We start from the raw sequence: 48,842 nt of genomic DNA, 5'->3' as shown, positions 1-48,842 counted from the left end.
GATTCAAATCCAGTAAAAAATCAAAAAAGGGGTTCGGAATGAGACTATTCCGAACCCCTTTTGTCTACAAACTGAAAGACAGCCTAAAGAGGCTGCCTTTGTTTCGTTCAAATATTATTTCCCGATGAACATTTGTGTCCAGTAGTTACCGTCAGCAACATGGCCAACACCAAGGTGTGTAAAGTTGGCATTCATAATGTTTTTACGGTGGCCTTCACTATTCATCCAAGCTTGTACAACTTCTTCAGGAGACTGCTGGCCCATAGCAATGTTTTCGCCTGCTGTTGTGTATGAGATGCCGAATTGCTTCATCATATCGAATGGTGAACCGTAAGTTGGGCTGTTATGGTCAAAGTATCCTTTAGACTGCATATCACGTGATTTTTCACGAGCTACTTTGCTTAGTTCTTCGTCCAATTTAAGTGCAGGCACTCCAGCTTTTGCACGTTCCTGGTTTGTTAATTCAAGGACTTTTTTCTCGTAAGCACTTACTGCAGAAGAAGCAGGTGCTGCTTCTTTTGTCTGCTCTGCAGGTGCTTGCTGCTGTGCAGGTGCTTTTGCTGCTTCTTGTGTTTTGGCAGGTGCTTTTGCAGGCTGTTCTGCTGGAGCTGGAGCTGCTGGAGCTGCTGGCTTTTGAGCTTCCTGTTTATTTACTTGTGCATTTCCCCAATTAATATTGTAGTCTTTAAGGTGTTTTTGAAGAATGTTATTGATTTGTTCCTGGCTTAGGTTGCCAGATTGAGAGATTGCAATTTTTTTAGCTTGTTCAGGAGTAGGACAATTTGAAGCTGCGTCCGCTTGGTTTGCTCCTGGTGCTGATACTAATAATGCTGCTGCCGCTGCTACTGAGTAAATAACTTTCTTATTCATATATATAAATCCTCCCTGTGTTTGTTTTCTTTGTTGTGTGGTGCTGTGTGACTTGCACAATCATCATAACACAGGGTTTTTCGTAATATTTTTGGTCAGATTTTACAAATTCTTGAATGTAGCATATCCGATAGACTTAGAAACTAGTAAAAATCAGCCTGCAAGTTTTCATAAATACTTATTTTATTGGGTTTATGTATACTTGAAAATGGGTAAATAACCTTCTGTATTTTTTTGTCTATATTGGAAGCTTCCTTTATCATGTACCATTTATATACTAAAAGATCAGTATTGACAGGTTTTTAGGCTGATACTATTTTTTACTTTTATTACATCAATGTAACAAATATGATAGGTATATGTACCCGAGAATGGGTATATATGCCCCTGAAGGAAAAATTACTGCAGGATTACTCGATTCCAAAACAAAAAGCAGCCTATGCTGCTTTTTAATGGCTGCCATGATCATCGTCATCCATATTTTCTTCCTGGCTGCCTGATTCTTTTTCAGGTGGACTGGGCTTGCCGATAACAAATTCTTTTTTAGGCATATTATGCATCCTGCGCGCCGTTACATGTGAATATATATAATAGGTGCCTTCTTCTTTAAAGCTTTTCTCCAGGCGATAGATCCCGTTTTCAGCATGTTCAACAAGAATTTTTTCGTGTTCTTCGGCATTCGCTCTCCAGATCTCAAACTTGACTTCGTCTGCATCTGTAACCTCTTCTTCTCCATATGTAACTTTTGCTTCAAAAACAACCGGTTCATTCACTTTTGCTTTTTCAGGGTTTATCGATAACTCGACATCCAGGAATTGCGGCTCTTCTTCAGATGCATTATTATTGCTGCAGGCTGCCAGGCTAATAATTATCATTACCGCAAGCCAAATAAACATTAGTTTTTTCATCATTAATCTCCTCTAAATTTACTTTATTTCGAGCAGCGGAAGCATGATTCTAACTGTCGTCCCCTTATTTAATTCACTGAACACAGTCAGCTCTCCTTGATGAAGCTTAACCAGCTTTTCTGCAATTGCCAGACCAAGCCCTGTGCCTCCATCTGATCTTGTTCTGCCTTTATTCACTCTATAAAACCGTTGTTTGATTTTGCTCAAATGTTCTTCTGAAATCCCTATGCCTGTATCCTCTATTTCTATCAGGCATTGATCTCTCTCTTGAGATAAACGGATGCTGATTCTGCCTTTTGCTGTATATCTGATGGAATTGTCCATAATATTTTGGATAACCTGCTCAATCCTGCCTTCATCACCGTTAATAATTACTTCAGGATCCAGGCGATATTGCAGATCCACATTTTTTTCACGGAGGACCGGCTTGTATTTTTCAATAGCGTCCTCTATTAACTGTGCCAATGGCAGCGGCATTTTTTCGAGTTTGTATACGTCAGATTCAAGTTTGGATAAATCAAGCAAATCTCCAACGAGACGTTCCATCCTTCCTGATTCTCTAAGTATCAGCTGTAAGTATTTTTTTCTGTCCTCCCCGGATTTTTCCATTCCGGAAATGAGCGCCTCACTGTAGCCTTTTACATAGCTGATAGGGGTTCTTAACTCATGAGATACATTCGCGAGAAAATCCCTTTTCTTTTCGTCTTCTTTTCGTATAGATGAGGACATATAATTGAAGGCATTGGCCAGCTGGCCAATTTCGTCCTTTGAATCAATGTTTAAATGAATATCATAGCACCCCTTTGAAACATGTTCAGCTGCATCCTTCATATCCAGTAAGGGCTTTGTCAATTTTTTAACCAGCATCGTTCCTAAAATGATGCTGATAACAGTAAAGACCGCCGCAGCTGCGAGCCACAGATAGGCAAAATCCCGGGTGAACTCTGAAATCTTCGCTAGGGGAACATATAAATAAATAATGCCTTGAAGCCGATTATCATCAAGAAGCGGAATAATGACACCCATAATTTTCCGGTCAAACCTTTTTTCATAGCCCAGTTTTTCAACTGTAATGCCTTTGAGAAGCTCTTCACGCTCTGATTTGCCAATTAGTGTCTGATAGTCAATTTCAAAGGGCAGACAGGCACTAAGCTCTCTGGGATTACTGACTATAAAAACCTCTGTTTCGGATTTTGAATTATACCAATCGATTTTTTTCCTGAGATCCTCTGTCAATGCCCCTCCATGGTACTCTGACGCCAGGCTTCTCCCTTCAGTCAGCAGGGAATCCCTTACATTTTCCACATAAATCTTTTCATAAAATAAGTAAGACAAAAAATAGGAATATAAGATCGTAATAATAATCGCAGCTGTTACGGTCAGCCACATTTTTTTAGCCAGGCTATTGGTCAGGAATTTCATTCATCCGGCACCTCGAATTTATAGCCAACTCCCCAGACTGTTTGAATATAGTCTCCAAACCCAAGCTTCATTCTCAGCGTTTTTATATGAGTATCCACTGTTCTTAAACTGCCTGTATAATCAATGCCCCATATATATTCAAGAAGCTGTTCCCTGCTTAATGCCTGGTTTTTATGTTCGATAAAAAACAGCAGCAATTCATATTCTTTAAGAGTAAGCGTGACATGCTTTCCCTCAACTGAGACTTTTCTCGCTTTCATGTCAATTGCGATCTTTCCAATTTGAATAGAATCCATATCACTTTTTAAGCCGCCTGTTCTTCGAAGGACAGCATTGATTCTGGCGACAAGTTCTCCAGGACTGAAAGGTTTGACAATATAGTCATCCCCTCCTAACTGCAGGGCTTTCACTTTATCCCATTCCTCTCCCTTAGCAGAGAGAAATATAATTGGCACATTTAATTTTTCCCTTATTCGGGAACAAACTTCAAATCCATCCTCCCCAGGCATCATGATATCCAGAATAACTAAGTCCATCACATTATTTTCAAGTATCCCATATGCTTCAAAGCCGCTTTCTGCTGAAAAGCACGCAAATCCTGAATTCCCAAGATACATCTCAATTAAATGCCTCATATCTGCTTCATCATCTATAATCAGGATATTCAGCATGTCATTTCACACTCTCCCTAATGACTATTTTAAAAGGACCCTCTCCAACCTTGATACTTTTAAGGGTTTTTAAATTTTCCGGCTCCAGTATATGCAAGTCATTGCTGTCATAGCCGGCCACTAATAGTTTATGTGCTGCAAATGCCATTTCAAAAGGATTTGCCGCAATCGAAACAGAGGCTCTTTCTTCCCCTGATTCATTCATTTTATATAACATATTTGATCCATGGCTTAGGACATACACTTGATTTTCTTGTCCCAGAAAATTAATCGGCATAGAAGCAGCTGGAATTTTCTTTTTTAACTTTCCCGTTTCTTCATCATATACATGTATATTTTGTTCAATCTCTACACCTTCTCCATGTCCGCCAATCCAGATTTCACCGTTTTTCTCATTAAGCCACGCACCGGCTGCTGAAGGATGGATCGTAAATTCCCCGCTTTTTTCTTTTGATTCAAGGTCGATAATTCCCATTTTTTTATGATTGAAGCTTAGAACAAATAACTTATTCTTTTCACGGGATTCCAGCAGGGTAAGCGGATCTATCTCAGATTCCACCTGTTTTTCTTCTTCTCCATTTGAATGAAAGAACCTAATTTTGTTTAAATGCTGATCTGCAAAAACGATTTCATTCGTTTCAAGCAGGATTCCATTTACGATTCCTTCTCCTGTTTCCCAGCTGTCAATCAGTTTACCTTCCTTTAAGGAATAAAGATCAGCCGTTTCAAGCTGTTTTCCATAAAGAAGGATGGAATCATTGTCCGGGAGAATTAAAGCGCCTGTGTAAGGTTTCTCCATAGTCCATTCTGCCGCCAGCTTCTTTTTTTCCAGGTCGACAAAAGATATGGTCATATCCTTGATATTTACTGTGGCAGCAAAGCTAATATCCTCGGGTATTGCAGGCTGTTTCTTTTCTGAGCAGGAAGTAAGGATGGCCGCTATAATACATAAAAAGAAAAGCCAATACATTTTTTTTGACATACAATTTCTCCTCATGACTATCTTATCTTTATCTTACATTAATATTGTGAGATAAATGTGAAAGGATCTTGAAATCTGCAGTAAACCTGTTAATTTAAAAAAGGAGGCTTAAACCCCCTATTTCAAACCTTCCGCTTCATGGATATGCATATGGATAAGTGCTGCTTTGGATGTATCATCCAGGTCTGAATGTGCAATTCTCTTAACCGCAAGGTAAAATTTTTCATAGATAGTCTTACGGACTCTTGGATGGGAATTTTCATCCCTTAGTTCCCTGGAGATTGCTTCCTTCAAAATGTTTTCTGCGTTAGTATCATCTTCGAGTTTCCGGTTATTCCATAGCTTCCGGTATTCATTCAGAAGCTTTTCATAGTCTGGACTCATAACTTGCCACATCCCTTCCAAAACAGGAAACAAATATATTTCCTTAGATGTATTTTTACATAAATAAATTTATAAATGCAAAAAATACAGCTAATATGCGAGAAAGGAGAATGAGTTATGAATTCACCTTACCGGTGCCCAAACTGTAAAACAAACAGAAGCCGATTTAATATTATTCAGCAGGTGCCTCAATCCATCAAAATGGATCCTCAGACAGGGAATGTTTTGGAAGAATACAGCAGTGAACAGCTGTCCCCCTTCCATATGCCTTACAAAGGCCCTGATAAAAGAGTTCAATGTGCTGCTTGCGGACTTGTAGAAGACGAGCGGACGTTCATCAAATTTGGCGAAAAACAGTAAAACAAATAAAGGCCTGAGAGTCTATTCTCAGGCTTTTATTCGTTCAATAACATATTTTCCTTTAAGAACCTTTTATTATCCACTTTCCATGGGTCTGCCTGTGAAAAGCGCACAAGATAGATGCTTCCTCGAAAATGCTGTCTGCCGCGGTTTTTTATAAACCAATCCGCTTCTACCGGCACCTTCATGCTCAGCTCATCTGTCAGATCCTCAGCTGGAAGGACGGGCATCCCGCTTAGCCTTACATTCTCAATTCTGGGCAGGAGTTTATTCCATGCTAAAGGCTGGAGGGAAATCGACTGGACAATCCTGGAATCCTGCTGTTTTAGTCCTGCCATAAATGCACTGATCACTTCATATGGATTGGCATTATTGAGATATCCATCAAGCTTTCCTGCCGCTTTCAAAATCATAAGCTTGTGTGATAGATCCATAAAGTTTGTTCGATGTGTGGTACTGCCGTAAAAATGAATGCAAAAATGCCCTGGAAAATTATTTTTCAGTGCACCTCCTCCATGGGGCATACCATGCATGGAAGCCGCTATCCACTGATTTCCATTAATAACAATGATGGCGCGCCGCTTCCAGCTCCATTTTCCGCCATAAATGCTTTTCATTATTTTTGTTTCTTCAGCATTTAATGGCTGAACATCTGCATGATGGCTTCCGGCACGCCGCTGGACCCTAAACTTCTTGCCTGTTTCAACATCCAGAACGGTAAATTTACTGTATTTCAGCAATATCCCATTCACTTTCTCCCATGCCAGCATCTCAATCCGCCAGCTAATCCCCTCTTCATCTGCAGAAATGTGTGTGCCTCCTGCAAAAAGAAAAAAGATGAATACCATGATTACGTTTAAAGTTTTCATAAATTCCACTCATTTATAGGTATTTCGGTTAGGCATTATATAATGAGTTTCCCAAAAAAAGGTTTTCTTCATTCATTCAGGCAATAAAAAAATCACACCATATGAGTGCGATTTTCTTTAAATAACCTGATTAATTAGATGCTTCCAGATTTGTTAACCTTTGTTCGATTTCTGCCCAATCAAGATTCTCCCCAATAAACACCATATTAAGGGGCATATTGATGTTTTCCTGCATATAAAGCGGCATTCCATAAGAAAACTGAAAAAGATACGGGTACTTTGAAGAATTCAGCTTCATATACCCTTTTATTCTGTACACAGTGTCTGGAAGTCCTCTAAGAAAATTCTCAAAATCAGTCTGATTGACAGGTTTTTGAAACTGATAAACGAACGTGCTAAGCTTTAAATCAGAAAAAACATGTGATTTGGAAGCCTTGCTCTTTTTCCCGGAGGACATACCTCTTACCTGCTTCACAGCGATCTTTGAATATGAAGTTAAGATGGTGAACGCCTGGCTGTTAAGACCCTGAATCTCCATTGTAAGCCGCGCCTGTTCTGCCTCGGAAAGTTTATCTGCTTTATTCAAAATTATTAAGTCTGCATGCCTTACCTGCTCAATTAAAAGCTGCTGCACCTGAGGGCTTAACACATTTCGATTAAGCCATCTTGGACTGTCTACAACAGAAATAATGCCTTTTACCTGCATCCTGTCTGCAAAAAGAGGGGAAAGGATGCTATCCAGAACTTCAATGGGATGAGCAGCACCTGTAGTTTCAATATAAATCGCTTCCGGCTTTTCAACCATCAATAATTCCTGAAGCTGCGCCTCAAGCTTATCTGAAATGGTACAGCATATACAGCCGTCAAGCAGCTCTTTTAATGGCACACCCTCATCGACTGCGTCCGAGTCAATTGAAACTTTCCCAAGCTCGTTCATCATGACTGCCACTTTTCTGCCTTGCTTTTTTTCATCCTGGAGCAGCTGCTTTAGAAGCGTCGTTTTCCCGCTCCCAAGAAATCCTGATAATATATATATTTCTGTTTTATTCATACTTTTCCCCTTCTGCACGGTCTGCCAGCATTTCTTCAATCATAAGCATCATTTTCTTCTCTATTGAATCAATATCCAGATTGGTTAAATAACCAACGGAATGAAACATTTCCTGTTTGCATTTCCAGATGGGAATATAAGCATTCGGAAAAAATTCATCCTCCGTCTCAATTCCCAGTTCCAGAATGGATTCATAATCATTTTCAAACACATCGTTTTCTGATGCTTGCCGGCCTTTTATCGTTCTGACCAGGTCCACTGCCAGATTTTCCTCTTCAGTTTGAAAGTTTGTTTTGTACTTATTAAGAAGTTTTTCTGCAAGCTTTTCACATTTTTGTTCAATATCTGATATTTGCCTGCGGGTCTCTTCATTAAGCTTTACTACCTGCTTCAAAGGATCACCTCTTTATAGCTATCCTGTCTAATGACCCATTGTATATGATTTTACCAGTCCATACAAACCATAAGACATATTTGCTATAATTTCTATTAAGGATGGTGGAGAAAAATGCACGAAAATACCGGAGAAAGAATCATACTGGAGGAAATGCCGGTTACTAACGGAATGCTTCTGGAACATTTGGCACGTTACTATTTCGCCCTTTATTACGCTAAAGGAAGAGTGCTTGATATTGCCTGCGGGACAGGGTACGGTTCAAAAATCATGGCAAAGGCCAAGAAAAAGGAAATTAGTGAAATTGTTGCTGTGGACATTGATGAGGGAACACTGAACTATGCCAGACAGCATCATTATCATCCTCTCGTGCAATATATTAAGGCCAATGCGGAAGATGATTCCCTCTCTGAACAATTAGGATTCTTTGATGTGATAACGAGCTTTGAAACGCTTGAACACCTGCCATCAGAAGAAATATTCCTTAACAGTCTTTTTAAGATGCTAAAGCCAGGCGGGACTCTCATTTTATCCACGCCTTTCGGTGCCGGGAGGGGAAAGCCAACAAATGAGCCCTTCCATTTTCACCAGCTGACGGAAGATGAATTTATTGAACTGTTCAAGTCTTACGGAGAGACGGAATTTTACTATCAGAGAAGTGTTCTCATTGAACCAAAAAGAGAAGGTAAACACTACCCTTTCGGGATTGCAGTTTGTGTAAAAAATAGATGAGGAGCCCGCGGGCTCCTCATCATTTTTTCCTTTACACTATTTCTTTTCAGCATCCAAAAACTGCTTAAGCGCTTCTGAGTTTTCTTCAAAATCAAGCTGGAGAACCGAACCGGCATGTTTATATGTTTTATTCTCATAACTATCTTCAACAGGTACCCTGAGTGTTTCAATGTCAGTGACAGGATTCATTAAAAACTTCACACCGAGTGATAATGCTTCTTCCATCTTTAAGTCGGTTTCAACATACTTCATTGCCTGGCTGATTACTTCCGGAAACCTTGCTAAACCGGCAGGTGATGAGAATTGGTTCATCACTTCATCTTTAAGCCCAATCAAAATTTCCTGCTGCCGGTCCACTCTCCCGAAATCACTTTGTCCATCATGGCGAAATCTCACATATGATAAAATGTCGCTTCCCTTAAGCTTTTGTTTTCCCGGCTCCAGATCCAATCCCATATCTTCAATCATGGCGGCACTGACTTCTGCTTCAATTCCGTCCGGGGCAATCGCATCAAGCATCGCTGTAAATCCCTTAAAATCAATAATTGCTGTATGATCGATTTGGACTCCGAAGTTTTGTTCGATGGTATCCTTTAATAAATCCTTGCCGCCTATATAATAAGCATGATTCAACTTGCTGTACATATATTGGTAATCCGGTATTTTTACATAGCTGTCCCTCATAAGAGAGACCAATTTAATGGATTCCCCGGAAGGTTCATAGCTGGCCAGCACAATGGCATCCGAACGTGAATCCTCTTCTCCTCTGCTGTCGACACCAATCAGCAAAAAGTTTTTCGTTTCATTTACAATCGCCGAGGGCTCTTTATTCTCCTTTTCGGACTCGACGATCTCCGTTTCCTGCTCTGCATTATTGTTATCTTTCTGCTGAAAAGACGTGCAGCCGGAAAGTATAGCTGCAGCCACTACAAATAGAATCATAATTTTTTTCAAGCATATCACCCCTGCGTTGCTTTATAGTTAAGTTTACTACCATTGTGGGAAAGAGAAACGCTTTCTATACCCACTTTCTGGAACAGTACTTGAACAGTACTTGAACTGTCCCCACCTGCCGCTAATCGCTTGAGAAATGATGAAAAAAAGCTCTCCGGATCGGAGAGCTTTAGATTAAGACCCTATTTGTTTTTTCAGCACTTCAGCTGCTTTTTGAATTTGCGTATCATTTTGGTCGATTTTTTCACGGAGTTTTTCCATCAGCCTAAGAGTAGACTGCCCTGATAATACTCCATTTTGATCAAGCTTTTCAGCAGCCTGGAATTCCTTTACAGCTGCTTCCGTCTTTTCATCAAAGAAACCGTCTTCCCTTCCAGGATTATATCCCAGAGCTTTCAGCATAGCTTGAGCTGCTTTAACCTGAGCTGAAGAAGCAGAAAGCTTTAATTCAGTGTCTGGATTAATAAATGGCAGTGAAGCGTATTCCGGCAAGGCCACTTTGTGGTCAGGTGTAATTCCCTTTTTATGAATCCAATTCCCATCCGGTGTCAGCCATTTTTCAGTAGTGAATTTCATGTTTGACCCATCTGAGAAGTCCTGTGCACGCTGGACGGTGCCTTTCCCAAACGATTTTTCACCGACAAGCGGCACATCTGCGGATTCGTGTACTGCCGCAGCCAGAATTTCTGATGCACTGGCACTTCCTTTATCAATCACAACGACTAAAGGTATATTCGGGTTTTCTTCTCTCTTTGATTTTACTTCTTCTCTGTTTCCATTGCGGTCTTCAATTTGGAATAATATCTCGCCATCCGGGACAAACAGGCTGGAGATTTCCACTGCCTGATCCAGAAGGCCGCCTGGATTCTGGCGAAGATCAAGGATTAATCCTTTCATGCCCTGCTTCTGCAGTTCATTCAGAGTTTTCACCAGTTCTTTAGAAGTATTTTCCGAGAATGTAGTAATCTGTACTTTTGCAATACCATCTTCCAGCATTTCGCCATAGACGGTTTCAAGCGGAATCGTATCGCGTGTAATGGAAATATTCATTGGCTCATCTGTGCCGGGACGCTGAACTGCAAGTTCCACTTTAGTCCCTTTTTCGCCTCTGATCAGCATAACGGCCTCTGTAGAGCTCATCCCCTGAAGGCTTTTTCCATCAACTGAGAGAACCTTGTCATTTGGCCTTAGCCCGGCTTTTTCAGCAGGTGAACCTTTCAATGGGGATACAATGACTATGTAGCCTTCCTGTTCCTGGATTTCAGCTCCGATTCCTTCAAAAGAGGACGAAATACTCTGATGAAAGTTTTCGGCTTCTTCTTCATTCATATAGTCCGAGTATGGATCATCCAGCGCTTCAAGCATACCGTTAATAGCGCCATTTATAAGGCTACTTTGATCCACTTCCTGGAAATAGTTTGCTTTCAGGGTATCATAAGCTGTATACAGCTTATCAAATTCCCTTCTTTCGCTTGATCCCACATCTACTGCCTTTTCATCTCCAAAGGCCAGTGCAAAGGTAGTAATCCCAGCTGAAAGGAACACAATAAAAAACAGCAGCATTACAAAATGAAACTTTTTCATGCGGATAAAACCTGAATGGTTATTATCTGGTGTTTCAGAAGTTTCTTTGTTTAAATCTTCATTTTGCAAACTTTTTCACCACTTTCGTCACCGTAAAATAACTATGTACAATCCTTAATGATTAGAATAACATTTATCGAATAAATAACAAAGAAAAATGTGTGCAGCGATTAAAAGAGCGCCAGCAAAATATGCATGGCGCTCTTTCTTATGTCAGGCTACCCCATAGCCCTGGTCTTCTATCGCTTTAATCAAATGTTCCTTATCAGATTTTTCAGGGTCATAGACGATTTCTGCATGTTCATCATGAAAGGCAATCGAGACGCTTGCCACTCCATCGATGGAGAGAAGGGCATTTTTGACTGCCTCTTCACAATGGCCGCAGGTCATGCCTGCAACTTTAAACGAAACTTTTTCCAAAGCATGTGCCTCCTTTTTACAAGTAAACCTTACATTATTAATACCTCATTGAAGGAGGTTTATAAACATCAGGTAAACAGACAGCCGGCCAGGCAATGCTTCACTTGAATTAAAGCGGCATTTACATCAGGAAAATAAAAGATTAATGTTTTGCCGGTATAAACATATTTTATTATAAAGCCATTTTAAAACCCTCTATCTAACCTTTCATCGTCCAGCCCTCAGCTCTCCCAGCACTTTCTTAAGGGGTGAATTATGATGTTAACCGCAATATTATGGATAAGCTTCGCATTTTCCCTAATCAGCCTAATTGCCGGGATCATGAATCAGTCTTGGAAACTTGCTCTATTAAGTTTTTTTCTGCTGCTGCCATTGGGATATTCTTTAGCAGGGGCAGAAAATGTGCTCCGTTTTCTATCAGGCCTTCCAGCTGTACCCTTCATTTTAGCGGTTATATTCTATTTTCAATCAGGAAAAAGCAGTCTGAAGGAGAAAGGCAAATAAAAAGAGGCCATTCTGGCCTCTTAGATTTTTTTAACAATATCAAAGTACTCTTCCAAAGTCCATTTCTTTTCATAAATGACTTTAGCAGCTTCATGGCCCACATAACGGAAATGCCAAGGCTCATATTTATAACCTGTGATGGCTTCTTTTCCTTTTGGATAGCGGAGAATAAATCCATAGCGATGCGCATTATTGGCAAGCCACTTTCCTTCCTTTGTTTCCCCGAATTCTTCGGAAAGCTCCAGACTTGCACTTCTGCTGGAAATATCCATTGTAAGTCCTGTCTGATGTTCACTGCTTCCGGGAATCGCCACAGCATGGACCGCTTTTTCTTTACCAACTCTATTTACTTCGGCATCAAAAACTTCCGATTGCCGTGTAAATGAGCGATAGCCGGATACAGCAAATAATTCCACACCTTCATTCAATGCTCCTGTAAACAGCTTTTCCAGCTCTTCAGCTGCGTCCTGACGCATATAGCTCTTTTCCAAATCTAACTTTCCGTAAGAAAATGCGACATCCGGGATCATTAGCTTGGATGGTTCATAGCCATCCGGAAGGCTGAATTGTTTATTCACCAGGACCATCACATTATCAGGGTTCTGAATAATATTTCTGCCATCCACAGTTTTAATATCATTAAAATATGAAGCTTCCAATGAAAGAGGATCCTTTTGAATATTTTCTTTGCCTTCATTGCCTGCTTCCCCGGCACTGTTTTCTTCTCTATTTAGTGATTCATTTTCTTGAGAAGGTTCATCGAGGCTTTTATCTTCCCCAAGGAACGGAATTTTTTCAATAAGCGGCTTTGCTTTATCCAAATACGGATCAAGCTGGCTGCAGCCGGAAAGCAGAAGGCTGAGGGTCCCTGCCATAATTATGATCTTCTTCATTCAAACTCACCTGTCTTTTTATTTCTTTGCAACATTACTATTTTAACACTACACGTCAACTAGTCCATAATTGTGTTAAAAACAGGACAAACGGCACAAATATCATTTTTAATAATTTCAAAATTACACTCTTCAAAAAAAATAAAACTGGCTCAGGTGAACCAGTTTCATCTATATTATTCCTTAATAGCAGCTTCAAGTGCCACTTCGATCATTTCATTGAAGGTGGTTTGTCTTTCTTCAGCAGTCGTTTCCTCACCTGTCAGGATGTGATCACTGACTGTTAGGACAGATAGTGCTTTGCGGTCAAACTTCGCTGCAAGTGTATATAGAGCGGCTGTTTCCATCTCAATTGCCAGAATCTGATACTTTGCCCATTTTTCAAGTTCCGAATTGTCATTATAGAACATGTCAGCTGTGAAGACATTTCCGACTTTAAGGTTTAATCCTTTTTCAACACCTGCATCATAAGCTTTTTTCAATAGATCAAAATTGGCTGTCGGCGCAAAGTCAACCCCTCCGAAAGTGAGCCTGTTCATTTGGGAATCTGTAGAAGAGCTCATCGCAAGGATTACATCGCGAACCTTTACATCTTTTTGAATCGCACCGCACGTTCCTACTCTAATCAGGTTTTGGACATTATAGCTTTGCATCAGTTCATTGATATAGATGGAAATGGATGGAACTCCCATGCCTGTACCCTGAACTGATATGCGCTTCCCTTTATACGTTCCTGTATAGCCAAACATGTTGCGGACTTCATTGTAGCACTCCGCATTTTCTAAAAATGTTTCTGCAATATATTTTGCACGCAAAGGGTCTCCAGGAAGCAGGACCGTTTCCGCAATTTCATTTTCTTTAGCACCAATATGTACGCTCATAAATCTAACCTCCAAATTAATTCTGAAGCTGATGTAAATGCTTCCAAGTCACACTATACCATATGTGCCACCAGTTAGAAACAAATAAGGCAGGGCATGTTTTTTCCCCGTGCGGGAAAGCTAATTTTAGCTTTTCCAAAGGAGGTTGTAATCATGCCGCAAAAAGGAATGAGCAAAAAACTCAGGCAGGCAGTCCAGCATGCCAATGAGACAAATCCATCTTCCAGGGCTAATACTGAGCCTAATACATCCAAAACAGTCAAAACAAAAAGCAATCGATAACCGGAGGGACTTAATATGGGCAAAAAGCACCGCAACCGTATAAATTCACCTAAGAAGAATAATCATATTCCTGCTGAAGCCATTGCTGCAGAGCAGGAAGCGCATGGCAAGGAATTCACAGCCAACAAGCGCAAAAACAGTCCGGGATCAAACATAACCGAATAGACTTTTAATAAAAATTAACAGGAGAGCTATTATGCCCTCCTGTTTTCTTATTTATCTAATATGTATCCTATTAACTTCTTCCCAGCCGCCAGGCTTCAGCTGATAATAAAATTGCCCTCTTCTGCCTTCATCAATATAGAGTATATCTCCTGTGGAAATAAACCGGCCATCGAAATCCCCCGGGATCCGATCATGCACATTAAACTTTCTAAAAACTGATTCAAGACATTCATCATGAGTCAAAGCTTCTACATTAAGGCGATATACTTGCTGAAAGCCTTTTTTGCCCCTGAATTCAGGTGTTTGAAAGATCGTAACATCATACTTTCTTCTTTTGATCCTTGTTAATTCCTTCAGCATATGGCATCTCCCTCTTATTCCCAGCATCCGTTATTTTTTGGCTGATTCTAATTCACCAAGTGACCTGTCAACTATCGAATAAGGTCTTCAAAAGCATTCTTATGACGATTTCCTGCCAGCTGCCTAAATTTTAGTGAGCAACTTTTCATTACTGTTTAATTAGCCATTTTTCTTGTCGTTTCCTCCATCAAAAAAATTCTATTTTTGTCGATTAACGGATGTTTTCGTTAAGTAAACGCTTTCAAAAATGTTTATTCTGCATATTATGTATAAAAGTCTTATCTGGAGGTGATGAAATTGCTGGTATCCAAAAAGCCTGTTTTGCTTTCAATCATAATTGGAATGTTATTAATGACTATTTCTTATTTTTTTCAGCCTCTCATGCCATTTAAGTCCATCGCACACAGAGGCGCATCGGCACTTGCACCGGAAAACACGCTTGCCTCGTTTGAAAAAGCGATTGAAATGGGTTTTGACTATATCGAGTTAGATGTAAGGCTGAGCAAGGATAAACAGCTGGTTGTTATTCATGACGCTAATGTTTTGCGAACTACCGACGGTGAGGGGCTAATTGAGGAATTAACGGTTAAAGACTTAAAAAAACTGGATGCAGGCTCATGGTTTTCTCCTGCGTATGCCGGTGAAAAAATCCCTTTATTGACTGAAGTATTAAAACAAGCCAGCGGAAAAATAGGAATTATAATTGAAATGAAATCACCTGAAAATCAGCCTGGCATGACAGAAATTCTCGCAGACGTATTAAACTCTTACAAATCCGACAGTCAGATAAAAGTCCAATCTTTTCATATTAATGAAATGAAAAAGTTTCACAAGCTGGCTCCCGAGATTCCTGCTGGCCTGCTGCTGAGCAAACACCTGGACTTGTTTCATTTGGCATCCTACCGCGATTTTGCCTCTTTTCTATCTGTTCACCATCTCCTGCTTTCCAAGTCCTTCATTAATCAAACTGAATTATTCGGTTATGAAATCTACTCGTGGACCATCAGTAAACAATACCAATTTGCAGACATGCAGAGGCTTGGTGTTCACGGCATTATTTCCGATGATGAGAAGAGAATCCCGGATTCAATCATGTACGTGCTCATTACCCCATTTTTAAAAGGACAGGATTTAATTAGAACACTTCTGGCATAACAGCCATAGCATTTTCACTGCCGCAGCCAAAGCAAAAAAACGATGGGTGATGCCCATCGTTTTCTCAATGAATTAAGCATATTTTGCAATGACCGACTGAAGCTTTTGCTGCATATAAGGAATATCTGCATTTGTAACAGTGAAACGGACAAATGTTTCATCCATTTCTAATGCTTCTGCCAGAAATCCGCCTATCCCTCTCGCTTTACGGTCTACTTGCATCATAACCTCGGTCTCTCCGTTTGACAGTGGAGAAAAGACCACTTCCAGTTCATCAAGTTTTCCTCTGAAAGGACCGGAGACTGGAACAAATTCAAACTCCTGGATAAACGGTAGCCTTCTGCGAAGGCGGTGCGGAGCCTGTTCACATTCTGCTTCCCGCAAACGGAATCCCATACTTGAAACAGCGTTCAATACAGAATCCATCAGCGGGGTAGCAGCAACACGAATATAATCCTTATCTGCAGGATCCACCGCGTTTTTTATATCCAGTCCTGTCGTCACCCAAATTTTCGTTTTGCCAAAAGACAAAGGTGTGTCAGCTGGAAGGTTAAAGGTAAAAGGAATTTCCTTTCGTTCATTGGCTGCCAGGGTAAAGGATTGGGCAAGCCTGAAACGGTCAATCAGACCGGAGACTGTATATTTTTTATCATCTGATTCTTTAATATAAGTAGTATTCAATGAAAGGTAAATATCATCAATTTTCTGTTCAGTGCTGCCCCCTGTAATCTCAACCACGCCTCTGAGGGCTTCGCCCGGAACTGCTGAATCCTTTTCAAGTTTCGTATCCACTTTTGCTGATCCAATTCCCACACTTGCCAAAACCTTATTAAAAAATGACATATGCTTCTCTCCCTGTTTCTTTTTTTATTTTTACTGCCATATATAAAGCAAAGCACTTATTTCTCTTAGATATACGTTCTTATTAACAAGAAGGTTTCATTTTCAGTGGTGGCAGCACATATTTTTTTTCGGAATTGCTGCGTTCACTGCGTACCCACAGAAAATGCTGTGATTAGAAATATGTATGTGTAAGATGTTCCTGCTGCTCCGCAAAAAAATGACGAGCATCGTTCCTCGTCATTTTTCTATATCAGTCATCTTCAATTTCTTCATCAATGATGCACTTTTGCAGCAGGTACTCAAACGTGATATCTGCAAGTTCATCCAATTCTCCTTCAGTAGGCACATATCCCCTTTTTGCCAGCTCATGAAAGAAAAACTCAGCAATTTCTTCTGTATCTATTACGACTTCTATTTCCTTCACAGCAACGCCCCCTTTGTACAAAATGTATGAAGCACTCCCTGGATTCATGCAGAACAAGCCATATTCTTTATTTTATTTTCGATGCATTTTTCTCCAGTCAGGACATACATATAGGATAAATAGCCAGCAGCAATCCATTTTATACAAATTGAGGAGGCAGCGACATGTCCAGTATATCCAGACTAGCCCTACTAATTAAAGAAGATGTCAATCGTGAAGAAAGCTCAATAATAAATCTTTATAGCAATCTATTAAATGCCTGGTTCAAGCTCGTCATATGGTTTGGCGTCCCATTTTTACTGTATCTCCTGGCCACCTGGCTCTAAAAAGCGCTTAAATATCTGTGCTTTTTACACAGTGCTCTTATCATCATTGTTGGCAATATGCTTCAGCTTTCTGAGTATAACCCGCATGATATGCTTATACTCATCATCCTGAAACATTTCATAAAGAATACGATAATCATTGTATATATCAAGCAAGCCATCAATCAGCACTTTTCTTTCTTTTATCCCATCGAGCAATTCCTTTTCTGCCTTGCGGAATGAATGTGCCGTTTCCCTTAATTCAGGAAGCTTTTCTTTTTTATTGATCATATAGAGGAGCCCCAGCTTTTGAATAAATGCATCAGCACTTTCAGCATCCGCAACGAGTGTCAGCTCTTCTTCCCCTGCTTCCAGCCATTCCCCGTCATTAATTCTTGAGAGCTCATAAATAACATCTTCCCATGCATCTTCTTTGTATCTCCAAATTTCCGTCCTGAAGCCTACGATTTTGAAAAGATCCGAACCATACCCCTTGACTTGAACAAGGTCGCCAAAAAAGTATTTATATTCGATGTCAATATGCTCCTTTTCCATGATCTCACCTTCATACTCAGACAGCATTTGAAGGCTGGATTCCATATATAGACCTTCACTTTTATTGACTTCATAGACGTACATATCATCTAGCCACTTTACATCTGTTACTTTTCCGACTGTACCATAAATAGTGATCACGACTGTATCACCGATTTTGTACTTGGGTTTTTTCTTTTTGCTCATTTCCTCCATCCTCTCAATGACTGAGTCGTGAGTAGTGAATACAATAGTATATGCACTTTTTATGAAAATCGTCCGTACGTTCATCACAAACAGACACCTCAAAATAAAGATGAATTTTACATTTAAATTCATCCCGTTGCTTTCCGCGGGGAGGAACGGGAGCCTCCTCGGCTTCGCCTGTGGGGTCTCCCGCTCCCTCTCCTCCCGCAGGACATTGAATAAGCTTCCTCGAATGAACACCGCACGAAGGAAATGCTTCAGCATTTTCGAGGATCAAGTGTCCACAGCGAAGATCGACTCAGTAAATTAAACTAAGATATTAAAACAAGAGATTTTAAGAAAACAGCATAAATAAAAAACACTCCAGAGCAGGAGTGTTTCAATTTGTCCGTTCAGCTTTCAGATAGTATATACAACTGCCAGGCTTCATCGAAAATAGACATGGTTTCCAGATAGCTTCCGTTCAGTTCAAGATAAGAGCTTACCTCATCATAATCATAAGCTGTTTTTGGAAAGCTGTGGTCCTCATATGCGTCATTGGCAAAACGGCTGATGTTATCTTTTGGTGCTGGATGTCTGTATTTCATTAAAAAGTGATAGAAAGTTTTTGACATATTAACGCCTTCCTTTTTATTCTGTCGTACATTAATTTATTTTCTACTATAATCGAATTGTACCAAGCTCGTCTACTTATACATATTAAAGGCAGCCCGCATATCGGCGGGCTGCCCTTTTCCTCACTTTTCATAGGAAGAGAAATCAAAATAATTTCGCTTCAGCAGCCTTGGCTGCTCCATCAATTTTTCATAATTTATTTCTTTTCCGATCTTCTTCACATCAATCAAAAATAGCTGGTCCTCAATCGACTTAACAAGCTCATCTGACTGGTAAACCATATCACAATCCCTGCAGGAAATGGAAGGTGTCTCATTTATTTGGATGGCTCTTGTTCCATCAGGCAGCTCCCAATAAACCGTTTCACTGCTTTCACTTATATTTTGGCTTTCACACCAGGCACATTTATTTCCCATTCCTGTCCTCCTATTCCTTGGCAGCTGCAGCTTCTGAACCTGCCTCTGCTGCAGGGCTCTACTTTGTCTGCTGGGCATTGAATTTCTTTTCCTTTAGTTCATCCCGTTTACCACGCTTATCTTTCAAAGAACTATGCTGTGGGTCGCTGTCATATTTTTCGCGGCGATCCAGCCTTGCCAGGCCTTCAGGCACCAGGTTGAACTGCTGGTCATTCATTAGCGCGGCAATGCCCACATTTGATTTTTTCTCATCCATATCAGGATAAATTTCTTTAAAGTAGCCTTCTGCACGGCCTGGGACATAGTTTTCAGGCTCAGGATACGTGGTGATTACACCTTCGAAATTGCGGAGGATCACTTTGTCTGCACTTTGAGAAATCAAATAATTCGGCTGCAGTGAAATCTTTCCGCCTCCGCCAGGCGCATCGACCACAAAAGTCGGAACAGCATAGCCCGATGTATGCCCCCTTAACCCTTCAATAATTTCAAGCCCTTTCGAAACCGGAGCACGGAAATGGCCAATGCCTTCAGAAAGATCACATTGGTAAATGTAATAAGGGCGTACCCGGATTTTAACAAGGTCATGCATTAGTCTTTTCATAATAGGAACGCTGTCGTTTATGCCTGCCAAAATAACGGATTGGTTGCCAACCGGAACACCTGCATTTGCCAGCATCTCACATGCTCTCTTGGAATCTTCGGTAATTTCAATAGAAGTATTAAAATGTGTATTCAGCCATACGGGATGATACTTCTTCAGGATATTGCATAAATTCTCGGTAATCCGCTGGGGAAATACAACAGGTGCCCGCGTACCGATTCTGATGATTTCGACATGATCGATTTCCCGCAAATTTTTCAGAATGTATTCAAGAATATTGTCATTGATCAAAAGTCCGTCTCCGCCGGAAATGAGAACATCTCTAACCTGAGGAGCACTCCTGATATAGCTGATCGCTGCATCCAGCTGTTTTTTCGGTACACCCATGCCGATTTGTCCGGAAAATCTTCTTCTTGTACAATAACGGCAATACATTGAACATTGATTTGTTACCAAAAATAAGACCCGGTCAGGGTAGCGGTGTGTTAATCCCGGAACTGGGGAGTCTTCATCCTCGTGCAGCGGATCTTCAAGATCATATTTAGTTTTATAGATTTCATTTGAAATAGGGACGGATTGCATCCTTACCGGACACCGGGGGTCATCCGGATTCATTAGTGAAGCATAATAAGGTGTAATATTTAAAGGTATGGTTTTTGCAGAAATCCTGACTCCTTCCTCCTCTTCAGGTGTAAGGTTAATCACCTTTTTCAAATCATCAACTGTCCGAATGGTGTTCGTCAGCTGCCAGAGCCAATCATTCCATTGTTCTTCTGTGACGTCCTTCCATAGCTCAATATCTTTCCAATGCCGATCCGGTTTATATAAAAAGCTCTTCATCTCTATTCCCCCTATATGAATTTCTATATAATACACATTGCAAGTTTCATGCCAATTCTGAATATTTCGTACTATCATATGAAACCCCTTCCGGATTGGCGATTGTTTGCAGCTCAAGGGATCCTTTCATTTCCGCTAAAACAAAAAAGTGCCGATTACTCGGCACCTTCATGAGTGTTACTCACCAGAATTCTGTTATTCATTTCAATATTATACTTGGCCAGTTTATATTGCAGTGTCTGACGGGGCACCTCTAATAGCTTTGCGGCTTTTTTTATATTTCCGTTTGTTTCTAGAAGAGCTTTTTCGATTAAAGCTTTTTCCTGCTTTTCCATACTCGCCTTTAATGGCTGGACTTTTACTGAAAAATCCTGTTTATTCTTTTGAAGCTGCTGTTTCATTATAACTGGCAAATCCTCAGCTTTAAGAAAGTCTTCTTCACAGACATTTATCATGTACTCGATTGTATGCTTTAATTCCCTGACGTTTCCGGGCCAATGGTATTGTCTGAAAAAGGCCAGCACATCCTCTCCGATTCCTGAGAGATTTTTTTGCAACATCTGATTAAACCGTCTAATAAAATGATGGGCAAGAAATTCAATATCTTCCTTTCTCTCCCTTAGAGGAAGGAGCCCGAATGTGAGAACGTTTAAGCGGTAAAATAAGTCCTTTCTCATTTGGTTCTTCTCAAGTGCTTCCACTGGATGGATATTCATGGCTGCAATCACCCGTACATTGACCCGTGAGCTCTTCGGGCTTCCTACTCTTCGGACAATGCCATCCTCAAGCACTCTCAGCAGTTTAGCCTGCAGCTCAATCGGCATGGCATGTATTTCATCGAGAAAAAGTGTCCCGCCATCGGCTAATTCAAATAGCCCCGGCCGATCTACCGCTCCTGTATAGCTTCCTTTAGCAGTCCCAAAAAGAATGCTTTCAAGCAAGGACTCCGGTATTGCCGCACAGTTCTGGGCAATAAATGGGCCTTCAGTTCTTGAGGAAGCATGATGAAGCCCCTGAACAAAGAGCTCCTTTCCGCACCCGCTTTCCCCAAACACAAGAATGGAAGAATCAGACTTTGCCAGTTTGGCTGCTTCCTTTTTAATATTTTTCATTTCCTTATTTATTGTAAGAAGGCTATCCAATGTATACTGTACATTATTGGCAGCAGCCGCTTTTTTTGGGGGCTGTTTTATTTTTTTGCGCAAATCAAGAAGGCTTTCAGAAAGAAGCTTCAATCTGGAATAGTCCTTGGCAATCTCGACAGCTCCCGCTACCTTCCCATTAACAGTTATAGGGAGAGTGGTATTGATGGTTTCTATTTGTGCACCATGGAGGTTTACATAGGACTGAGTCTGATTATATATCGGTGTTTCTGTTTTCATAACCTTTAATAAAGTGCTTGTCTCTTTATCCAATGAAGGAAAGACTTTCAGAACAGATTTTCCGATTACCTCAGAAACCTCCAGACCATCATGTCTTGCAGCTATTTCATTATAAAATATGGTAATTCCATTCAAATCCACTACATGAATCCCTTCATCAATGCCTTTTAATATGGCGGCCAGAACTTCTTTAGAAATACTTTGAGTTTCAATCATTAAATCCCCCCTGCTTATGTATATGACAGGGTGCCGAAAACCTGTCAGGATTGTGCCGAAAATCCGGCATTTCTTTTTGAGGATCCGTTAATCCGAATGGGCCAAATTCTTTACCCAGACATTCATATTTTCAAGTTTATCGAAAATATAGCAGTTGTTAAGAAGACGGCCCCGATAGGAATAGCCAAGCTGATGCAGAACGGCATTCATACCGAATGACAGCGCTCTGGCGATGGAGTAGGCACAGAATACACCCTGCGATTTTAGATCTTTTTCCAATTTTTCGAGGAGTATTTTCATTAAACCATGTTTACGGTGTGATGGGAGTGTCGCACAATCTGTCAGTTCTGCGTTTTTATAAAAAAGATTGACCTCCGCTGATGCAGCACTGACAAGTTCACCTTTATACTGAAATGCGTAATAAATGGTGCCCTCCCGGATTGTCTTTTTTATATATGAGGGATCATGGAGAGGTGTTGGATAAATCTTAAATACTTCACGGTATAGTTCAGCCATTTTTTCAGCATCCTGCTCCGTTATTTTTATAAGCTGATATTCAGAGGGAGGCATAATGACATCGGGGTTTCTTTCAAGGGCGGTTACATTTTTAACGATGCTGTCTTCAGAGATCCAGTGTCCATTATTTCTTCTTTCATCTGAAAAATACTTGCAGAAAAAGTATTGATCAGAACCGTGGAAATACCCGTCAATAACAGCCTCGCACTGAAATCCCATCGAAAGAAGATCTATATAATTCTCAACTCTTCCCCTGAAAATTAATTTCTCACACTGGTGTTCTTTTGCTGTTTTCTCTGCTTCATGGACGGCACCTGCCAATTCACCTGCATAATCGTCAACCCTTAATCGTTTATTGAATGGATCCAGGTAGAGTTCGGCCACAAAGTCTTCTTTTTTTATTGTTTTTATTGAAGCAGTATTATTCATTGCTATGACCCCCTTCTATTAATAAAACTGCCCGGCCAAAGGGCCAGGCATTATGAAAACTTAAAGAATAACGGCCAAAACAGCAACTTTATCAGCTAAGTATTCTTCCTTTTCATCTTAGTCAATTTTAAAGCTGATCAGCTTCATCTCTGTCATTTCTTCAACAGCATATTTGATTCCTTCACGTCCCATTCCGCTCATTTTCACTCCGCCATATGGCATGTGGTCTACACGGAAGGTTGGGAAATCGTTCACCATAACCCCACCCACATGAAGCTCTTTTGCGGCTTTGAAGGCTTTGTTCACATCATTGGTGAAAACACCGGCCTGAAGGCCAAATTCTGAATCATTCACAAGTGCCAGCGCCTCTTCAAAGCTGCTGAATGAATTAATATGAACCACTGGTGCAAATGCTTCCTCACATGAAATTTTTTCAGATTTGTCAACATTCAGCAGAACGGTCGGATACAGGGTATTATCTGTCGCATTCCCGCCAAGAGCAAGCTCCGCTCCGCTTTCTATGGCACTCTTGATCCAGGTCTCTGCGCGTTCAGTGTCACTCCTTGAGATCATCGCTGAAATATCCGTATCCTCATTAAGCGGATCGCCGATTTTCAGCTTTTTGGCTTCCTCTACAAAACGCTCGGCAAATGTCTGATACAGAGACTCATGTACATAGATGCGCTGCACGGAAATACATACCTGACCCTGGAAGGCAAAAGCCCCGGCTGTAATACGCGGGACAATTTTCTCCACGTCTGCATTTTCATCCACAACAACTGCCGAATTGGAACCCAATTCAAGCGTTACTCTCTTCAAGCCTGCATGTTCGCGGATCTGCCTGCCTACTGCAGGGCTGCCTGTAAAAGTAATCATCGATATACGTCCGTCGGCAACAAGTACATCCCCGACCGTTCCGCCGCTTCCGGTTACTACATTCAGCACTCCAGCAGGAAGTCCTGCTCTGTCAAAAATATCAGCAATTTTGTATGCCGACATTGGCGTTTGAGAAGCAGGCTTTAAAACAACCGTGTTGCCGGCAGCAATAGCCGGTCCCACTTTATGCGCAACCAGATTCATAGGAAAATTAAATGGCGTGATGGCTCCGATAATCCCGAGAGGCTCCCGTACTGTATAGGAGACCCTGCCTTCGCCTCCCGGAGCCGCATCCATCGGGATTGTTTCTCCATAAAGTCTGCGAGCTTCCTGGGCAGCGAATTTATATGTCATGATGGTGCGGTCAACTTCTCCTCTGGCAGCCTTTATCGGCTTTGAAGCTTCGAGCGCAATAATTTTTGCGCACTCCTCTTTTTCCTCCTTCAAGATGGCGACCACATTTTCCAGTATTTCCGCCCGTTTATGGGCAGGCATATCAGCCATTATTTTTCTGGATTGTTCTGCAGCATCAATTGCTGACTTCACATCGGAAGGAGCTGCCATGGCAACTTCTGCAATAACATCCCCGCTATAGGGGCTCTTTAATGCTTTGTAATTTTCTGTTTCCTTGAACTTTCCGCTGATCCATAAATGTTGTTTCAATGGAATTCCTCCTTATGTGCAGCATTCACCTATTACTTCTTCCAGTACAGAAAATCCTTCATTAAGCTGTTCATTGGTTGTCACAAGCGGGCTGAGCAAACGAATAATATTGCCATATAAGCCGGCGCTCATTATGATGAGGCCGCGCCTGTGTGCCTTTGACAAGATCTCCTGAACGATTTCTTTATTGGGTTCCTTTGTTTCCTGATCTTTAACAAATTCAATGGCACACATTGCTCCTAAAGAACGTACTTCACCCACTTGCTTATATTTTATAGGAAAATCAGAAAATTTTTCAGTGAAAAGACTTCCGATTTCATTTGCTCTTTCTAATAATCCTTCTTCCTCAATTGTCCGAATCACTTCTAATGCAGCGGCACAGCCTAGCGGACTGCCTCCGTAAGTGCCGCCGATTTCACCAATATTCGGTGAATCCATTATGTCTGACCTTCCAGTTACAGCACTGATCGGCAATCCGGCACCGATCGATTTAGACATGGTCATAAGATCCGGTACAACATCATAATGCTCCATGGCAAACATTTTGCCTGTCCTGCCAAATCCAGTCTGTACCTCATCAGCAATAAAAAGGATTCCATGTTTTTCACAAAGTGCTTTAACACCTTTTACAAAATGGGAAGACGGCATAACAAAACCTCCTTCACCCTGAACAGGCTCCATAATGACAGCGGCGACTTCTTCAGGCGGCACCTCGCTCAGAAAAAACGTTTCGAATCTTTTAAGCAGGGCATAATCATGGTCTTTATCCTTCAGGCCCTCGCTGCGGTAATAATAAGGATAAGGCCATTTATACGTTTCCGGCGCAAATGGCCCGAATTCATATTTATATGGTTTTACCTTGCTCGTTAAACTCATGGACATATAGGTCCGGCCATGAAATCCCCGCTCAAATGATATAATTCCTTTTCTGCCTGTATATTTCCTTGCTATTTTAACCGCATTTTCTACTGCCTCTGCTCCGGTGCTTAAAAAGAAGGTTTTTTTGCTGTGATTGCCGGGTGTAATGCTGTTGAGTTTCTCTGCCAGCTTGATATAAGGCTCATACATCATGACATGAAAGCATGGGTGAAGATATTGGTCAATTTGGGCATGGAGCGCTTCAACAACCCTTGGCGGACAGTGTCCAACATTCAGTGTCCCGATTGCCCCCGCAAAATCAAGAAAAGTATTCCCATCTATATCTGTCAGAAGTGCTCCATCCCCTTTAGCAGCAAATGTCTGCATCGTGTTAAAGGGCCCCTTTGGGACATTCTTCTCTTTTTTAGCCAATAACTCCTTCGCTTTTGGTCCCGGCAGCTCTGTTCTTATATTAATTAATCCCATCCTTAATTCCCCTCTCCCTGATTAGTGCCGCACCATTCCAGTATGGCCAGAGCAATAATTTCAGCCGCATCAAAAACTTCCTCTAAGGAAATAAATTCGTTAACATCATGGGCGGCTTCCGTTACACCTGGGCCGAATACCACAACAGGTGTATTTCCAATTTTAGATATTATGCCTCCATCCGTGCCCCATGGTGATGCCTCAACTGCCGGCTGTTTACCCTTTACAGTTTCAAAGGATTCCGATAATACAGCCATTAAAGGATGATCCTGCTCCAGATCTCCAGGCAGCCAGCGCCCGCCAAACCATTCAACTTGAGGAGGATTCTTTTTAAGCCACGGATCATTTTGTGCTGCTTCCTTCAGGCAATCCTCCAGCTCTTTTTCGGCCGATTTCATCTCTTCATCCGGCGCTACCCCCATCCTTCCCTCTATGACAGCAATATCCGGTACGGAAGATGGCCACTCTCCGCTGTATATTTTTCCGATATTAATAGGAATCGGAATAGGGATTTTTGAATAGAGAGGGTCTTCAATGTTAAGGTTCCTTAACTTCTCAAGCTCCTGAAGCTTTGTCATCACATACATAGCTTTTTCGATGGCATTGACGCCCTCATATCGGGTTCCGCCATGAGCTGAACGTCCTTTGACTGTTATCCGAAACCACATCGAGCCCTGCTGTTTTGGAAATAGTTTCATATTTGTCGGTTCGGGAATGATTGCCCCATCCGCTGAATACCCCCTGAGGACTGCTGCCAATGTACCCGCCCCGCCGCTTTCTTCTTCTATGACACTTTGAAAAATCACATCGCCTTTAACCTTGATTCCAAGCGCAATAATGGCTTCCATAGCAAGCAGGAGCGAAACGGTGCCGCCTTTCATATCGGTCGAACCCCTGCCAAATAGCTTTCCATCTTCAATTCTGCCGCTAAATGGATCATGTTCCCAATCATTTCGGTCTCCCTCCGGAACGACATCAATATGGCCATTGAGGATGATGGACCTTCCTCCGCCTGTTCCTTTCAAAACAGCCACTACATTGGGATTTCCGGAAAAATCCTTTCGATCTGAACAAAAAGCAGGGTGCTTAATCAATTGTTCCTTGCCGATTTCCCAAATATCAAGGGTTAGTCCAAGTTTGCGGCATTTTTCTATGATGACGGCCTGTGCACTGCTTTCATTTCCGCGGATGCTGCCTTCCTGGACCAGCTGCTGAAGAAGTCTTGTTCCTCTTTGCTTATTCTCTTCCATCCATTGTTTAATCTTTGCATGAGTATTCATATTCTCACTCCTTTTTTAAGGCCAAGGCAAATAAATCTATCAATTAATCACTCTCACATTCTCAGCAATAGTAAAACTGCAGCCGGTTTTTGCCCTTACTTCATTTATAGAGTGTGGCGCAAACAAGTCAGTCAGTGTGAGTCCATGAGCTGATATTTGAAAGACAGCCATCTCTGTAATAATCATGTTTACACAGCGTGCTGACGTAAGAGGCAGGGTGCACTCGTTCACAATTTTGGGGTTCCCGTACTTGTCTGTCTGGTTCATAAGGACAATGACTTTTTTTGCTTTTTGGGCAAGCTCCATTGCACCGCCCATACCAGGAACTTTTTTTCCCGGCACAATCCAATTGGCCAGATCCCCTTTTCCGCTTACCTCCAGGGAGCCAAGAATCGTCATATCAACTCTTCCTCTGCGTATCATCCCGAAAGCAATAGTGCTGTCGCAATACGAAGCACCTTTTACAACGGAAACTGGAAAACCTCCTGCATTACAGAGATTTTCATCTTCCTCCCCTTTCTCCGGACTAGGCCCCATGCCTGTAATGCCATTTTCCGCATGAAACATTACATTTGTCCCGGCAGGCAAATGATTGGGCACAAGCGATGGGATTCCAATGCCGAGATTAACAATCATCCCGTTCTTTATTTCCTCTGCAGCACGTTTGGCAATACGATTTCTAATTTCTACTCCCATGCCCATTCCCAATTCACTCCTTTCGAAGGAACGATATAATCGACGAAAACGCCCGGTGTTATAATTTCATCTGGATCCAGGCTGCCAAGCGGGACAATTTCCTCCACTTCCGCAATCGTCATATCACCAGCCATGGCGACAAGAGGGTTTGTGTTTCTGGCACTTTTGTCATAAATCAAGTTCCCGTAAGGATCAGCTTTCTTAGCGAAAATAATCGATATATCAGCAGTCAGGGCAGTCTCGACAAGATACTTTTTTCCGCCAATGCTGCATGTCTGCTTATTGCCGGTCACAATGGCGTTATCAAGGCCAATATCGGAAAGTATGGCAGGTATGCCGACTCCGCCAGCACGTATTCTTTCTGCCAATATCCCCTGGGGTGAAAATTCCACTTCCATTTTTCCATCTGTCATGAGTTGGCCGGCAACGGGATTTGAGCCAATATGAGAAGCAATCATTTTTTTTGCCCTTCCCTGGCTTACCACCTTCCCGATTCCAATATGGGGAAATCCTGAATCATTGCCAATAAGCGTTAAATCTTTGAATCCATTATCCAAGATGCCGTCGATAAGGGATGGAGGGGTGCCAATTCCGCCGAAGCCGCCAAACATAATGATCATGCCGTCCCGAAAATGCTTCATTGCATCATCAAGTTCAATAATCTTATTAAATGTGTTCTCCATTGTTATTCAGCCTCTTCCTCACCAGGGATCAAATGATTTTCCGAGAAAATCTGCAAAGTCTTTTCAAACCTCTTTACCAGATCATCGATTTCCCTTTTGGTAATAGTCAGCGGCGGTGCAATCAATACGGCATCCCCGTCTGTACCATTTATGCCCGCACCTGCAGGGTAAATAAGCAGGCCATGTTCCTGTGCTTCCTGTATTAACCTCTGAGTCAGACCGAAGCTTTTTGTAAACGGCTCTTTTGTCAGAGGATTCATTACAAATTCAAGTCCGACCATCAGCCCTTTTCCCCTTACATCACCAATAAAGGAAAATTTGGATTGCAGCTTAGTCAATTTATTTCTTAAATACACTCCTTTGCTTTCTGCTTCCGGGATAATATTATTTTTCTCAATATATTCAAGCACTGCGAGGGACACTGCACATGACTGCGGATTGGCACTCAAGGTATGACCGCTCATAATGCTTTTTGAACCTGCCAGTATGGGCTCCATTACTTCATCGCTTACAAGTGCAGCCGCAATCGGAGCATACCCGGCGCCCATTCCTTTTCCAAGTGCGACAATATCAGGCTTTACATTCCAATGCTCACAGGCAAGCATGGTGCCTGTTCTGCCAAAACCAGTCATCACCTCATCAGCAATAAATAATATGTCATTCCGCTCACAAATTTCTTTGATTATCCGGTAGTAATCCTTTGGAGGTGTAATAGCCCCCCCTGCAGCCCCAATGACCGGCTCTGCGATAAACGCAGCAATATTCTCTGATCCTATCCGTTTAATGACGGTTTCAAGTTCATGTGCACACAGATAACCGCATTCAGGCGCTTCCAGATTGTAGGGGCACCTATAGCAATATGGAGGATGAATGACAGGGAAATCCTCAAGCAGCGGTATGAAGCGAGCCCTTCTGCCCGTATGTCCTGACATTGATAAAGCTCCAAGGGTTATGCCATGATAGCTCATCCACCTTGAGAGCACCTTTGTTTTTGTCACAATGCCTTTTTCCTGCCAATACTGAATCGCTATTTTCATAGCTGTTTCAGTGGCCTCAGACCCGCTGTTCACAAAAAAGCTCCAATTCAAATCACCAATCGCAGCCTCCGCTATTTTACGGGCAAGCTTTTCAGCTGCCCCGCTCGTAAATTGCGATCGATATACAAACGAAACTTTTTTTGCCTGTTCATGCATTGCCTCAATGATTTCCTCCACACCATGGCCTATATTGGCCGTTATTGCACCGGATGATGCATCCAGGTATTCCTTTCCGTCCGTATCATATAAATAAACTCCCCTGCCATAATCGATGATCGGGTACTGTGCATCAAGCATCGGCTTAATTAAGTTCGACTGGTTCATCAGCGTACTCCCTCCAACTATAATTGCGAAATTTGCCTGCGGCTAATCAATATCCGCCGATGGCTTCATGAGCTTTCACAGCAAATCTTCAATTCTACAAGCCAAATACTCTCTACCATTTGGCAATATAGTAAATTGTATGAAGTCACTTAAGAAATCTTTCATAAAAGAATTTTGCAGAGTGATCTATTTTTTCGCTGCAAAAAAAAACAGCCGCTGGATAGCGGCTGCTGAAAATTCATTTTCCTAATTCTGTTCAATCCAAATTTCACTTTCAAAACCTTGTGCTTTTATAACTGCTTTCCCTCCAATTGGGATAGTGGCATAGGGCTGTACATGGCCGAAGTTCACATTTGCGATTACAGGGATGTCTCGAAGTTCTTTTTTGGATACAATAATTTTCTTCAGTGCTTCATCTGTCACTTGAGAATTTTTCTGAAATCTTCCAATGAGGATTCCTTTGATGTCACAGGCATCAGGCAGGTGCAGAAGTGATTGAAGATTCCGATCAAAGGTGAGAGCATGTGATTCCTCATCATCTTCAATAAATAAGATTGAATCCTTTAAAGATGGCATGAACTCTGTTCCCTGCAGCAAATTAAGCGTGCATAAATTCCCTCCAATTAATACGCCTTCTGCAATCCCTTCCTGGATTACCGTATACCCATTATTTTTGATGAAATGCCTGTCTTCCTGATCGAGATACCATGGATCATCACTCCATTGTGATGATGCTGTAATCTCATATGGGGCATCGTTTGTTACTGCGTTAATAAAAGATTCCAATGTGTACTCAAACCCATGCTTTACACCGAAGCTTGAAAAATGCGGGCCAGAATAGGTGATCAAACCTGTTTTTTTATAAATGGCACCCTGCAGTGCTGTGATATCACTAAATCCGCAAAATATTTTTGGATTGTTTTTTATTATCCCGAAGTCTATGTAATTTAAAAGCTGGTTGGCGTTATAGCCGCCGATCACCGTCAGGATTCCCTTTACATTAGGATCAGTAAAAGCATCATGGAAATCTTCAATTCTTTCTTCTATAGAAGTACTGAAAAACTCATCATGCTCTTCTGCATTTTTGCCGTATGTCACTGTGAATCCCAGCCGATTCAGCCGCTCTTGGGCAATTCGCAATTGTTCGCCTTTTATGATAGCCATACTTCTGGACGGTGCAATGACCCGGATCTCATCGCCGGGCTTTAATCGCTCTGCAAGCATTGTGTCCTCTCCTTTTTCACTTTCAGACTTAGATTGTTTTACATTTTATCAAATACGGGGTCGTTAGGAAATAACTGTTTTTTATATAAAAAAAGGCCTGCTTTTCAGCACGGCCTTCTGTTCTTATACTAATGCAGGTTCTTTTCTTGGTGCATTACTTGTCTTTTCGATAATATCCCTTGCAATCCAGACACCGCAGGCACCCGCCTGTGCAAGTCCTCTGGTAATGCCTGCACCATCCCCGCCGACATAAAGTCCGCTGATTTCCGTTTCGAAACGGTCATTCAATCTTGGACGTGCAGAGTAGAATTTCGCCTCCACTCCATAGAATAGGGTGTGTTCTGATGCAAGTCCGGGAGATACATGGTTTAAAGCCTCTGTCATTTCAATCAGGCTTTTCATTGTATTATATGGCAGCACAAGGCCTAAGTCTCCTGGGACCGCTTCCTTTAAGGTTGGCTCAAGGAAGCCTTCTTTAATCCTTTTCTCAGTAGACCTTCTCCCTTTTAATATATCTCCATACTTTTGGACAATGATTCCCCCGTTTGAAAGGCTGTTGGCAAGCCTTGAAATTTCATGCGCATATTCATTTGGCTTATCAAACGGTTCCGAGAATGTATGGGATACCAGCAGCGCAAAGTTCGTATTCGGGCTTCCCAGCTTAGGGTCTTTGTAAGCATGGCCATTCGCAAGCATGATTCCTGAGTGGTTTTCCACTACAACATGGCCGGAAGGATTGCTGCAGAATGTCCGCACTCTTGTACCGACGGATGTATTAAATGTGAACTTTCCTTCGTAAAGATGTTTATTGATCTCTTCCATGACAATATCCGAAGTTTCAACCCGCACGCCAATATCTACCTGATTATTGATCATCTTCAAGCGGCGTGACTTCAGGAGGTTTGCCAGCCAAACTGATCCATCTCTCCCTGGTGCTGCAACTACCTTATCAGCATAAACTTCATTTCCGGACTTAAGCTTAACTCCCATTATGCGATTGCCATCAGGGGTTTTCTCTGTTATGAGATCTTCAACCTCTGTCTTATAGGACATATCAATTTTTTCTCGTAAATATTCATAAATGCTCTTTAGGATTTCAAGATTCTGCTCGGTGCCCAAATGTCTGACCTGCGCACGAAGCAGTTTAAGTCCTGCTGCATATCCGCGGCGCTCGATGTCCCTCACTTCCTCTGTCATTGGGTCTGTAATACTTTCAGTCGCGCCATGCTTCAAATTAATTTCGTCTACATATTTTATCAATTCAACAACCTGGGAGTCAGGGAGATAATCGGTCATCCAGCCGCCAAACTCACTCGTTATATTGAATTTCCCATCTGAATAAGCCCCTGCTCCGCCAAATCCATTCGTGATAGAACAAGCAGGCAAGCAGCCGGCAAATTCCTTTCTTCCTGCTGCCGGCGGGCATTTCGAGATCTTTTTCTGTAAAATCGGACAATTTCTTTTATAAATATCATGGCCTTTATCAATTAATAAAATTTTTGCTTCAGGCATTTTAAGAGTTAATTCATAACAAGTAAATATTCCAGCCGGTCCAGCACCGACAACAATAACATCATAATTCGCATTCATCGTCCTATTCCCCCAGACGCATTATTCGTTAATTTCTTCTGCCAAAGGTAACTATATCAAATACAGAAAAAAAGGTCAATATTTTTACGAACTATTAAATGATATTATTAAAAAACGTTCGTCTTTAAGCTACTTTATGTAAAATTCCGTTAATAAGTTCCCGCCCAATAAACAAAAGACTGCTCATTACGAGCAGCCTTCATAAAATCCATTTATATTACCAATTTCCGCAGCAGCATGCTCCGATGATAATCAATAGAATGAACAATACGACGATCAATGCAAAACCGCCATATCCTCCACAATGGGCACCAGCAACAGGATAGCCATATCCTGGATAACATTGGTCGTAGCCAGCACCGGCAACTGCACCTTTATACATAAATAATCACTCCTCAACAAGATTTCTTGGGCATTTTCAATATTAATGTATGTAGGGTAAACTTGACCCGCATGTGCATATGCCCATTTTTATAAAAAAACGCTCTAACTCCATTTTAAAACCTTCCCCCTTTGCCATTAATAGGGTACGATAAACGTAAGAGATTCAGATAAGAAGCGGAGGATTCAAACCAATGAAGAGAAGGAAGATTGGCATATATTTTTTTATCATCACTTTTATATATGGTTTGTATCATTTGTTTGATAGCCTATCTAAAGTTGAAGGGGCAAATCCAACTAACGTGTATCAAAAGCTATCGTCAAAAGAAAATATCAATTACCTGATTATCGGGGACAGCATTGGCAGAGGGTCAGGTGCGACCTCTAAATCATCGGCATGGTTTACAAGGCTTGAGAAGCATCTGCATAGTGAATTTGGGATTAAAGCCAAAAGGCATTCAATCGTCCAAAGTGGTGCCACTGCCTTTGAAGGTTTATATAAGCTTCAGCAATCCGAACATTTAGGGAAAATTGATTTAACTTTTATTGTATTTGGGGAGAATGACCGCAAATATATGGATGAGAAGCAATTTTCATATTTCTACGAAGGGCTTATCCGGAAAACAAAACAGCTTTACCCTGATACCGAGATCATAACTATTACAGAAAACCCGCTTGATAATGAAGCGTTCGTTCAGGCGATTTCTTTTATTTCCAGCCATTATGGCGCAAAAAATGTGGATATGAAAAAGCCTTTTGAACTATCGGGATTACCTGCAGAGGAACTGACAAAGGATTTAGTCCATCCAAATGATGATGGCTATGAAATATATGCAGATACCTTGATAAAGAAAATAAGGGAGCTTACCGGCAGGCATGCAGAAATTGCAGAGCTTTCTGCCCCCATTCATGAAAATGCGGACATCGAAATATCATCCATCCCTCATGTGACAGACATATCTGGATCATTTATTCACAAAGACGGCATTTGGGAGAGCCGCAAGGCGGGTGACAGTCTTGAATATCAATTTAGCGGCCCTTTCCTTGGGGTCGATATGATTCGAAGCGAAAAAGGCGGGAAGATGGATGTGTTTATAGATGATGTGTATATTACATCCTTATCCGGCTGGTGGCCGCTGACTAAAGAAAGATATCAATATATTGTCAGCGGTCTCGAAGACGGACAGCATTTAGTTAAATTTATTGTGGCCAATGAAAAATCAGTGAATAACAGTACTGACGATGCCGTTATTCAAATTTCCTCCATCCTCACCAGGGCAGACCAATAAAGATATGGACAGAAGCTGGTCTGTGAACAAATACTGTAAAAAATGACTCAAAAAAAGCCGCTTAATTTTCAGCGGCTTTTTCTATTATTTTGCAGTAACTGTCATTACTGCAGATGTTCCTCTCGTTACGGCTCCCGCTGCACTTTTCTCGATAGAAGCGACCTGGTCGCCATTAGTGATTATCATTGGCGTTACTGTGCTCTTTGCCTTTGCTTTAACCAGCTCTAAATCAAACGTGACAAGCTTATCACCTTCACTGACCCTTGAACCCTCGGAAATATGGGTCTCAAATCCTTCCCCTTTCATGGAGACCGTTTCGAGGCCAATATGGATTAAAATCTCGGCACCATTCTCAGCACGAATACCGATTGCATGCTTGGTAGGGAACACTTGAACTATTTCTCCATTTACCGGGGAAACAACCACCCCTTCTGAAGGTTCAATTGCAATACCGTCTCCCATCATTTTTTCTGCAAATACAGGATCAGGCACCTCTTCCAGATTAACCGCTGTACCCGTCAAAGCAGCCTTAACTTCAATTGTTTTGACTGTTTCCTTTTTGCCAAATAATTTCTTGAACATAAAAACACCATCCGATTCTTAGTTTTCATTATTAAATAGATGCAGATATTCTTTGTAGCCTTCTTCCTCGAGTTTTTCCTTAGGGATAAACCTGAGTGCAGCAGAATTAATGCAATAACGGAGGCCCGCAGGTCCAGGCCCATCATCAAAAACATGACCAAGATGGGAATCGGCTGATTTGCTTCTTACTTCTGTTCTGACCATAAAGTGGCTGCGGTCTTCTTTTTCAACAACTTCTTCATCCTGTATGGGTTTTGTAAAGCTGGGCCAGCCGCACCCTGCGTCATATTTATCTTTTGAGCTGAAGAGAGGCTTTCCGGAAACAATATCCACATAAATCCCATCTTTAAATTCATTCCAATACTCATTGCGGAAAGGCGGCTCTGTGCCATTATTCTGAGTTACTTCATATTGCATGGGATCAAGTTTCTGCTTTAAATCTTCTCTATCTTTTGCCATTATTCTTCACCCCAATGTTTATTAATAAATGCTTTTCTTCCAGAGCCGGTTTGATAGGCATTGTATCTTTCCGGATTTTTTTTGTAATAGTGCTGATGATATTCTTCTGCAGGATAAAAGTCTGAAGCAGGCAGAATCCTGGTAACAATCGGTTTTGTAAATGGACCAGTTTCTTCAAGCTTTTGTTTTGATTTTTCTGCTAACTGCTTTTGTTTTTCATTGTGATAAAAAATCGCTGTCTGATAGGATTGGCCTCGATCATAGAACTGGCCGCCTGCATCTGTAGGGTCAATCTGCTGCCAATATAATTCAAGCAGCTTTTCATATGGGTAGATTTCAGGATCAAATGTGATCTGAACCGCTTCATAATGGCCAGTTGTTTCCGAACAGACTTGCTGGTAAGTCGGGTTTTCTACACTCCCTCCGGTATATCCGGATAGTACTTCTTTTATTCCAGGCTGTTCATCAAAAGGCTTTACCATGCACCAAAAGCAGCCTCCTGCGAAGCTTGCCTTTTCGTATTGTTTCTCTGTCATTCTGCTCCACCTCTTTCCGGCACTTTTCTATCTTTTACTTTTTCCCTTAAAATGATGATTTAAAGCTATATACATAAGATTAATGAAAAGATTCATTTTATGCAAAAGAAACCTCTTCACTGAAGAGGTTTCTGAATCTTTATATTCTTTTGTTCTTTGCACCGGCACTTATTTTTTTCCAGCGCTTGCGTTCTTCAGATTGGGCCCGCTTATCCTGCTTTCTATCCAGATAAGCGAGTTCCTTGAGAAGCTTCTTATAGCTGTTCAGACGCGCCCTTGATATGCTGCCTTCTTCTATTAGCATATGCACAGCGCACCCTGGCTCATTTTCATGTGTACAGTCCCTGAATCTGCAGTTTTCAGCGGCTTGTTCAATATCTGTGAAGCTTTCTGAAAGACCGCTTTCACTTTCCCACAGCTGAAGCTCCCGCATTCCTGGAGTATCAATCAATATGGCGCCTTCAGGAAGAAGGATGAGTTCCCTGTGAGTAGTTGTATGCTTTCCTTTGTCATCACTTATTCGAATATCCTGGACCTTTTGCTTTTCCGCGCCAAGAAGGTAATTGGTCAGTGTGGACTTTCCAACACCTGAAGAGCCGAGCAGTGCGATTGTTTTTCCAGGCTCCAAAAACGGCTTTAGCAGGTCTATTCCCTTCTCTTCCATCACGCTGATTGAGATAACAGGAACACCCATGGCGACGGTATCCACCTCAGCAAGCTTTTCCTCCAGATTCTCACAAAGGTCAGCCTTGGTAAGAACAATCACTGGAGCAGCACCGCTTTCCCATGTTAAAAGCAAATAACGTTCCAATCTTCTTAAGTTTAGATCCTCATTAAGTGAATTAACCAGGAATATGGTATCTACATTAGCAGCTACAATTTGTTCTTCCGTATTCACCCCTGCTGCCTTCCTTGAAAATTTGCTTTTTCTTGGAAGGACAGCATGAATAGTCCCCCGCTGTTCATCCGCTCTTTCTTTGATGACAACCCAGTCACCTACAGCAGGAAAATCCTCCCTTGATGATGCATCGAAAGAAAATTTTCCTGATACTTCACAGAGCATTTCACCCTTATCTGTCCATACACGATACATTCTTTTATGCTCTAAAGCCACCCGGCCCATTTGATATTTTTTTTCTTCATACGCTGAAAAAGCATCTTTAAAAAAGGGATCGAATCCAAGTTTATTAATTGACAATGTTTGTTCCTCCATGCTTATCGAATATTTTTTTACATACAAAAAACCATAGGCAATCAGCCCATGGTTTGATCATGCATGTTCAATAAGCAGAAAAAACAATCTAGTCCGCTCGATTAAACGAATTCCATTTGGGCTGTGCCTGAATTATTTACAATGGACGTATTTGCGTAAAGTTCACTTGTCATAGCACATCACCCGCTTTCGTTTATTTGTTTATATTATATGGAATTTTGATCCAGATGTAAAGTCCTTTTATTTCTTGTGGCATTCACCCATGAAGAAGCATATGGTATTAAAGCAGATTTTAGGAGGGGGAATTATGCCTACTGAGAGAAATCAGCAGTGGTACTTACAAAAAGCGGCAAAATATGATCTTTTGGCTCAGTATTTTAAATACATTGATGCAGCACAGCATATTGCATATTATCATAAACATTTATATTGCCTCAATCAGGCTTTTCGAATGATGCGTACAAATAATAATACTGTGCCTGCTGAAGAAGTTCATCAGGAACAGCAGGCAAGAGTACGGATGTTCCATGGTTCCCCTGATGCCGGTCCAATTGATATTTATATAAATGGCACGCAAATTTTAAAGGACTTTTCATATAAAGAAGCAAGCGGTTATGCTGCACTGCCTGCCGGCAAGCATCAGATAGACATATATCCGGCTGGCAGCATGGTTTCCACTCTTTTAAGCAGAAAAATCACTGCCGCTGCAGATAACGTGTATACAATTGCGGCTGCAGGAAATGCAGCAAACTTAAAGCTTGTCCTATTAGAAGATCAGCCTGAAGTGCCTGCCGGCGAAACAAAAGTCAGATTTATCCACCTGTCACCCGATGCTCCTGCAGTTGATATTGCCGTAAAAAACAGGGATGTTGTTTTCCCCAATATCGCTTTCAGGCAGGCAAGCAAATACATGGCATTAACTCCAATGACTGTCGACCTGGAAGCCAGGGTAGCGGGAACCCCAAATTCAGTGCTGTCCATCCCCCGAATGCAATTTAAAGCAAACCAGGCCTACACTTTAGCGGCTGTAGGTTCCGTGGCCAAAGAGCCTGAGCTCGAAGCAATTATCATTGCAGATTAAATGCTTTCCCGATTATCAAGCATCAAAAAAGGGAACCCTCCAAAGCTGCGGAAGGATTCCCTTTTCTCATTTAACCGGAACAAGAAGGGTAAAACGAATATCATCCTGTTTCAGATTAAATTCATCCACTTTTACTTTCACATCACTTTTCAGCTTCATTTGCTGCAGTGACACATAGATTCTTTCTTTCTGCGGCTGAATGGTAACACCTTCCGGAAGCTTGTAGCGGTCTTTTACCAGCTTCAGAACATGTGAAACTGGAAGATTCAGCTGCCCAACAGATATAGACTTTTGCTGAAGGACAACATCCCCATTCTTCAAGGCTTCTGGTTCAAATGACAGTTTCATTTGCAGATCCTGGCTGAAGAAAGGGATTGTGCCATATAAATCAACTTCTTCGTTTAGGAGGACCTTATAATCTATTGCTCCTGTCAGCCCTTCTTTTTCAAGGTAGTGGTTAATGACTCTATTCAAATCTTCTTTATTGGCTTTTATGTTAAAAGGAACGTAATTATCACTATTCTCTGTGATCGCTGTGTATTCTTCGTCATCTGCCGGTATACTGATAAAAATAAACAGCACAGCTAAAACGAGTGCATTAATCGCCAGCAGTGCAAAAAACAGCTTTTTCCATTTTCTATCTTTCAATCAACTTCTCTCCATTTCCTTCAGCTTTCCTTTTATACGGAATATCTTTCAGCACTTCCTCTGTGAGTATTTGATGGACCCGTCCAGCTATTAATTCATAGCCTTTATCATTTGGATGAAAATAGTCTGTATATAAAAGATTATCATCGGTATTTTCAAATATATCATCTATTTCAACAAAATAAGTCCCTGGATAATTTCTCAATATATCCCTGCTTGTGTCATTCCAATCTCCAAGAATAGCATTAATTTCCGTTATTTCTGAAAACCATTTTAAAAAGGGATTATATAAGCCTATTAAAACAATTTTACTATTTGGGTTTACCTCTTTTATCGTATCTAAAACCTCAGTCAGATTTTGTTCATAGGTTTCTTTTTCCTTGGCAAAAGCCCTCAGCTTTAGGTTTGAAAAGTTTTCACGGACTACTTTCATAACGTCATTGCCGCCAATGGTTATGATCACCGCGTCTGCATTCTTCACAACACCTTTTACCTCATCTGTCCCCAGCTTTTTCAATAATTGATCGGAACGATTTCCTTTTACACCGAAATTATAAAAAACAGCGTCTTGAACACTTTTGTCTTTTTCCAGTGACATCTCAAGATATGGCACGTACCCTCCACGTTCAGTACTGTCTCCTACCCCCTGGGTTAAAGAATCACCCACAGCAGCAACAGTAAGGTTTCGAGGGAAAAAATCCAATGGAATTTCTTCTTTAACTGTCAGGCGGGATTCTTTTTCAGAATGAATTATATCGCTGTGGTTAACTGAACTGCAGGAGGCGAGAAGCAGCATGACCCAAAAGATGAGGGTGAATTTTTTTATCATACTATCACCTGCCCATTTTTCTCATTCATATTATAACATGCAACTTAAGTTTAAAAATAATTAGCATTGTTCCTGCAGCAGCAAGGACTAAACAGAAAAGAAAAATAGACCTTATCCAAGGTCTATTGCAATGCTTTAATATCATTCATAATTTCATCTAATGGAATTTCATTAAGACCAGTATAATATTTCATTACTTTACCATTCTGGTCAACAAGGTAAAAATCTGTTCCATGGATTACCTGATCACCTGTTTGCGGCTTTTTCACAATGGTTTTGAAGTATTCCATAGCATATTTCTCAATTTCTTCCTGGTCATATCCGGTCAGAAAATGCCAATTGCTGAAATCTGCATTATATGTAGATGCAAATTCCTTTAAAACTTCAGGTGTATCCACTTTTGGGTCTACACTGAATGAAACAAATTCAATATTTTCTATGCCTTCCTCCTCAGCCAAATCCTGAAGCTTCTTCATATTAGCTGTCATGGGCATACATACATCTTCGCAATTGGTAAAAATAAAGTCGGCTACCCAAACCTTGCCTTCAAGATCCTTTAAGCCAAATTCTTTATTATCCTGGTTTGTATACGTAAAATCAGCCAGTTCCCAATTTAACGCGTCCTTTATGCCACTCTGTCCGCATGCTGCAAGAACTGCAAGCATAAAAGCAGCAGCCATTACAGCAAAAACTTTTTCCCTCATACATTCACCTGCTTTGATTAGTTACGATGCTAATTTTAGCAAATATTCATGAAAGAAGAAAGAAGTACTTATGACAAACTTGTGAATAGGAATCTTATTATCTCGAATTAATGGATGATAAAAACTATTAAGTCGGTTTAGTTTTATGGTTAGTCATAATTTCATAAAATGTTCTGATAAAATTTGAATAATTAAATTGCACAGCAATCCGATGTATCCGGTATTTCATCTTATCTTCCGGAGGGACATTTCTAAAGTCTCCAATGCTCTGGCCAAACGCCTCCCCTTTGTCAGTAATTATCTTTACCGGTACATCCAGATATTGTATGTCAGCCCCGTCAAGCATTGCCCACAATGTAAATAAATCGTGCATGGGGCTTCCGCTTATGCCTGGATAGGTTTCCTTATAAAAATTGAAATAATAATCAACCATAGGCTTAAGAATTAAGCCGACTTTATTCTGCACTTTCTGATAATAGGCATCAAGAGAGTCGATAAGTGCAGGAGTAATGATTGCAGACATCGTTACATCCAGAGGAAAGACATGAATTTTCTTTGGTGCATTGGCAAACACAACATTAGCCGCATACGGGTCCCCGTAAAAATTTGCTTCAGCCACTGGAGTCACATTGCCTGGAACATTGAATGCCCCGCCCATAATATAAAAGTCACTGACTTTACTCATTAGTGCCGGATAAAGGATAAAGGCCGTTGCCAATGAAGAAAGTCTGCCTACATTAACGATTGTTATATCATTTTCATACTTCTCGATCAGTTCCTTAAAATCATCGAAGTTTTCAAACAAATTATTGGAATTCTCCAGGTTTGGAATAATCGGACCCAGCCCTTCTATGCCGTGAACATCCGGGTAAAACACCGGAACCTCTCCGGTTAAAGGCAATACGGCTCCGCTGACTACAGGAGTATTTTGTCCGGTTAATTCACGAAGGTAAGCAGCGTTTCGGACGGCATCCTCTCTGGAAACATTTCCATAATCAGCAACAATTCCAACGATATTGATTTCCACTGAGAAAAAAGCAAATATAACTGCAACAAAATCGTCAATTCCAAAGTCACTAAAAAACAAGACATTTTTCCTCTTCAACCCTACACCCCCATAATTCATTTTATTCCGGGGATAATCAAGAATGGCAAATATTTTCAAATAGGATAAAAGTCTTTGAATCTGACTATTCCTTACCATGATTAGAGCAAAACAGACCCCGCAAAAAAACGCATAGCGTGGTGAGCTATGCGTACTTTTTATTTATCTTCCAGATGATACATGAACCCAATTGCACCTGGTCCTGTATGTGTACTGATAATTGGAGTTGTTTCTTCGATTTCAACCTCTGCACCAGCATCCAGCTCTTCTATCATTGTTTTCAGCTTAGAAGCTAACTCAATGCCTTCTGCATGAACAAGACCTACACCTTTAATTGTTTTCCCTTTAATATCTTCTGCAAATTGCTTGGCCAAATATTTTGCAACCTGGGTATGGCTTCTTACTTTGGCGACAGGTGTATAGACACCGCCTTCAAGCGAGGCAATTGGTTTTATATTCAGCAGGGACCCGATCATGGCCTTGCCTTTGCCAATTCTTCCGCCTTTTACAAGGTTTTCCAGCGTGTCCACTACTACAAATAACTTAGTATTGGTGCGAATGGTTTCCAGCCGGCTGACAATTTCCTGAATGTTTTTCCCTTCTCTGGCCATTTTCGCAGCCTCCAAGACTTGAAAAGCCAGTGCTTTGGATATATATCTGGAATCTACCACTGTAACATTTGCATGTGACATAGCTGCTGCACTTTCTGCTGATTGAACAGTACCGCTCATTCCGCCAGTCATATGAATAGAAAGAATTTCATAGCCCTGGTCACCAAACCTTTCATACACCTCGGCGAATACTCCCGCAGGAGGCTGTGAGCTTTTAGGCAGCTCGTCCGCTTCTTTCATTTTCCTCATGAATTCAGATGGAGTAATATCAACCCTGTCCAAATATGTATTACCGTCGATGTGAATAGATAGCGGGACTACTTCAATATCGAATTTTTCAAGCAATTCGCTGGATAGGTCAGCTGTAGAATCTGTAACAATTTTAATTTTAGCCATTATGCTTTCACTTCCCCTGCATTTACAATTAGTTCATATTATACATTCAAGTAAAATACAAATAAAGCAATAAATATATAGCTTGTTTTTCTCTTCCAAGTGGCCAAAAAAATACCGGCTGGCTGCCGGCATCAATGTTGTTAAGCGTTATTTTTTAATTCTGGAGTTTTAAAAATCTCTTCATAGACTGGCCACTTTAAAACTCGCTTTAGATATTCTCTAAAAGAATGGTTCTTAAGTGGATTGGCATTAGTGGCCGCAATAAAAGTTTTTAAACGGACTTGGATCATAAAATAATAAGGGCTATCTTTTGCCAATACAGGAATTTCAATAATTTTTACCTTCTGTCCAACAGCATTTTTGAACTCTAGGCTTTTAAATAGCAAAATATCAATCCTCTTTTTCACCCGTTTGTTAATATTATACCCCAAATAACGCTCGAAATGTGTCTGATTATGCTATCACATTAATTTTTTTATGAAGATGCTTCTCCTGTATTCTCTGCCTTTTTCAGCTTTTTTTTGTAGACAATTTTTGATAAGTTGATGCTTATTTCATAGAGCAGAAGCAATGGAATAGTGACAAGAATATCGGACATGAAGTCAGGAGGTGATATAACAACCGAAATCACGACAAGGACAAAATAAGCATATTTCCTGATTTTAGTAAGCACATAAGGATTTATGATTCCCAGCGAAGTCAGGAACATGATGACTACCGGGAGTTCAAACAAAACTCCAAAAGGCAAAGTCATATTTAGGACAAAGCGGAAATATTTATCCACAGTGAAATTGGCCTCAAACAATTCTCCACCCAAATCAACAAGAAAACTTAATACGGTGGGGAAAATGACAAAATAGCCAAAGCAAAGGCCAATAATGAACAAAATAAAAAGCGCCGGCACATAAGAAAGAGAAATCTTCCGCTCAGCTGCTGTAAGGGCAGGCTTGACAAACAGCCAAATCTGCAAAGCCAGAACGGGAATTGTCCCTGCAACGGCAATGACCGTAGCAAGCATAAAGTAAACCCAGATAATATCACTTGGGCCCAGGACAATCAATTTGACGTCCAGGTCTCTTACCAGCCATTTATAAATATCCTCCACAAACACAAAGCCTGCAATAAAGAACAGGATAAATGCTGATGCTGTTATAATGAGTCTTTTTCTTAATTCATCTAGATGTTCGACTAAATTTAACTCTTTTTCTTCCATACGATTCTCCTGCTAATTTTATATCTGGCCCAGCCTGTTGTATCTTAACCCAAAACAAAAAGGTGCAAGAAGTATATCCTTACACCTTATTTAACCGTTTTTTTCTTAGTATCCTGTTCGAGCTCATCCATCACGTCACTGGTCAGGTCTCGGGTAGATTTTTTAAATTCTCTTAGTGTTTCACCAAAAGCACGGCCAATTTCCGGCAGCTTTTTTGGACCGAATATGATTAACGCCAAAACAAGGATTAAAATTAATCCTGGTACACCGATATTTGAAAGCATATTCACATCTCCTTTAAAGTACTTCCCTTTTGAATCTAATACGATTATAGTACTTTTCAAAGGAAATGTCACAGATATCATAAAAATTCATATTTCAGTCACATATCTTATTAAATAATAGGGATCTGCATGTCATCCGGATACTTATACAAGAAGATGAAAAAGATTGCTGTCTTTGTTTATCTCCTTGTAAGAGAATCCCTTTTTATTCATTCTCACAATGAGGTCGCTATAGTCCTCTTTATGCTTCAGCTCAATTCCTACAAGGGCCGGACCATTTTCTTTATTATTTTTTTTCGTATATTCAAAACGTGTAATATCATCCGTCGGGCCAAGCACTTCATCAAGGAATTCTCTTAATGCCCCTGCCCTTTGGGGGAAATTCACTATGAAGTGGTAAAGCAGGCCTTCATAAAGGAGGGAACGCTCTTTAATTTCCTGCATGCGGCCAATATCATTATTGCCCCCGCTGATCACACATACAACATTCTTACCCTTAATTTGATCTCTGCACATATCCAATGCAGCAATCGGCAAAGCCCCGGCAGGCTCTGCCACAATCGCATGCTCGTTATATAATTCAAGGATTGTCGTGCACACTTTCCCTTCCGGAACCATGAAAATATCATCAACCAGCTCATTACAGATGTCATAGGTTTTTTCACCGACACACTTTACCGCAGCACCATCTACAAACTTATCAATCTCCCCGAGGGGTGCTACTGTTTGAGCCTTGATTGCTTCGCTCATAGAGGGTGCTCCTTCAGGTTCAACCCCAATCATCTGCGTTTCCGGCGAGATGCTTTTTATGTATGTGCTGAGTCCTGCCATCAATCCGCCTCCGCCAATGCTGGCAATAACAAAATCGACTTGCTCTTCACAATCGTTAAGCATTTCAACCGCTACTGTTCCCTGTCCCGCTATCACCATTTCATCATCAAACGGATGGATAAATGCCATGTCCCCCTCAGTGGCACATTTAAGAGCTTCATGATAGGAATCATCAAAAGTGTCTCCAACGAGTATGATCTCCACTGAATCTCTCCCAAACAGCTCTACCTGGCTCACCTTCTGTCTCGGCGTGGTCGCCGGCATGAAGATCTTCCCCTGAACCCCAAGGTGTCTGCATGCATAGGCAACTCCCTGCGCATGATTCCCTGCACTTGCACAGACAACGCCGTTTTCAAGCTCCTCTGCAGTTAAAGATTTAACTTTATAGTAGGCACCTCTTAATTTAAATGAGCGTACATGCTGAAGATCTTCTCTTTTCAAATAGACATTGCACTCATACTTTTCTGATAGGCGTTCATTTTTCTGTAAAGGTGTATGGGCAACAATATCCTTTAGCTGCTGGTATGCAATCAAAATATCTTCCAACTGCACCCATTTTTTTGTCATTAGTTTCTGTTCCATTTTGCCACCCTCTTCTTTACAAGTTATTAATTTGTACATTATACCATGACAAATCACGATTTCAATCCGGTATTTTTAAAATTTACATTTTTCGAATTATTTTATGGATAGAAACAGATAAGACTGACATATAATAAGCAAAAGTTAATTTATATCTCAAAGGGGTGCAGGAATGGAGTTTTCTTTATGCAGTCTGGATAGCGCTTTGCCTGTGGAGGTAACAGTGGATGAAGATAACGGCAGGTATATGATTCGGAAAAGCGACACGAGTGGAGAGTACTTCAACAGTGCAGATGAATTAATAGAGTGGGTGAAAGAGAACTTTACCGCAGAAGAGTTTTGCGATCCCAGGGAATACCACGGAATGATTCAGAAGCTCACAGATTATTTAGTGAATCCCAATTTATAATTTATCGCTTAAAAGGCCCCTGACAGACTGGGGCCTTCTTTTTATGAAGCGATTTTTCTATCCGAGAGACTGCTGCAGATTATCCCTCTTACTTCCTGTGCAAGAAACTTTGCATCCATATCTTTAACAATCCTGGAATTCACAGGCTTGCACACCCTGATCTCTATTTTAGCCGGCTTTATGAGTCTCCCATTCTTTTCAAAGGCATCTGCTGTCCCTTTTATGGATATTGGCACAATCGGAACACCTGCATCCTGTGCAAGCTTGAATCCGCCTACTTTAAAAGGCGCTACCTGCCCTCCCCTGCTTCTCGTCCCTTCCGGGAAAATCAGGAGAGAGTGTCCCTGTTTTAAAAGCTCTGCAGCATTCTTTAAAGAATTGATAGCACTTCTGCGATTGCTGCGATCAATAAAGACACAATTCATGACTTCCATCCATGATGAGATAATGGGTGCTTTCTTCATTTCTACTTTCGATATAAAACCAAAAGGTTTATTAATGAATGCAAGAAGGACTGGAATATCAAAATCCCCTTCATGGTTGCAGACAATGACGACAGGCCCTTCCGGAATTAATTCCTGCCCCGTAATTTTTACTTGAGAGCCTGATATTTTCATAATCGTCCTGGACCACTTTTGGGGCACTTTATGGATGATGCGGTCGCGCTCTTCAACAGGAAGTGCCGAATTCAAGTTTCTCATCCGGGATAGTGCAGGAAGGCTATAAACTAAATATCCGCCCATATAAAGAAAAAAGATTATTAGTCGAAGCATACATACCTCCAAGGGTTGGGATGTTTTACATTATATATTAATCAGGATCCTTTCACTATATGTTACAGTTTAATAATTTTAAAAAGCAGCCCGCCGGCGCGAGCTGCTGTTAAGGTTATTTTCTTTTATAAATGAGGAATTCAAAATCATACGGATTTTTTTCATCCCTGGTGCCCTTCTCCCTTGAAAGAAGGTCCCATTCTGACATGTCCAATTCCGGAAAATATGTGTCCCCTTCAAATTGGTCATAAATCATAGTCAGATATAGCCGATCAGCTGCAGGAAGAATGGCTTTGAAAATCTCGGCACCGCCAATGACAAAGATTTCATCTTCCCTCTCACCGCTGTACTTCAGCAGCTCCTCAACTGTATGTACTACTGTACATCCTTCACAGGAAAAGGATTTATTACGGGTTATCACAATATTTTCTCTTCCCGGCAGAGGTCTCCCGATTGAATCCCAGGTTTTGCGTCCCATGGCAATCGGATGCCCCATCGTCGTTCTTTTAAAAAACTTTAAATCCTCAGGCAAATGCCAGGGAAGTTTATTATCCCTGCCGATCACACGATTCTCATCCATTGCCCACATTAAAGAAATCATACACTGACAACTCCTTTAATATGAGGATGCGGATCATAGTCTTCAAGCTGGAAATCGTCAAACTTAAAGCTGAAAATATCTTTCACATCTGGATTAATCTTCATTTTTGGAAGCTTTCGGGGATCACGGCCCAGCTGGAGGTTTACCTGTTCAAGATGATTCTGGTAGATATGCACATCACCGAAAGTATGAACAAATTCACCAGGCTCCAGATCGCAAACCTGCGCAACCATCATAGTCAGTAAAGCATAGGAAGCGATATTAAACGGCACGCCGAGAAAGACATCTGCAGATCTCTGATAAAGCTGGCAGGATAGCTTTCCATCTGCAGCGTAAAACTGGAATAGGCAGTGGCAAGGCGGCAAAGCCATCTTTTCAATTTCTCCAACATTCCATGCATTTACAATCAGGCGGCGGGAATCAGGATTTGTTTTGATTTGCTCAATCAGGCTGGTGATCTGATCAACTGTATTTCCATCAGCACCTGTCCAGGATCTCCACTGATGTCCATAAACGGGCCCTAGATTCCCTTCCTCATCAGCCCACTCATTCCATATCCGCACACCATTGTCCTGAAGGTATCTCACATTTGTATCTCCATTTAAAAACCATAATAGCTCATGGATAATGGATTTTAGATGCAATTTCTTAGTAGTAACAAGCGGGAAGCCCTCCTGCAGGTTAAAGCGCATCTGATATCCAAACGTGCTTATTGTACCTGTGCCTGTACGGTCTTCTTTTTTTGTGCCATTTTCCAGAACATGCCTGCAAAGATCCAAATATTGTTTCATATCAACCCAACCTTTTTAAAATACTCATTGCTATTGTACACAATTTCCGATTGTTTAACATTAGTTAAAAATTATAAAAAAAAGGGTATATCAGTTTAACTTTTTTATAAAATCATAGGTTTTCGGAGCATTCTCTCTTAATAATTCCCTCGATTCCCCTTCTGCAAAATACATCGCAAAAGCCTCAGCGAAATATTCTTCCGGGAAGGAAAGAAGATAATTTTGGCCAGGGAACAATTTAGCTTTTTCCGCTTTCCACACAGAGAGAAACTTCTGATTAAATCGAATGCCATCGTACACATGACGATCAACAGAATGGGCAAGTTCATGAAGTTCCAGATTAATGGATCCATGACCTTTCCCCTTCTCACTGAAGCCTATTTTTACAAGGACTGTTTTTGCTCCGCCAATCCCCGGGACATCATCCCAAGTGGTATCCCCTGTATAGCCTCGTGGTATTATCCCTGCGAGATGCTGCGCTGTAGGGTTATCAGTAAGTTTCCCCGTGAATAATTTCACCCTGATATCTTCATCCTCTATTTTGGAGAGCAGGGAAGCCGGCAGATGATCCACCCGGGAAATCATCTCTGCAGCCTCCCTCTCATCAAAAGGTTCGAGAGGCACAATAAAGATTTCAC

General features: G+C 41.2%; 59 protein-coding genes (1 of these 59 only partly in view). 10 read left to right on the top strand and 49 right to left on the bottom strand.

Going from position 1 to position 48,842, the window contains the following annotated elements; genetic code table 11:
- Positions 1-114 precede the first annotated feature (114 nt).
- From BK139_RS16925 to BK139_RS16900, 6 genes are all read right to left on the bottom strand, one after another.
- The gene (locus BK139_RS16925) at positions 115-870 is read right to left on the bottom strand and encodes a CAP domain-containing protein (RefSeq protein WP_076261068.1); all 756 of its coding nucleotides are present in this window, start codon (positions 868-870) and stop codon (positions 115-117) included.
- Positions 871-1,319: 449 nt separating this feature from the next.
- Positions 1,320-1,778, bottom strand: coding sequence for a FixH family protein (locus BK139_RS16920; RefSeq protein ID WP_076261066.1), 459 nt, complete (start codon positions 1,776-1,778; stop codon positions 1,320-1,322).
- An 18-nt stretch (positions 1,779-1,796) separates the two neighbouring features.
- Positions 1,797-3,200, bottom strand: coding sequence for a sensor histidine kinase (locus BK139_RS16915; protein WP_076261063.1), 1,404 nt, complete (start codon positions 3,198-3,200; stop codon positions 1,797-1,799).
- Positions 3,197-3,871 (bottom strand): response regulator transcription factor, encoded by a 675-nt coding sequence (locus BK139_RS16910; protein WP_076261060.1) that lies wholly within the window; start codon positions 3,869-3,871, stop codon positions 3,197-3,199. The genes BK139_RS16915 and BK139_RS16910 overlap by 4 nt, the downstream gene beginning before the upstream one ends.
- A gap of 1 nt (position 3,872) precedes the next feature.
- Positions 3,873-4,853: a YncE family protein gene (locus BK139_RS16905; RefSeq protein WP_076261058.1), complete on the bottom strand. Its 981-nt coding sequence runs from the start codon at positions 4,851-4,853 to the stop codon at positions 3,873-3,875.
- A gap of 117 nt (positions 4,854-4,970) precedes the next feature.
- Entirely contained in the window at positions 4,971-5,237 is a 267-nt protein-coding gene (locus tag BK139_RS16900; RefSeq protein ID WP_076261080.1) for a hypothetical protein, read from the bottom strand.
- Between the two features lie 117 nt (positions 5,238-5,354).
- Between BK139_RS16900 and BK139_RS16895 the strand changes: the two genes are divergently transcribed.
- A complete protein-coding gene (locus BK139_RS16895; protein WP_009332565.1) occupies positions 5,355-5,597 on the top strand; it encodes a hypothetical protein in 243 nt (80 codons plus the stop codon).
- A gap of 35 nt (positions 5,598-5,632) precedes the next feature.
- On the opposite strand, the gene BK139_RS16890 is transcribed toward BK139_RS16895, so the two are convergent.
- From BK139_RS16890 to BK139_RS16880, 3 genes are all read right to left on the bottom strand, one after another.
- Positions 5,633-6,466, bottom strand: coding sequence for a hypothetical protein (locus BK139_RS16890; RefSeq protein WP_076261055.1), 834 nt, complete (start codon positions 6,464-6,466; stop codon positions 5,633-5,635).
- A 130-nt stretch (positions 6,467-6,596) separates the two neighbouring features.
- Complete coding sequence (locus BK139_RS16885) at positions 6,597-7,517, bottom strand: CobW family GTP-binding protein (RefSeq protein WP_076261052.1); 921 nt, start codon at positions 7,515-7,517, stop codon at positions 6,597-6,599.
- Positions 7,510-7,911: a hypothetical protein gene (locus tag BK139_RS16880; RefSeq protein ID WP_076261049.1), complete on the bottom strand. Its 402-nt coding sequence runs from the start codon at positions 7,909-7,911 to the stop codon at positions 7,510-7,512. Before BK139_RS16880 ends, BK139_RS16885 begins: the two co-directional genes overlap by 8 nt.
- A 114-nt stretch (positions 7,912-8,025) precedes the next feature.
- On the opposite strand from BK139_RS16880, the gene BK139_RS16875 reads away from it, so the two are divergent.
- Positions 8,026-8,643 carry a class I SAM-dependent methyltransferase gene (locus BK139_RS16875; protein ID WP_076261046.1) on the top strand — a complete coding sequence of 206 codons (618 nt, stop codon included), beginning with the start codon at positions 8,026-8,028 and terminating at the stop codon, positions 8,641-8,643.
- Between the two features lie 36 nt (positions 8,644-8,679).
- On the opposite strand, the gene BK139_RS16870 is transcribed toward BK139_RS16875, so the two are convergent.
- From BK139_RS16870 to BK139_RS16860, 3 genes are all read right to left on the bottom strand, one after another.
- Positions 8,680-9,606, bottom strand: a complete 927-nt coding sequence (locus BK139_RS16870) for an LCP family protein (protein ID WP_286149045.1) — start codon at positions 9,604-9,606, stop codon at positions 8,680-8,682.
- A gap of 165 nt (positions 9,607-9,771) precedes the next feature.
- Entirely contained in the window at positions 9,772-11,250 is a 1,479-nt protein-coding gene (locus BK139_RS16865; RefSeq protein WP_076261041.1) for a lmo1851 family serine protease, read from the bottom strand.
- Positions 11,251-11,394: 144 nt separating this feature from the next.
- A complete protein-coding gene (locus BK139_RS16860) occupies positions 11,395-11,601 on the bottom strand; it encodes a heavy-metal-associated domain-containing protein (protein WP_076261038.1) in 207 nt (68 codons plus the stop codon).
- Between the two features lie 255 nt (positions 11,602-11,856).
- On the opposite strand from BK139_RS16860, the gene BK139_RS16855 reads away from it, so the two are divergent.
- A complete protein-coding gene (locus BK139_RS16855; protein WP_286149044.1) occupies positions 11,857-12,105 on the top strand; it encodes a hypothetical protein in 249 nt (82 codons plus the stop codon).
- Between the two features lie 20 nt (positions 12,106-12,125).
- On the opposite strand, the gene BK139_RS16850 is transcribed toward BK139_RS16855, so the two are convergent.
- Both BK139_RS16850 and deoD read right to left on the bottom strand, forming a co-directional pair.
- Positions 12,126-12,998: a M15 family metallopeptidase gene (locus tag BK139_RS16850; protein ID WP_076261034.1), complete on the bottom strand. Its 873-nt coding sequence runs from the start codon at positions 12,996-12,998 to the stop codon at positions 12,126-12,128.
- A 176-nt stretch (positions 12,999-13,174) separates the two neighbouring features.
- A complete protein-coding gene (gene deoD, locus BK139_RS16845; protein ID WP_076261031.1) occupies positions 13,175-13,879 on the bottom strand; it encodes a purine-nucleoside phosphorylase in 705 nt (234 codons plus the stop codon).
- Positions 13,880-14,032: 153 nt separating this feature from the next.
- On the opposite strand from deoD, the gene BK139_RS24435 reads away from it, so the two are divergent.
- Both BK139_RS24435 and BK139_RS24080 read left to right on the top strand, forming a co-directional pair.
- Positions 14,033-14,161, top strand: coding sequence for a hypothetical protein (locus BK139_RS24435; RefSeq protein WP_268745125.1), 129 nt, complete (start codon positions 14,033-14,035; stop codon positions 14,159-14,161).
- 15 nt (positions 14,162-14,176) lie between these two features.
- Positions 14,177-14,326: a hypothetical protein gene (locus tag BK139_RS24080; RefSeq protein ID WP_175609146.1), complete on the top strand. Its 150-nt coding sequence runs from the start codon at positions 14,177-14,179 to the stop codon at positions 14,324-14,326.
- 51 nt (positions 14,327-14,377) lie between these two features.
- On the opposite strand, the gene BK139_RS16840 is transcribed toward BK139_RS24080, so the two are convergent.
- Positions 14,378-14,686, bottom strand: coding sequence for a YodL domain-containing protein (locus BK139_RS16840; protein WP_076261029.1), 309 nt, complete (start codon positions 14,684-14,686; stop codon positions 14,378-14,380).
- A gap of 297 nt (positions 14,687-14,983) precedes the next feature.
- On the opposite strand from BK139_RS16840, the gene BK139_RS16835 reads away from it, so the two are divergent.
- Positions 14,984-15,841 (top strand): glycerophosphodiester phosphodiesterase, encoded by an 858-nt coding sequence (locus BK139_RS16835; RefSeq protein ID WP_286149043.1) that lies wholly within the window; start codon positions 14,984-14,986, stop codon positions 15,839-15,841.
- Positions 15,842-15,913: 72 nt separating this feature from the next.
- Here the strand turns inward: BK139_RS16835 and BK139_RS16830 are convergent, their stop codons facing one another.
- A complete protein-coding gene (locus BK139_RS16830; protein WP_076261026.1) occupies positions 15,914-16,684 on the bottom strand; it encodes a sporulation protein in 771 nt (256 codons plus the stop codon).
- Between the two features lie 250 nt (positions 16,685-16,934).
- Complete coding sequence (locus BK139_RS16825; RefSeq protein ID WP_009332582.1) at positions 16,935-17,108, bottom strand: YozD family protein; 174 nt, start codon at positions 17,106-17,108, stop codon at positions 16,935-16,937.
- Between the two features lie 164 nt (positions 17,109-17,272).
- Between BK139_RS16825 and BK139_RS24075 the strand changes: the two genes are divergently transcribed.
- Positions 17,273-17,434 carry a hypothetical protein gene (locus BK139_RS24075; protein WP_175609145.1) on the top strand — a complete coding sequence of 54 codons (162 nt, stop codon included), beginning with the start codon at positions 17,273-17,275 and terminating at the stop codon, positions 17,432-17,434.
- A gap of 24 nt (positions 17,435-17,458) precedes the next feature.
- Here the strand turns inward: BK139_RS24075 and BK139_RS16820 are convergent, their stop codons facing one another.
- The 15 genes from BK139_RS16820 to BK139_RS16745 form a co-directional block, all read right to left on the bottom strand.
- The gene (locus BK139_RS16820; RefSeq protein ID WP_076261024.1) at positions 17,459-18,154 is read right to left on the bottom strand and encodes a hypothetical protein; all 696 of its coding nucleotides are present in this window, start codon (positions 18,152-18,154) and stop codon (positions 17,459-17,461) included.
- Positions 18,155-18,546: 392 nt separating this feature from the next.
- The gene (locus BK139_RS16810) at positions 18,547-18,768 is read right to left on the bottom strand and encodes a YozE family protein (RefSeq protein WP_076261018.1); all 222 of its coding nucleotides are present in this window, start codon (positions 18,766-18,768) and stop codon (positions 18,547-18,549) included.
- Positions 18,769-18,891: 123 nt separating this feature from the next.
- On the bottom strand, positions 18,892-19,185 hold the full coding sequence (locus tag BK139_RS16805) for a YokU family protein (RefSeq protein ID WP_076261015.1): 294 nt from the start codon (positions 19,183-19,185) through the stop codon (positions 18,892-18,894).
- Positions 19,186-19,243: 58 nt separating this feature from the next.
- The gene (gene kamA / locus BK139_RS16800; protein ID WP_076261012.1) at positions 19,244-20,626 is read right to left on the bottom strand and encodes a lysine 2,3-aminomutase; all 1,383 of its coding nucleotides are present in this window, start codon (positions 20,624-20,626) and stop codon (positions 19,244-19,246) included.
- A gap of 155 nt (positions 20,627-20,781) precedes the next feature.
- Positions 20,782-22,224, bottom strand: coding sequence for a sigma-54 interaction domain-containing protein (locus BK139_RS16795; RefSeq protein ID WP_076261009.1), 1,443 nt, complete (start codon positions 22,222-22,224; stop codon positions 20,782-20,784).
- Between the two features lie 87 nt (positions 22,225-22,311).
- Positions 22,312-23,169, bottom strand: a complete 858-nt coding sequence (gene ablB / locus BK139_RS16790) for a putative beta-lysine N-acetyltransferase (protein ID WP_076261007.1) — start codon at positions 23,167-23,169, stop codon at positions 22,312-22,314.
- Positions 23,170-23,286: 117 nt separating this feature from the next.
- On the bottom strand, positions 23,287-24,708 hold the full coding sequence (locus BK139_RS16785) for an aldehyde dehydrogenase family protein (RefSeq protein WP_076261004.1): 1,422 nt from the start codon (positions 24,706-24,708) through the stop codon (positions 23,287-23,289).
- A gap of 12 nt (positions 24,709-24,720) precedes the next feature.
- Positions 24,721-26,052, bottom strand: coding sequence for a 4-aminobutyrate--2-oxoglutarate transaminase (gabT, locus tag BK139_RS16780; protein WP_076261002.1), 1,332 nt, complete (start codon positions 26,050-26,052; stop codon positions 24,721-24,723).
- Between the two features lie 2 nt (positions 26,053-26,054).
- On the bottom strand, positions 26,055-27,332 hold the full coding sequence (locus BK139_RS16775; RefSeq protein WP_076260999.1) for a peptidase: 1,278 nt from the start codon (positions 27,330-27,332) through the stop codon (positions 26,055-26,057).
- Positions 27,333-27,371: 39 nt separating this feature from the next.
- Positions 27,372-28,034: a 3-oxoacid CoA-transferase subunit B gene (locus BK139_RS16770; RefSeq protein WP_076260996.1), complete on the bottom strand. Its 663-nt coding sequence runs from the start codon at positions 28,032-28,034 to the stop codon at positions 27,372-27,374.
- Complete coding sequence (locus tag BK139_RS16765) at positions 28,019-28,711, bottom strand: CoA transferase subunit A (RefSeq protein WP_076260993.1); 693 nt, start codon at positions 28,709-28,711, stop codon at positions 28,019-28,021. The genes BK139_RS16770 and BK139_RS16765 overlap by 16 nt, the downstream gene beginning before the upstream one ends.
- Positions 28,712-28,713: 2 nt before the next feature.
- Complete coding sequence (locus BK139_RS16760; RefSeq protein WP_076260990.1) at positions 28,714-30,072, bottom strand: aspartate aminotransferase family protein; 1,359 nt, start codon at positions 30,070-30,072, stop codon at positions 28,714-28,716.
- Positions 30,073-30,318: 246 nt separating this feature from the next.
- A complete protein-coding gene (locus tag BK139_RS16755; RefSeq protein ID WP_076260987.1) occupies positions 30,319-31,296 on the bottom strand; it encodes a S66 family peptidase in 978 nt (325 codons plus the stop codon).
- 123 nt (positions 31,297-31,419) lie between these two features.
- Positions 31,420-32,886: an NAD(P)/FAD-dependent oxidoreductase gene (locus BK139_RS16750; RefSeq protein WP_076260984.1), complete on the bottom strand. Its 1,467-nt coding sequence runs from the start codon at positions 32,884-32,886 to the stop codon at positions 31,420-31,422.
- 217 nt (positions 32,887-33,103) lie between these two features.
- The gene (locus BK139_RS16745) at positions 33,104-33,268 is read right to left on the bottom strand and encodes a YjcZ family sporulation protein (RefSeq protein WP_076260981.1); all 165 of its coding nucleotides are present in this window, start codon (positions 33,266-33,268) and stop codon (positions 33,104-33,106) included.
- A gap of 193 nt (positions 33,269-33,461) precedes the next feature.
- On the opposite strand from BK139_RS16745, the gene BK139_RS16740 reads away from it, so the two are divergent.
- Positions 33,462-34,556 carry an SGNH/GDSL hydrolase family protein gene (locus tag BK139_RS16740; protein WP_076260978.1) on the top strand — a complete coding sequence of 365 codons (1,095 nt, stop codon included), beginning with the start codon at positions 33,462-33,464 and terminating at the stop codon, positions 34,554-34,556.
- A gap of 84 nt (positions 34,557-34,640) precedes the next feature.
- Here BK139_RS16740 and BK139_RS16735 read toward each other — a convergent pair whose 3' ends face one another.
- The 4 genes from BK139_RS16735 to rsgA form a co-directional block, all read right to left on the bottom strand.
- On the bottom strand, positions 34,641-35,138 hold the full coding sequence (locus BK139_RS16735) for a PTS sugar transporter subunit IIA (protein WP_076260976.1): 498 nt from the start codon (positions 35,136-35,138) through the stop codon (positions 34,641-34,643).
- A gap of 18 nt (positions 35,139-35,156) precedes the next feature.
- Positions 35,157-35,597, bottom strand: a complete 441-nt coding sequence (gene msrB, locus BK139_RS16730; protein ID WP_076260973.1) for a peptide-methionine (R)-S-oxide reductase MsrB — start codon at positions 35,595-35,597, stop codon at positions 35,157-35,159.
- Positions 35,597-36,133 (bottom strand): peptide-methionine (S)-S-oxide reductase MsrA, encoded by a 537-nt coding sequence (gene msrA, locus BK139_RS16725; protein WP_076260970.1) that lies wholly within the window; start codon positions 36,131-36,133, stop codon positions 35,597-35,599. The genes msrB and msrA overlap by 1 nt, the downstream gene beginning before the upstream one ends.
- Positions 36,134-36,272: 139 nt before the next feature.
- On the bottom strand, positions 36,273-37,331 hold the full coding sequence (rsgA, locus tag BK139_RS16720) for a ribosome small subunit-dependent GTPase A (protein ID WP_076260968.1): 1,059 nt from the start codon (positions 37,329-37,331) through the stop codon (positions 36,273-36,275).
- A gap of 322 nt (positions 37,332-37,653) precedes the next feature.
- On the opposite strand from rsgA, the gene BK139_RS16715 reads away from it, so the two are divergent.
- The gene (locus tag BK139_RS16715) at positions 37,654-38,427 is read left to right on the top strand and encodes a DUF4397 domain-containing protein (RefSeq protein ID WP_076260965.1); all 774 of its coding nucleotides are present in this window, start codon (positions 37,654-37,656) and stop codon (positions 38,425-38,427) included.
- Positions 38,428-38,493: 66 nt separating this feature from the next.
- On the opposite strand, the gene BK139_RS16710 is transcribed toward BK139_RS16715, so the two are convergent.
- The 9 genes from BK139_RS16710 to ilvA form a co-directional block, all read right to left on the bottom strand.
- Positions 38,494-39,075, bottom strand: coding sequence for a YpmS family protein (locus BK139_RS16710; RefSeq protein ID WP_076260962.1), 582 nt, complete (start codon positions 39,073-39,075; stop codon positions 38,494-38,496).
- On the bottom strand, positions 39,065-39,904 hold the full coding sequence (locus BK139_RS16705; protein ID WP_076260959.1) for an SGNH/GDSL hydrolase family protein: 840 nt from the start codon (positions 39,902-39,904) through the stop codon (positions 39,065-39,067). Before BK139_RS16705 ends, BK139_RS16710 begins: the two co-directional genes overlap by 11 nt.
- Before the next feature lie 122 nt (positions 39,905-40,026).
- The gene (locus BK139_RS16700) at positions 40,027-40,608 is read right to left on the bottom strand and encodes an SCO family protein (protein ID WP_076260957.1); all 582 of its coding nucleotides are present in this window, start codon (positions 40,606-40,608) and stop codon (positions 40,027-40,029) included.
- 127 nt (positions 40,609-40,735) lie between these two features.
- Positions 40,736-41,734, bottom strand: a complete 999-nt coding sequence (locus BK139_RS16695) for a nucleoside hydrolase (RefSeq protein ID WP_440231669.1) — start codon at positions 41,732-41,734, stop codon at positions 40,736-40,738.
- Between the two features lie 137 nt (positions 41,735-41,871).
- Positions 41,872-42,720: a DegV family protein gene (locus tag BK139_RS16690; protein ID WP_076260951.1), complete on the bottom strand. Its 849-nt coding sequence runs from the start codon at positions 42,718-42,720 to the stop codon at positions 41,872-41,874.
- Positions 42,721-42,860: 140 nt separating this feature from the next.
- Positions 42,861-43,106 (bottom strand): DUF2535 family protein, encoded by a 246-nt coding sequence (locus BK139_RS16685; RefSeq protein WP_076260948.1) that lies wholly within the window; start codon positions 43,104-43,106, stop codon positions 42,861-42,863.
- A gap of 89 nt (positions 43,107-43,195) precedes the next feature.
- Positions 43,196-43,933, bottom strand: a complete 738-nt coding sequence (gene tatC, locus BK139_RS16680) for a twin-arginine translocase subunit TatC (protein ID WP_076260946.1) — start codon at positions 43,931-43,933, stop codon at positions 43,196-43,198.
- An 86-nt stretch (positions 43,934-44,019) separates the two neighbouring features.
- A complete protein-coding gene (locus tag BK139_RS16675) occupies positions 44,020-44,217 on the bottom strand; it encodes a twin-arginine translocase TatA/TatE family subunit (protein WP_035331398.1) in 198 nt (65 codons plus the stop codon).
- A 144-nt stretch (positions 44,218-44,361) separates the two neighbouring features.
- Positions 44,362-45,630, bottom strand: coding sequence for a threonine ammonia-lyase IlvA (gene ilvA / locus BK139_RS16670; RefSeq protein WP_076260943.1), 1,269 nt, complete (start codon positions 45,628-45,630; stop codon positions 44,362-44,364).
- 172 nt (positions 45,631-45,802) lie between these two features.
- Between ilvA and BK139_RS16665 the strand changes: the two genes are divergently transcribed.
- Positions 45,803-46,039 (top strand): hypothetical protein, encoded by a 237-nt coding sequence (locus tag BK139_RS16665; protein ID WP_048009397.1) that lies wholly within the window; start codon positions 45,803-45,805, stop codon positions 46,037-46,039.
- Between the two features lie 41 nt (positions 46,040-46,080).
- Here the strand turns inward: BK139_RS16665 and BK139_RS16660 are convergent, their stop codons facing one another.
- The 4 genes from BK139_RS16660 to BK139_RS16645 all read right to left on the bottom strand — a co-directional run.
- On the bottom strand, positions 46,081-46,812 hold the full coding sequence (locus BK139_RS16660; RefSeq protein ID WP_076260940.1) for a lysophospholipid acyltransferase family protein: 732 nt from the start codon (positions 46,810-46,812) through the stop codon (positions 46,081-46,083).
- A 115-nt stretch (positions 46,813-46,927) separates the two neighbouring features.
- Complete coding sequence (locus BK139_RS16655) at positions 46,928-47,413, bottom strand: dihydrofolate reductase (RefSeq protein ID WP_076260937.1); 486 nt, start codon at positions 47,411-47,413, stop codon at positions 46,928-46,930.
- Positions 47,410-48,204 carry a thymidylate synthase gene (locus tag BK139_RS16650; RefSeq protein ID WP_076260934.1) on the bottom strand — a complete coding sequence of 265 codons (795 nt, stop codon included), beginning with the start codon at positions 48,202-48,204 and terminating at the stop codon, positions 47,410-47,412. The genes BK139_RS16655 and BK139_RS16650 overlap by 4 nt, the downstream gene beginning before the upstream one ends.
- 90 nt (positions 48,205-48,294) lie before the next feature.
- Positions 48,295-48,842 carry the 3' portion of an anthrax toxin lethal factor-related metalloendopeptidase gene (locus tag BK139_RS16645; RefSeq protein WP_076260932.1) on the bottom strand. It continues 154 nt past the right edge of the window, so 548 of the gene's 702 nt are visible here — the last part of the coding sequence; its start codon lies off the right edge, out of view; the stop codon is at positions 48,295-48,297.

It is taken from the genome of Paenibacillus sp. FSL R5-0490, assembly GCF_001956215.1.
In the GTDB taxonomy this organism is placed as follows: Bacteria; Bacillota; Bacilli; order Bacillales; family Cytobacillaceae; genus Cytobacillus.
Note: the sequence above shows the minus strand (reverse complement) of the source record. Positions and strands in the feature narration are given on the sequence as shown.

Excerpts from the sequence above, each read along its gene's own strand:
- BK139_RS16925 (WP_076261068.1), bottom strand. The coding sequence starts at position 870 with ATGAATAAGAAAGTTATTTACTCAGTAGCAGCGGCAGCAGCATTATTA.
- BK139_RS16920 (WP_076261066.1), bottom strand. The coding sequence starts at position 1,778 with ATGAAAAAACTAATGTTTATTTGGCTTGCGGTAATGATAATTATTAGC.
- BK139_RS16915 (WP_076261063.1), bottom strand. The coding sequence starts at position 3,200 with ATGAAATTCCTGACCAATAGCCTGGCTAAAAAAATGTGGCTGACCGTA.
- BK139_RS16910 (WP_076261060.1), bottom strand. The coding sequence starts at position 3,871 with ATGCTGAATATCCTGATTATAGATGATGAAGCAGATATGAGGCATTTA.
- BK139_RS16905 (WP_076261058.1), bottom strand. The coding sequence starts at position 4,853 with ATGTCAAAAAAAATGTATTGGCTTTTCTTTTTATGTATTATAGCGGCC.
- BK139_RS16900 (WP_076261080.1), bottom strand. The coding sequence starts at position 5,237 with ATGAGTCCAGACTATGAAAAGCTTCTGAATGAATACCGGAAGCTATGG.
- BK139_RS16895 (WP_009332565.1), top strand. The coding sequence starts at position 5,355 with ATGAATTCACCTTACCGGTGCCCAAACTGTAAAACAAACAGAAGCCGA.
- BK139_RS16890 (WP_076261055.1), bottom strand. The coding sequence starts at position 6,466 with ATGAAAACTTTAAACGTAATCATGGTATTCATCTTTTTTCTTTTTGCA.
- BK139_RS16885 (WP_076261052.1), bottom strand. The coding sequence starts at position 7,517 with ATGAATAAAACAGAAATATATATATTATCAGGATTTCTTGGGAGCGGG.
- BK139_RS16875 (WP_076261046.1), top strand. The coding sequence starts at position 8,026 with ATGCACGAAAATACCGGAGAAAGAATCATACTGGAGGAAATGCCGGTT.
- BK139_RS16855 (WP_286149044.1), top strand. The coding sequence starts at position 11,857 with ATGATGTTAACCGCAATATTATGGATAAGCTTCGCATTTTCCCTAATC.
- BK139_RS16850 (WP_076261034.1), bottom strand. The coding sequence starts at position 12,998 with ATGAAGAAGATCATAATTATGGCAGGGACCCTCAGCCTTCTGCTTTCC.
- deoD (WP_076261031.1), bottom strand. The coding sequence starts at position 13,879 with ATGAGCGTACATATTGGTGCTAAAGAAAATGAAATTGCGGAAACGGTC.
- BK139_RS24435 (WP_268745125.1), top strand. The coding sequence starts at position 14,033 with ATGCCGCAAAAAGGAATGAGCAAAAAACTCAGGCAGGCAGTCCAGCAT.
- BK139_RS24080 (WP_175609146.1), top strand. The coding sequence starts at position 14,177 with ATGGGCAAAAAGCACCGCAACCGTATAAATTCACCTAAGAAGAATAAT.
- BK139_RS16840 (WP_076261029.1), bottom strand. The coding sequence starts at position 14,686 with ATGCTGAAGGAATTAACAAGGATCAAAAGAAGAAAGTATGATGTTACG.
- BK139_RS16830 (WP_076261026.1), bottom strand. The coding sequence starts at position 16,684 with ATGTCATTTTTTAATAAGGTTTTGGCAAGTGTGGGAATTGGATCAGCA.
- BK139_RS24075 (WP_175609145.1), top strand. The coding sequence starts at position 17,273 with ATGTCCAGTATATCCAGACTAGCCCTACTAATTAAAGAAGATGTCAAT.
- BK139_RS16820 (WP_076261024.1), bottom strand. The coding sequence starts at position 18,154 with ATGAGCAAAAAGAAAAAACCCAAGTACAAAATCGGTGATACAGTCGTG.
- BK139_RS16810 (WP_076261018.1), bottom strand. The coding sequence starts at position 18,768 with ATGTCAAAAACTTTCTATCACTTTTTAATGAAATACAGACATCCAGCA.
- BK139_RS16805 (WP_076261015.1), bottom strand. The coding sequence starts at position 19,185 with ATGGGAAATAAATGTGCCTGGTGTGAAAGCCAAAATATAAGTGAAAGC.
- kamA (WP_076261012.1), bottom strand. The coding sequence starts at position 20,626 with ATGAAGAGCTTTTTATATAAACCGGATCGGCATTGGAAAGATATTGAG.
- BK139_RS16795 (WP_076261009.1), bottom strand. The coding sequence starts at position 22,224 with ATGATTGAAACTCAAAGTATTTCTAAAGAAGTTCTGGCCGCCATATTA.
- ablB (WP_076261007.1), bottom strand. The coding sequence starts at position 23,169 with ATGAATAATACTGCTTCAATAAAAACAATAAAAAAAGAAGACTTTGTG.
- gabT (WP_076261002.1), bottom strand. The coding sequence starts at position 26,052 with ATGGGATTAATTAATATAAGAACAGAGCTGCCGGGACCAAAAGCGAAG.
- BK139_RS16775 (WP_076260999.1), bottom strand. The coding sequence starts at position 27,332 with ATGAATACTCATGCAAAGATTAAACAATGGATGGAAGAGAATAAGCAA.
- BK139_RS16770 (WP_076260996.1), bottom strand. The coding sequence starts at position 28,034 with ATGGGCATGGGAGTAGAAATTAGAAATCGTATTGCCAAACGTGCTGCA.
- BK139_RS16765 (WP_076260993.1), bottom strand. The coding sequence starts at position 28,711 with ATGGAGAACACATTTAATAAGATTATTGAACTTGATGATGCAATGAAG.
- BK139_RS16760 (WP_076260990.1), bottom strand. The coding sequence starts at position 30,072 with ATGAACCAGTCGAACTTAATTAAGCCGATGCTTGATGCACAGTACCCG.
- BK139_RS16755 (WP_076260987.1), bottom strand. The coding sequence starts at position 31,296 with ATGCTTGCAGAGCGATTAAAGCCCGGCGATGAGATCCGGGTCATTGCA.
- BK139_RS16750 (WP_076260984.1), bottom strand. The coding sequence starts at position 32,886 with ATGAATGCGAATTATGATGTTATTGTTGTCGGTGCTGGACCGGCTGGA.
- BK139_RS16745 (WP_076260981.1), bottom strand. The coding sequence starts at position 33,268 with ATGTATAAAGGTGCAGTTGCCGGTGCTGGCTACGACCAATGTTATCCA.
- BK139_RS16740 (WP_076260978.1), top strand. The coding sequence starts at position 33,462 with ATGAAGAGAAGGAAGATTGGCATATATTTTTTTATCATCACTTTTATA.
- BK139_RS16735 (WP_076260976.1), bottom strand. The coding sequence starts at position 35,138 with ATGTTCAAGAAATTATTTGGCAAAAAGGAAACAGTCAAAACAATTGAA.
- msrB (WP_076260973.1), bottom strand. The coding sequence starts at position 35,597 with ATGGCAAAAGATAGAGAAGATTTAAAGCAGAAACTTGATCCCATGCAA.
- msrA (WP_076260970.1), bottom strand. The coding sequence starts at position 36,133 with ATGACAGAGAAACAATACGAAAAGGCAAGCTTCGCAGGAGGCTGCTTT.
- BK139_RS16715 (WP_076260965.1), top strand. The coding sequence starts at position 37,654 with ATGCCTACTGAGAGAAATCAGCAGTGGTACTTACAAAAAGCGGCAAAA.
- BK139_RS16705 (WP_076260959.1), bottom strand. The coding sequence starts at position 39,904 with ATGATAAAAAAATTCACCCTCATCTTTTGGGTCATGCTGCTTCTCGCC.
- BK139_RS16700 (WP_076260957.1), bottom strand. The coding sequence starts at position 40,608 with ATGAGGGAAAAAGTTTTTGCTGTAATGGCTGCTGCTTTTATGCTTGCA.
- BK139_RS16695 (WP_440231669.1), bottom strand. The coding sequence starts at position 41,734 with ATGAATTATGGGGGTGTAGGGTTGAAGAGGAAAAATGTCTTGTTTTTT.
- BK139_RS16690 (WP_076260951.1), bottom strand. The coding sequence starts at position 42,720 with ATGGCTAAAATTAAAATTGTTACAGATTCTACAGCTGACCTATCCAGC.
- tatC (WP_076260946.1), bottom strand. The coding sequence starts at position 43,933 with ATGGAAGAAAAAGAGTTAAATTTAGTCGAACATCTAGATGAATTAAGA.
- BK139_RS16675 (WP_035331398.1), bottom strand. The coding sequence starts at position 44,217 with ATGCTTTCAAATATCGGTGTACCAGGATTAATTTTAATCCTTGTTTTG.
- ilvA (WP_076260943.1), bottom strand. The coding sequence starts at position 45,630 with ATGGAACAGAAACTAATGACAAAAAAATGGGTGCAGTTGGAAGATATT.
- BK139_RS16665 (WP_048009397.1), top strand. The coding sequence starts at position 45,803 with ATGGAGTTTTCTTTATGCAGTCTGGATAGCGCTTTGCCTGTGGAGGTA.
- BK139_RS16660 (WP_076260940.1), bottom strand. The coding sequence starts at position 46,812 with ATGCTTCGACTAATAATCTTTTTTCTTTATATGGGCGGATATTTAGTT.
- BK139_RS16655 (WP_076260937.1), bottom strand. The coding sequence starts at position 47,413 with ATGATTTCTTTAATGTGGGCAATGGATGAGAATCGTGTGATCGGCAGG.
- BK139_RS16650 (WP_076260934.1), bottom strand. The coding sequence starts at position 48,204 with ATGAAACAATATTTGGATCTTTGCAGGCATGTTCTGGAAAATGGCACA.